Annotated in this window: 37 protein-coding genes, 1 tRNA gene and 1 other RNA gene (1 of these 39 running past the window's edge); 22 read left to right on the forward strand and 17 right to left on the reverse strand. The window is 40.1% G+C overall.

Features of this window, described 5'->3' with window-relative positions; genetic code table 11:
* Positions 1-5: 5 nt before the first annotated feature.
* The 3 genes from QZ576_RS14650 to QZ576_RS14660 form a co-directional block, all read right to left on the reverse strand.
* Positions 6-203 carry a hypothetical protein gene (locus tag QZ576_RS14650; RefSeq protein WP_297098459.1) on the reverse strand — a complete coding sequence of 66 codons (198 nt, stop codon included), beginning with the start codon at positions 201-203 and terminating at the stop codon, positions 6-8.
* Positions 204-717: 514 nt separating this feature from the next.
* A complete protein-coding gene (locus QZ576_RS14655) occupies positions 718-2,130 on the reverse strand; it encodes a tetratricopeptide repeat protein (protein ID WP_297098461.1) in 1,413 nt (470 codons plus the stop codon).
* A gap of 52 nt (positions 2,131-2,182) precedes the next feature.
* On the reverse strand, positions 2,183-3,709 hold the full coding sequence (locus QZ576_RS14660; protein WP_297098463.1) for a DUF4301 family protein: 1,527 nt from the start codon (positions 3,707-3,709) through the stop codon (positions 2,183-2,185).
* 31 nt (positions 3,710-3,740) lie between these two features.
* Between QZ576_RS14660 and QZ576_RS14665 the strand changes: the two genes are divergently transcribed.
* Positions 3,741-4,814 carry a TIGR01212 family radical SAM protein gene (locus tag QZ576_RS14665; RefSeq protein WP_297098465.1) on the forward strand — a complete coding sequence of 358 codons (1,074 nt, stop codon included), beginning with the start codon at positions 3,741-3,743 and terminating at the stop codon, positions 4,812-4,814.
* A gap of 58 nt (positions 4,815-4,872) precedes the next feature.
* Here QZ576_RS14665 and QZ576_RS14670 read toward each other — a convergent pair whose 3' ends face one another.
* Both QZ576_RS14670 and QZ576_RS14675 read right to left on the reverse strand, forming a co-directional pair.
* The gene (locus tag QZ576_RS14670; protein ID WP_297098467.1) at positions 4,873-5,628 is read right to left on the reverse strand and encodes a DUF4197 domain-containing protein; all 756 of its coding nucleotides are present in this window, start codon (positions 5,626-5,628) and stop codon (positions 4,873-4,875) included.
* On the reverse strand, positions 5,625-7,484 hold the full coding sequence (locus QZ576_RS14675; protein WP_297098469.1) for a YgiQ family radical SAM protein: 1,860 nt from the start codon (positions 7,482-7,484) through the stop codon (positions 5,625-5,627). Before QZ576_RS14675 ends, QZ576_RS14670 begins: the two co-directional genes overlap by 4 nt.
* 185 nt (positions 7,485-7,669) lie before the next feature.
* Between QZ576_RS14675 and QZ576_RS14680 the strand changes: the two genes are divergently transcribed.
* The gene (locus tag QZ576_RS14680; RefSeq protein WP_297098472.1) at positions 7,670-9,460 is read left to right on the forward strand and encodes a GNAT family N-acyltransferase; all 1,791 of its coding nucleotides are present in this window, start codon (positions 7,670-7,672) and stop codon (positions 9,458-9,460) included.
* 284 nt (positions 9,461-9,744) lie between these two features.
* Here the strand turns inward: QZ576_RS14680 and QZ576_RS14685 are convergent, their stop codons facing one another.
* The 3 genes from QZ576_RS14685 to trpB all read right to left on the reverse strand — a co-directional run bounded on the left by QZ576_RS14685 (position 9,745) and on the right by trpB (position 13,032).
* Complete coding sequence (locus QZ576_RS14685) at positions 9,745-9,945, reverse strand: YwbE family protein (RefSeq protein ID WP_297098474.1); 201 nt, start codon at positions 9,943-9,945, stop codon at positions 9,745-9,747.
* A 71-nt stretch (positions 9,946-10,016) separates the two neighbouring features.
* Entirely contained in the window at positions 10,017-11,633 is a 1,617-nt protein-coding gene (locus tag QZ576_RS14690) for an ABC-F family ATP-binding cassette domain-containing protein (protein ID WP_297098476.1), read from the reverse strand.
* A gap of 199 nt (positions 11,634-11,832) precedes the next feature.
* Complete coding sequence (trpB, locus tag QZ576_RS14695) at positions 11,833-13,032, reverse strand: tryptophan synthase subunit beta (protein ID WP_297098478.1); 1,200 nt, start codon at positions 13,030-13,032, stop codon at positions 11,833-11,835.
* A 281-nt stretch (positions 13,033-13,313) separates the two neighbouring features.
* On the opposite strand from trpB, the gene tnpA reads away from it, so the two are divergent.
* Entirely contained in the window at positions 13,314-13,763 is a 450-nt protein-coding gene (gene tnpA / locus QZ576_RS14700) for an IS200/IS605 family transposase (protein ID WP_297098479.1), read from the forward strand.
* A 403-nt stretch (positions 13,764-14,166) separates the two neighbouring features.
* Here tnpA and QZ576_RS14705 read toward each other — a convergent pair whose 3' ends face one another.
* Both QZ576_RS14705 and QZ576_RS14710 read right to left on the reverse strand, forming a co-directional pair.
* Positions 14,167-15,831 carry an AMP-binding protein gene (locus tag QZ576_RS14705; RefSeq protein ID WP_297098481.1) on the reverse strand — a complete coding sequence of 555 codons (1,665 nt, stop codon included), beginning with the start codon at positions 15,829-15,831 and terminating at the stop codon, positions 14,167-14,169.
* Between the two features lie 87 nt (positions 15,832-15,918).
* Positions 15,919-17,130: an S-adenosylmethionine:tRNA ribosyltransferase-isomerase gene (locus QZ576_RS14710; protein WP_297098483.1), complete on the reverse strand. Its 1,212-nt coding sequence runs from the start codon at positions 17,128-17,130 to the stop codon at positions 15,919-15,921.
* A gap of 116 nt (positions 17,131-17,246) precedes the next feature.
* On the opposite strand from QZ576_RS14710, the gene QZ576_RS14715 reads away from it, so the two are divergent.
* The 3 genes from QZ576_RS14715 (at position 17,247) to rnpB (ending at position 19,246) form a co-directional block, all read left to right on the forward strand.
* A complete protein-coding gene (locus QZ576_RS14715) occupies positions 17,247-18,287 on the forward strand; it encodes a DUF2027 domain-containing protein (protein ID WP_297098486.1) in 1,041 nt (346 codons plus the stop codon).
* A gap of 110 nt (positions 18,288-18,397) precedes the next feature.
* On the forward strand, positions 18,398-18,760 hold the full coding sequence (locus QZ576_RS14720) for a four helix bundle protein (RefSeq protein ID WP_297098488.1): 363 nt from the start codon (positions 18,398-18,400) through the stop codon (positions 18,758-18,760).
* 73 nt (positions 18,761-18,833) lie between these two features.
* Positions 18,834-19,246: RNase P RNA component class A (gene rnpB, locus QZ576_RS14725), an RNA gene on the forward strand.
* Positions 19,247-19,394: 148 nt separating this feature from the next.
* Here the strand turns inward: rnpB and QZ576_RS14730 are convergent.
* The 5 genes from QZ576_RS14730 to QZ576_RS14750 form a co-directional block, all read right to left on the reverse strand.
* Positions 19,395-19,955, reverse strand: a complete 561-nt coding sequence (locus tag QZ576_RS14730) for a sulfur transferase domain-containing protein (RefSeq protein WP_297098490.1) — start codon at positions 19,953-19,955, stop codon at positions 19,395-19,397.
* A 163-nt stretch (positions 19,956-20,118) separates the two neighbouring features.
* A complete protein-coding gene (locus QZ576_RS14735; RefSeq protein ID WP_297098493.1) occupies positions 20,119-21,132 on the reverse strand; it encodes an NAD-dependent epimerase in 1,014 nt (337 codons plus the stop codon).
* Positions 21,133-21,143: 11 nt separating this feature from the next.
* Positions 21,144-23,063 (reverse strand): sulfate adenylyltransferase subunit CysN, encoded by a 1,920-nt coding sequence (cysN, locus tag QZ576_RS14740; protein ID WP_297098495.1) that lies wholly within the window; start codon positions 23,061-23,063, stop codon positions 21,144-21,146.
* Positions 23,064-23,176: 113 nt separating this feature from the next.
* Positions 23,177-24,085, reverse strand: coding sequence for a sulfate adenylyltransferase subunit CysD (cysD, locus tag QZ576_RS14745; protein WP_297098496.1), 909 nt, complete (start codon positions 24,083-24,085; stop codon positions 23,177-23,179).
* Positions 24,086-24,308: 223 nt separating this feature from the next.
* The gene (locus tag QZ576_RS14750) at positions 24,309-26,117 is read right to left on the reverse strand and encodes an SLC13 family permease (protein WP_297098498.1); all 1,809 of its coding nucleotides are present in this window, start codon (positions 26,115-26,117) and stop codon (positions 24,309-24,311) included.
* Positions 26,118-26,433: 316 nt separating this feature from the next.
* Between QZ576_RS14750 and QZ576_RS14755 the strand changes: the two genes are divergently transcribed.
* Positions 26,434-26,509 (forward strand) — tRNA-Lys (locus QZ576_RS14755).
* 285 nt (positions 26,510-26,794) lie between these two features.
* Positions 26,795-27,994: a site-specific integrase gene (locus QZ576_RS14760; RefSeq protein ID WP_297098499.1), complete on the forward strand. Its 1,200-nt coding sequence runs from the start codon at positions 26,795-26,797 to the stop codon at positions 27,992-27,994.
* A 323-nt stretch (positions 27,995-28,317) separates the two neighbouring features.
* Here QZ576_RS14760 and QZ576_RS14765 read toward each other — a convergent pair whose 3' ends face one another.
* Both QZ576_RS14765 and QZ576_RS14770 read right to left on the reverse strand, forming a co-directional pair.
* Entirely contained in the window at positions 28,318-29,046 is a 729-nt protein-coding gene (locus tag QZ576_RS14765; RefSeq protein ID WP_297098500.1) for a LytTR family DNA-binding domain-containing protein, read from the reverse strand.
* Positions 29,043-29,642, reverse strand: a complete 600-nt coding sequence (locus QZ576_RS14770; protein ID WP_297098502.1) for a sensor histidine kinase — start codon at positions 29,640-29,642, stop codon at positions 29,043-29,045. Before QZ576_RS14770 ends, QZ576_RS14765 begins: the two co-directional genes overlap by 4 nt.
* Positions 29,643-30,345: 703 nt before the next feature.
* Here QZ576_RS14770 and QZ576_RS14775 point away from each other — a divergent pair.
* The 14 genes from QZ576_RS14775 to QZ576_RS14840 all read left to right on the forward strand — a co-directional run.
* On the forward strand, positions 30,346-31,461 hold the full coding sequence (locus QZ576_RS14775) for an HlyD family efflux transporter periplasmic adaptor subunit (protein ID WP_297098504.1): 1,116 nt from the start codon (positions 30,346-30,348) through the stop codon (positions 31,459-31,461).
* An 81-nt stretch (positions 31,462-31,542) separates the two neighbouring features.
* A complete protein-coding gene (locus QZ576_RS14780; RefSeq protein WP_297098507.1) occupies positions 31,543-34,743 on the forward strand; it encodes an efflux RND transporter permease subunit in 3,201 nt (1,066 codons plus the stop codon).
* A gap of 74 nt (positions 34,744-34,817) precedes the next feature.
* Positions 34,818-36,116: a TolC family protein gene (locus QZ576_RS14785; RefSeq protein WP_297098509.1), complete on the forward strand. Its 1,299-nt coding sequence runs from the start codon at positions 34,818-34,820 to the stop codon at positions 36,114-36,116.
* 354 nt (positions 36,117-36,470) lie between these two features.
* Positions 36,471-37,619 (forward strand): AraC family transcriptional regulator, encoded by a 1,149-nt coding sequence (locus QZ576_RS14790; protein ID WP_297098511.1) that lies wholly within the window; start codon positions 36,471-36,473, stop codon positions 37,617-37,619.
* 217 nt (positions 37,620-37,836) lie between these two features.
* Complete coding sequence (locus QZ576_RS14795; RefSeq protein ID WP_297098514.1) at positions 37,837-40,959, forward strand: TonB-dependent receptor; 3,123 nt, start codon at positions 37,837-37,839, stop codon at positions 40,957-40,959.
* Between the two features lie 11 nt (positions 40,960-40,970).
* Positions 40,971-42,551, forward strand: a complete 1,581-nt coding sequence (locus QZ576_RS14800; protein ID WP_297098516.1) for a RagB/SusD family nutrient uptake outer membrane protein — start codon at positions 40,971-40,973, stop codon at positions 42,549-42,551.
* A 441-nt stretch (positions 42,552-42,992) separates the two neighbouring features.
* The gene (locus QZ576_RS14805; protein WP_297098518.1) at positions 42,993-43,865 is read left to right on the forward strand and encodes an alpha/beta fold hydrolase; all 873 of its coding nucleotides are present in this window, start codon (positions 42,993-42,995) and stop codon (positions 43,863-43,865) included.
* Between the two features lie 17 nt (positions 43,866-43,882).
* On the forward strand, positions 43,883-46,285 hold the full coding sequence (locus tag QZ576_RS14810; protein ID WP_297098520.1) for an alpha-L-rhamnosidase C-terminal domain-containing protein: 2,403 nt from the start codon (positions 43,883-43,885) through the stop codon (positions 46,283-46,285).
* A 10-nt stretch (positions 46,286-46,295) separates the two neighbouring features.
* The gene (locus tag QZ576_RS14815; RefSeq protein ID WP_297098522.1) at positions 46,296-48,404 is read left to right on the forward strand and encodes a family 20 glycosylhydrolase; all 2,109 of its coding nucleotides are present in this window, start codon (positions 46,296-46,298) and stop codon (positions 48,402-48,404) included.
* 32 nt (positions 48,405-48,436) lie between these two features.
* Positions 48,437-50,569, forward strand: coding sequence for a hypothetical protein (locus QZ576_RS14820; RefSeq protein WP_297098524.1), 2,133 nt, complete (start codon positions 48,437-48,439; stop codon positions 50,567-50,569).
* Positions 50,570-50,583: 14 nt separating this feature from the next.
* Complete coding sequence (locus QZ576_RS14825; protein ID WP_297098526.1) at positions 50,584-52,716, forward strand: hypothetical protein; 2,133 nt, start codon at positions 50,584-50,586, stop codon at positions 52,714-52,716.
* Positions 52,717-52,760: 44 nt separating this feature from the next.
* Complete coding sequence (locus QZ576_RS14830) at positions 52,761-54,188, forward strand: DUF1593 domain-containing protein (RefSeq protein ID WP_297098528.1); 1,428 nt, start codon at positions 52,761-52,763, stop codon at positions 54,186-54,188.
* A 53-nt stretch (positions 54,189-54,241) separates the two neighbouring features.
* Positions 54,242-57,532 carry a glycosyl hydrolase gene (locus tag QZ576_RS14835; protein WP_297098568.1) on the forward strand — a complete coding sequence of 1,097 codons (3,291 nt, stop codon included), beginning with the start codon at positions 54,242-54,244 and terminating at the stop codon, positions 57,530-57,532.
* Positions 57,533-57,587: 55 nt separating this feature from the next.
* Positions 57,588-57,671: the 5' portion of an alpha/beta hydrolase gene (locus tag QZ576_RS14840; RefSeq protein WP_297098531.1), read on the forward strand. It continues 882 nt past the right edge of the window; 84 of the gene's 966 nt are visible here — the first part of the coding sequence; the start codon lies at positions 57,588-57,590; its stop codon lies beyond the right edge, outside the window.

A 57,671-nucleotide genomic window follows, 5' to 3' on the forward strand; every position in this document is an offset into this window, starting at 1 on the left:
ATTATTTAGTCACAAACGGCTTCAAACATATCCATTGCCTCTTCTATTGCATCGTCATAATCGTCGCCACAAACCGTACCATTTGTTCCTGTTCCATCTCCACAATGAATTCTTACGGTTAAACAAGTCGTTGCATGGCTAACAAAAGCAATTCCGAAAACAAATGCACATACGATTAGAATTTTCTTTACTAAAAATTTCATAATTAAATGTACTTCAGTATTTTACCCCACTTTCACAGCTGCCAATTTGCAAAAGTGCGTCCCGGATGGTAGTTTTGCACGGGCGGTTTATCAAAACTGCCTGCCTCCCCGGGCCGGGAACAAAGTAACGAGTGGACCAAGCTCCCGGGGAGGCTTATCCAATAAATTTGTTTTTTCCGATTTGAGGTAATGATTTCATCTTAATGTATTTGATTGCTGGAGTTCTTTAATGTAAAAGAGTTGTTTTGTTATTTGGTGACAATCAAAAATATTGCCTTCTTTTTTTAAAAACAAATCATAATTATATTTAGACTTGTCGTTTTTATTTTTATTGAAACTAATGGGTTGAAAAACAGCGTATTGTGTTAGGTCGGGGATGTGGCATGTTTAATAATATGTTGAGTCAGGGGTTGCCTTTTGTTCAGAATAAAGAGCATTGTCTCAGAATAAATTAGATATAAAGGTTGGAAAGGAAATTGGTGTAAAGGCTGGATTATAATAGAACTTCAATTTGCTATTTATCGCCACGGCGGAAATCGTCAACAACTTTTTTAAGCTGTTTGCTTTTTAATGCTCTCGGGTAAATATCGAACAGGTAATTGATGTTCTCAAAATCCTGCAACATTGCCGATCGCAACCATTCGTAGGCTTCTTTACGTTTCCGGGCTCCAAGCAATATGGCCACCAAACGGTATTTTAACATCGAATCGTCGTTATTATCGATGGCCTTTTTCAGAATTCGGATGGCACCTTTTGTTTCCCCGTGCTTCATTAAAGTTTCTGCCCAGGTCAACCAAATTTCGGTATTTTCAGCATCAACTCGTGCGCCTTGTTTAAAGGCTTTTATCGCTTCATCCAAATCATCAGCATCGTTTTGTACCTTGCCTAAAGTCAGCCAGTATTCTGAGTTTTGCTTGTCGATTTTTATGGCTTTCTTGATGTAGTCGACACTTCTGTCGTACTTTTTGGCAATCCACATAATAAGGCCAACTCCAAAATGTGCGGTATCATTATCCGGATTTATAGAAATTGCTTTTTGGTAATTATGCTCCGATAATAACTGGTCATCCAGATTCAGATAACACTCGCCAATGTAGCAGTAAGCATCATCATTATCCGGATCAAATTCCAGAAACTCCCGGTATTTATCAATGGCCTCTTTAAAACGTCCTGAATTGGCCAGTGCATTTCCGATATTGAACAGGGCCATATGGAAATTCTCGTTTATCGCCAGCGTGTATTCGTAAGCCTCGATTGCTTTGTCGTGCATATCGGCCTTGTTGTATACAATTCCCAGGTTAAACCAAGCGGTGTAATTGTACACATCGTTATCAATAAAACGATTGTAGTATTTTATGCTGTGCTTGTAATCGCCAATCTGGTCGGTAAAGAATGCCAGATCGTACAATGCCAACTCGTGTTTCGGATTCAGTTTTAAGGCTTTTTTGAAATACGAGATCGCTTCACTTATTTCGCCAATTTGAATAAATGCCGATCCAACGTGGTATAAAATATCGTCGGTTTCTCCGTTTCCAACTTTAATCGCTTTTTTGAATGATGCTTTTGCCAGGTCTTCGTTACCCATAATCAACGATGCCGAACCTCTTAACAGGTGGACATCGGGATTGGTATTTTCAACTCTTTCAGCAAAATCGAGGTATTTCTGAGCCTGGTCGTATTTGCCTTTGCTCAGCAGAATTTGTGCATATTTTAAATGAAGAGGAACCGCATTCGGATGGATCTGAATGCCTTGTTTAGCCGCAATTTCAGAAGATTGCAAATCGCCTTCTTCCATTAATTGCTCTACAATTCCTTCAAATTCCGACACATCGAAATACTTTGTGCGTCCTGATACCAAAGAGCTCTTAAAACGCTTAAGTGCCTCACTAATATCTTCTTCCCTGAAATTATCTCTTTCCTCGTTCATCGTAAAATAAGTTCGCGAAATTAATAATTCGGCCCGAATCTCAAAAACAATCTTACAAGTGTTGATCGCGCAACAGGTCGTTCACCGTTTTTACCGGGTTGAAAGTTTCAATCGGTACCTCAACAAAAAGGGTGTTCCAGTTGCTCATAGCTCCGTTCCACAAGCCCGGCAATTCCTGTGCTTTCAGCTCTTTTCCGTCTTTCGATTTTTGCGAAATAAAGCCGGTTGCCGGGTCGGTAAATTGAGTAAGATCGTATTTTTCTCCTTTGTAATTTTTTACTGCACAAACCAGATCAACCGGGTTAAAGTGTGTGGCGTGCTGAACAATATCCTGTTGTTGCACACTTTCCGGATCAATCTGCGAACTTTCAACAACCTGCAACGAAATGGTTCCGTCGGCATTCATTGCCCAGAATGGCCCGCCACCGGGTTCGCCTTCATTTTTCACCATTCCGCACACACGCAATGGTCGATTGTATTTTTCTTTCAGGTATTGATAAAGTTCTTCGCGCTCCGTGTAATAATGATTTTTGGCCGGTTTGGTATTTAGCGTAAACTCCAAAAAGTTTGCGGCTTCGGCCAAAAAGTTACTGTTAAGCGCGGTATAAAATTTCTCGTTTAATTCTTTTTGATAATTAAATAACTTTTCCTGATGTTTTAATAGAACACCAGCTAAGCCTTTCTTAAAGTCGATGGTAGGCTGTTTCAAACGATCGGGAACAACATTGTCGATGTTTTTTATGAAAATGATATCTGCATCCAGGTCGTTCAGGTTCTCGATTAACGCACCGTGTCCACCAGGACGGAACAACAAACTGCCATCAGCATTTCGGAATGGTTCGTTTTCCAAATCCACAGCGATGGTGTCGGTTGATGGTTTTTGCTGACTAAAAGTAATGTCGAATTCAACCCCCAACTGTTTTTCGTATTTCTCTTTTATTTCTGCCAGTAGAGCTTCAAAACCCGGTTGGTGTTCTGGCGAAACCGTAAAGTGCAAACTGGCTTTGTTGTCTTTGTCAGCTGCGTATTTTGCACCTTCTACAAGGTGCTCCTCAAAGGGAGTTCTTGCTCCATCTTCGTACGAATGAAATTTCAGCAGCCCTTTTGGTTTGGCGCCGTAATTCAGCCCCTTTTCGTTTAAAAGATAATCGAGTTTATTGGTTGCCGAGAGTTGTTCTCCATTATCAGCAACGGCTTTTTTTAGCTCTTCAGCAAAAGCAAATTTGTCGAGTTCTGTAACATATTGTGCAGCATCTCTGTTGGCGGCAAGCACATCTTCGTGCGGCTGATTCTGGAAGTCCTCCAAGGCCTGAAACAATGCCTTAAACATGCGGCTTGCAGCACCCGATGCCGGTACAAATTTTAAGGCTTTTGTTCCCGCTGCAATTTTTGCATCATAACGTTCGCCCCTTTTCTTTAAATCTTCGGGGCTTAAACGAATAATACCTTTTCCCACCGATGCCGCATCTTGAATGGGTAGGTAGGGGAAGCCTTTTTTAAAATTTTCGATTTGAATTAGCACGGTCTCCAGTTTGCTGCCGCGCTGTTGAATTTGCTGCTTATCTTTCTCCGAGAACATATCTGCCTGATTTTTCCTTAAAAATAGAGAATTGAAGCTGTATTTGAAAAGCAAAACCGTTGATATTCGCGGAAAGTTTTCAAGAGTTGTTGATAAGTTTTATGCAGAAAATTCGGATTCACAAATTTACGTACTTTTGCAATCTCAAATAAAAAGGATGCAAAACGGAACATACAGCTGGGGACACGACAGGAGATACAACGATTTTCCGACTTATTTTAGAACGCTTTTTTCGGAGCGGGTGCAAAAGGTGTCGATCGATGCCGGTTTTACCTGCCCGAACCGCGACGGGACAAAAGGTACCGGCGGATGTGCTTATTGCAACAACAAAACGTTTAAACCCACCTACTGCAACCTGGAGAATAGTGTGACCAGCCAGGTAGAAAAGGGCATTGCTTTTTTTGCGAAGAAATACAAGTCGATGCGGTTTTTAGCCTACTTTCAGGCGTATACAAATACTTATGCTCCTATTGAAGATTTAAAGCGTTTGTACGAAGAAGCGCTGGAACACCCAAAAGTGGTTGGACTGGTTATTTCAACACGTCCCGATTGTATCTATCCTGAGTTGCTGGATTATCTGGCGGAACTCAGCCAAAAAGTTTATGTAAGGGTGGAGCTGGGAGTGGAGTCGCACCTCGACAGAACTTTGGAAAGCATTAATCGTGGCCATTCGTTTGCTGAAGCGGAATGGGCAATTGAAGAAACTGCAAAACGAGGAATCAACAATTGTGCACACATGATTCTTGGTTTACCGGGCGAAACACGCGATGAACTGCTCGATCAGGCCAAAACGATTTCGAAACTGCCGGTAAAGAATTTGAAGTTGCATCAGTTACAAATTCATAAAAAAACACTGCTGGAAAAACAGTTTCAGCAGCATCCTGAAAATTTCGATCTATACACTGCCGACGAATATATTGATCTGGTTATCGATTACCTTGAGCTTTTAAACCCTGAGATCATCGTTGAACGTTTTATCAGCCAGGCACCACCCGAAATGCTGATCGCACCAAAATGGGGATTAAAGAATTTTGAATTTGTAGCCAAAGTGGAAAAACGCTTGAAAGAGCGTGATACGTGGCAGGGGAGGTTATTTAAAAAATAAAGCCCCGAAAATTAATTCCGGGGCTGCGTTATCTTTGGTTTTATAATGATCTTGTCGTTTAACTGTCAACCGAGCCAAATACCTTTTTTAGCAAACTTGTTACACGTGCTGCCGGATCTTCCCGGATCAGTTTCTCTTCCGCTGCAATTTTAATAAATACGCCATCAAGTGCTTTGGCTGTGAGGTAGTCTTCCAATTGTGTGTCAACTTCTTCCAGACCTGCTGTTTGTCCGATAAAAGAACCGGCAACCTGGTTCCATTTACCTATCAATGTGTCCCAGCTTTCTTTGGTCGATACGCCACCAACTAATTCTTTCTCCACCGACGCCTTAATTTTTGGTCGGTAAAGCTGAAAAAGCTGATCGTAAGTGGTTTTATGCAAATAGGAAGTTGCTGCATTGTCGTTGCCTTTTAAAATTACCATGGCATCGTTAAATGTCATGCTTTTTATGCTATTTACAAAAATGGGTGCAGCTTCTTTTGCGGCATCTTCGGCGGCGCGGTTGATGTGAAGTAACACATCTTCGAGTAGTTTTTCACCTCCCGGCACTTTTCCGGCATTTTCAACAATAATATTGGCCTCGGGTGGAAGCATAATTTTCACCAGTTCGTCTTTGTAATAACCGTCCTGCGCACCTAAAATACTCACCGAGTTGTTGGTGCCTGTAACCAATGCCTCTTTTAATCCTGCAACTATTTCCGATTGAGTTAGGGGCGTTTCTCCATCAAGGGTTTGCTGGGCAATTTGCATCACTTCGGCGCAGCCCGATAGTACAATTGCTACTGCCAGCGTTAACATTCTAATTATCTTCATTTAGCGTCGTTATTTTGTTTTTTATTGAAAAGCTGTTTCACCAAATCTTCGCGCCCTTTTGCTTTTAAGTCGCGAATAATTTTATTCCGAAATTCCTTTTTATACCAGAAAAAGAACTGGCGTTGTTGTTCTTTGGCGTTTTTATTTCGGGCCGTATAAATTTGCTCCATGGTGTACGGATGATATCCCGAATAATAAACCACAGTGGCCAACGTCATTGGTGTGGGCGTAAAATCCTGCACCTGTTCCAACCTGAAATTCATGTCTTTGGTCTGGATTGCAAGGTTGGCCATATCTTCCGATTTACTTCCCGGGTGACTCGAAATAAAATACGGAATCAGCTGCTGATTAAGCTTTTCTTCCTTATTGATTTTTATAAACTCCTCGTTCAGTTCCTCAAATAATTTAAACGACGGTTTCCGCATAAATTTCAGCACCTCGTCCGATGAGTGTTCCGGAGCCACTTTCAACCTTCCCGATACGTGGTGTTTTATAACTTCACGCAAATACTCCCGGTTGGTTTCGTTAACCTCTTTATCATTGGTTTTCTCCAATATCATATCATATCGGATTCCACTACCGATAAAAGCCTTTTTTATTTTTGGATTGCTGCGAACTTTCCTATACAAATCGAGCATGCCTTTGTGGCTAACATCCAGGTTTTTACAAACCGATGGGAAAATACACGACGGCCGTTTACATTTTCTGCAAATTTCCTCGTGAATACCTTTCATTTTGTACATGTTGGCCGATGGGCCACCCAAATCGGAAATGTATCCTTTAAAATCAGGCATTTCAGTTACTTTCTCCACTTCGCGAAGAACAGATTTTTCTGAACGGCTGGCAATAAATTTTCCCTGGTGTGCCGAAATGGTACAAAATGTACAGCCTCCAAAACATCCGCGGTGGATATTTATGGAGTGCCGGATCATGTCGTAAGCCGGAATCGCACCTTTATTATTGTAGCGCGGATGTGGCAACCGAGTGTAGGGCAAATCGTAAATGCGGTCGATCTCTTTTTCCTTAAAAGTTGGCCACGGCGGATTTACCACAACCTTTTTATCGCCAATTCGCTGCACCAACTTTTTGGCCTCCATCTTGTTCGATTCCTCTTCGATGTGCATAAAATTGCGGGCAAACTCTTTCTTTTCCTGCAAACAGGTATCGTGCGATGCCAGCTCCAACTCATCCCAGTTCTTTTTGGTGGCGTAAGCTTCGTCGCCATCAACCATAAAAACAGTTTGTGGAATGGTAGTCAGTGTTTCGATGGGAATGCCGCGTTTTACGAGGCGCGCAAAATCAACAATCGATTTTTCGCCCATACCATAAAACAACAAGTCGGCTTTCGTATCGGCCAAAATCGAGGGCATTAACCGATCCGACCAGTAGTCGTAATGCGTTAAACGGCGCAACGAGGCTTCAATTCCTCCGAGTACCAGCGGCACATCCGGATATAATTCTTTTAATATTTTCGAGTAGGTAATGGTGGCGTAATCGGGGCGTTTCCCAATTTGTCCGCCGGGCGTGTATGCATCATCCGATCGTTTACGTTTTCCGGCTGTGTAATGATTCACCATCGAGTCCATGTTTCCTGCAGTTACAGCAAAAAACAGGTTTGGTTTCCCCAGCTTTTTAAAGTCGCGCAAATCATCGGTCCAGTTGGGTTGCGGAACAATGGCTACGCGCAATCCTTCGGCTTCCAGTACCCGGCCAATAACGGCTGCACCAAACGATGGATGGTCGATATAAGCGTCGCCGGTAAATAAAATTACGTCCAGCTCCTCCCAACCCATTTGTTTCACCTCTTTCTTCGACGTAGGGAGCCAGTCTGTAATATGTAGTTTGTTTTCTGTCATTAAATAGATTTATACCCTTATAACAAAGAAAGTTCAAATATGATTAAAAAATATTTCACGGTAGTAAAATTGCCGGTTTTAGCTCAAAAGCGCAACTCTAAAATAATTACATAGTATTATTTAGTTAACGATGTTAATTCAAAAAACCTTTTATTTTTGTAATAGAACAAACTTAATCGCATTAAATGGAATTACCAGAGCCAAACGATTTGTTCAAAGACCAAAACCCGGCACTCGCCAACGGTGATTATTTCGCCAAGTTCCTCATGTTTATTCTTCGTTTTAAAAAGCTCGATAAAATTTATCGACAGATTGTAGATAAACAGGGTGTGGAGTTTATCGACGAGCTAATAAAAATGCTGGAATTCGACATTGAATTTGATGAAGATCAGCTAAAAAAGATACCAAAAGAAGGACCGCTTATAATTGTTGCGAACCATCCGCTTGGCGGTTTCGATGGATTGTTGCTGATAAAATACCTGTCGCTGGTGCGCAAGGATGTTAAAGTGCTGGCCAATTATCTGCTGAAAAAGATTGATGCAGTTTCGGAGTATTTTATGGAAGATAACCCTTTTGATGATTCGGAGCAGGGAAATTATTACGGATTGAAAGAAGCATTTGAACACCTGAAGGCGGGGGGAGTTCTCTGTCTGTTTCCGGCAATCGATGTGCACACCAAAGATCCTTATGGTAGTGTAAGCGACAAAGTTTGGCAGTTTCCGGTAGTGAACTTTATAAAAATGGCGCGTGTTCCCGTTGTTCCTGTCCTTTTTCAGGGCACCAACAGTCGGTTATTGCACTTGGTGGCAAAGATCCATCCGTCGTTAAAAAGTGCGCGTTTGCCCTCGGAGATTTTGCGGAAAAAGCATAAAAAAATAAAGTTGCGAATTGGAAGCCCGATAAAAGTTGACGAGCAGGATACGTATAAAGATGTGTACCAGTTAGGGCGTTTTCTACGTGCTAAAACGTATAGTATGGAGTCGGACATTGAAGTGCGGCGCTTTTTTAATTATGCATTGAAACCCAATGTAAAACCCGATGAAATTATTGATCCGGTTCCGCTGGAGAAGATCAAGAAAGAAATTCAGCTCATACAATCGAAGTATACGCTATTTCAACTGAAAAATTTCACGGCGTATTGCGCTCCTTCGGCAAAGATCCCGAATATTCTGAACGAGATAGGTCGTTTGCGTGAAATTACTTTCCGCGAAGTTGGCGAGGGCACCAACCGCAGCATAGACATCGATGAGTATGACCTGTACTACAACCAGATGTTTATTTGGGATGAAGATGAGGATCGGATTGTTGGTGCGTATCGTTTGGGAAAAGGCAAGGATATTATGGAACAGTTGGGCCGGCGAGGATTTTACCTTCATTCGCTGTTCCGCATCTCGGAGAGTTTTAAGCCGGTTTTAAAGGAAAGCATCGAGCTGGGGCGCTCGTTTGTAATTAAAGAATATCAGCGCAAACCTATGCCACTGTTTTTGCTTTGGAAAGGCATTTTGTATTTCCTGCTGAAAAACCCGGAATACCGCTACCTGATTGGGCCGGTGAGTATCAGTAATAATTATTCGAAAGTGTCGAAAGACCTGATCATTAAGTTTATTATGAAGAACCATTTGAACTGGCGAATGGCTCAGCATATAAAACCGCGCAATAGCTACAAATTTAAAAGCGATAATGTGGATTTGAACCTGCTGATGGAAAATATGGAGCACGATATTAACCGGCTCGATAAAACCATTGGCGATTTGGATGAACAGAATTCGGGACTTCCGGTGTTGCTGAAAAAGTACATTAAACTCAATGCTGAAATTATTGGATTTAATGTGGATCCGAAGTTTAATAATTGCCTCGATGGACTGATTGTGCTCGACGTTTACAATGTTCCGAAAAACACGATAGAGTCGCTGTCAAAAGAAGCCAATGACGGCTCCATTCTCGACCGTTTTTACGGCAGCCGTGAAGTAGAATGAAAATCAAGGTAAAAGTTAAAAGTAAAAAGGCAAAAGTAGTAATTTGAGTGCAGCGTCGGGAGCAAAAGTATCTGTCATCTCGACGAGTTCGCGAGGAGAGATCTGTGCCAGTTTTCAGTCTCAGTAGGCAGCTAACAATTTATCAATTTAACAATTCAGCAGTATTGCAATTTGAAAAGTTAACCACAAAGTTGCACAAAGAAGACACAAAGTTTCACGAAGGAGAATTAAAGCACTTAAGCATTAAATCATTGGAGCATTCAGCCCCTCAATCCTTCAGTCCTTTAAACCTCCTGCAAAATTTTCTGTACACGCCCTACTTCTCCGCTTTCGAGCATTACTTTTATTCCGTGTGGGTGGATGGTTGAATTGGTCAATATTCTTTTAACGATACCACAGGTTAATTCACCCGATCGCTGGTGTTCTTTTTTTACAACGGCTACGTTTAAGCCAACTTTTATATTGCTTCGTTGCTGGTTATTCATGTGCTAATTTTTTAATTAATGCTTTGCACAAGCCAGGTAAGTTTTATAGGTAGTTTCTGTGATAAACAACTTTACTGTGCGTAAAGTTTTTCGCGCAGTGCATGAATTTTATCATCTTCGATATATTCGTCGTACGGCATCAATTTGTCGATAATACCGTTTGGAGTTAACTCAATAATACGGTTACAAACCGATGAAATAAACTCGTGGTCATGCGACGACATAAACACGTTGCCCGGATATTTTATCAGGTTGTTGTTAAAGGCCTGAATCGATTCCAGATCGAGGTGGTTGGTTGGTGTGTCGAGAATAAGCGCGTTGGCATCGAGCAACTGCATTTTGGCAATCATACATCGCATCTTTTCTCCTCCCGAAAGCACTTTTACCTTTTTGTAAATCTCTTCGCCGGCAAACAACATACGGCCCAAATAACCACGAATGTAGATTTCTGTAGTGTCGGTAGTGAACTGGCATAACCAGTCGAACAAAGTCATGTCGCTATCGAAAAACTCCGAGTTGTCTAACGGCAGGTAAGCTGAGGTAATGGTTTGCCCCCACTGGTAAGTTCCTGAATCTGCTTCACGCTTTCCGTTAATGATTTCGAAGAAGGCTGTCATTGCACGGTGGTCGCGCGACAGGAAAACAATTTTTTCACCCTTTTGTGTCGAGAATTCCACGTCTTTAAAAAGTGTGGTTCCTTCAATGCTGGCGCTAAGGTTTTCCACATCCAGAATACGGTCGCCGGCTTCACGCTCAGGAGTAAAAATAATTCCCGGATATTTACGTGTTGATGGCTGGATATCCTCAACATTCAATTTCTCCAGCATCTTCTTACGGCTGGTAGTTTGTTTCGATTTAGCCACGTTGGCACTAAAACGCGAAATAAACTCCTGCAGTTCTTTCTTCTTCTCTTCGGCTTTTTTGTTTTGAGCCTGCTGCTGACGCAGTGCCAGCTGGCTACTCTGGTACCAGAAACTGTAGTTTCCGGCAAACATTTTAATATCGCCGTAATCGATATCTATTGTGTGGGTAGAAATAGCATCCAGGAAGTGACGGTCGTGCGAAACAACCAAAACAGTGTTTTCGTAATTGGCAAGGTAATTCTCTAGCCAAACAACGGTTTCAAGGTCAAGGTCGTTGGTAGGCTCATCGAGCAGCAGGTTATCAGGATTTCCGAATAAAGCCTGTGCCAGCAGAACACGCACCTTTTGGTTACCGCTCATGTCTTTCATCAAGGTGTAGTGGTATTCCTCTTTAATACCCAGGTTACTCAATAAAGTAGCTGCATCGCTTTCGGCATTCCAACCGCCCATGTCGCCAAATTTTTCTTCCAGTTCGCCGGCTAAAATTCCGTCGGCTTCCGAAAAATCAGGTTTCATGTAAAGAGCATCTTTTTCTTTCATCAGATCCCAAAGCTCCGAGTGGCCTTTCATTACAGTGTCAAGAACAGAGAACTCATCAAAAGCAAAGTGGTCCTGACTTAAAACCGAAAGACGCTCACCCGGTTCAAGAGAGATGTGCCCTGCAGTTGCATCGATCTGCCCTGAGATTGCTTTTAAAAATGTTGATTTTCCTGCTCCGTTTGCTCCGATAACGCCATAGCAGTTTCCGGCCGTAAACTTCATGTTAACGTCCTGAAATAGTATGCGTTTCCCAAATTGTATTCTTAAATTCGATACTGTAATCATTGCCTAAATTTGTTTTCAATTTTTGCCCTTTTTTCAAAGGCGGTGCAAACGTATACAAATAATTGATACCGGGTGTTAAGCGATCAACAAGTAATCGTGTAGTTAGTCTTAAGTTAACGTGCCGGCCACTATTTATGATTTTTGGCATAAAAAAAGTCCGGAAAACCCGGACTTTTCAAAATATTTATGAGAATTACGCTTATTCAGGTAAACCATATTTTTCAACCACGAAGTCGATGTCTTTGTCGCCACGACCACTTAGGTTGATCAGAATCGATTGTTGCTGATTTTCTTTCGCCAGTTTTAAACTGTAGGCAACAGCGTGCGCACTTTCCAAAGCCGGAATAATTCCTTCCAAACGACTTAGCTCGTAAAAAGCATCAATCGTTTCAGCATCGTCGGCAACTCCGTAGTTTACTTTGCCCATATCTTTAAGCATACTGTGCTCCGGTCCAACTCCCGGATAATCCAATCCGCTGGCTACCGAGTACACCGGTGCAGGTTCGCCTTTTTCGTCTTGCAGCGTGTAGCATTTAAAACCGTGGATAACGCCAGGTTTCCCGTAAGTTATGGTGCTGGCGTGTTCGCCCAGTTTTGTTCCAACGCCACCCGGCTCAACACCGTGCAGTTCGGTTTCTTCAATATCGAGGAAGCCCGAGAACATTCCCATAGCGTTACTTCCACCACCAACACAGGCCACAACGTGATCCGGATTTTCACCGGTCATTTCGAAAAATTGCTCTTGTGCTTCAATTCCAACAACACGCTGGAAATCGCGAACCATCATCGGAAACGGGTGAGGTCCAACCACCGAACCAATACAGTAGATTGTGTTTATCGGGTCTTTCAGGTACGCTTCGAAAGCCGAATCAACAGCTTCTTTAAGTGTTTTTAATCCGTGAGAAACTGGAACGACTTCAGCTCCCAAAATTTTCATACGAACCACATTCGGGTGCTCTTTGGCAATGTCAACTTCTCCCATGTGGATTTCGCACTCTAAACCAAAATATGCCGCTGCAGTTGCCAACGCCACACCGTGTTGTCCGGCGCCGGTTTCAGCAATCAGTTTCTTTTTACCCAGGTGTTTTGCCAATAATGCCTCGCCCATACAGTGGTTGAGTTTGTGCGCTCCTGAGTGGTTCAGATCTTCGCGTTTCAGGTAAATACGACCGCCGTATTTTGCCGACAAATTCTGGCAGTAATAAACCGGAGTCGGGCGTCCCTGAAAGTGTTTGCGAATGCTGCGAAGTTCAGAAATAAAATTGTGCGATTTGCTAATGCTGTGGTAGGCATCGGTAATTTTATCCATTTCTGTTTGCAAATCGGGTGGAATAAACGAACCACCATATTCCTTATAGAATCCCTCTTTATTAGGGTATTGCTTGAAATAATCAGTCATAGGTTTTTTGAATTTTTTAATTGAACCTACGAATGTAAAATTTTATTGCTTTGGGTTGATTCTAAATTAGAATATGAGATGAATTTTTCGTGAATTGATAACACATTGTATTGTCCTGAAGGGACAAAACGTGAATAACCATGTGTGAAACACATGGCAAAAACAACACAGGTGAATTCAGCCCTGAAAGGGTTGAACAATATCCTGAAAAGACAAGAATAATACGTTCAATTATCGTAAATTAGTAGATGTTAACTAATTGAATTTTAAACTTTTTAATCATGTCCAGTTATCGCCAAATCACCTATCACATTATTTTTCGCACGAAACACAGTCAAAAAACATTAAAAACCGAACATCTAGAGATGCTGTTTAAGTACATCTGGGGAATAATAAAAAACAAAAATTGCCATTTGTACAGGATTAATGGAGTGGAGGATCATATTCACATTTTAACCGATCTTCATCCCAACATCGCTTTAGCTGACTATGTCAGAGACATTAAAACTGCTTCATCAATCTTTCTGAAAAAATCGGCCCATTTCCCTGATTTCAAAGGTTGGGCGGATGGTTATGCCGCGCTTACTTATGCGCATTGGGACAAGGACAAACTTATTAACTACATTAAAAATCAACAAGAACACCACAAAACAGAAACTTTTGAAGCGGAGTACCGACGGCTTTTGGAAGAACACAATATTCGTATTGATGAACGATACTTTTTGAAGTAATGAACGGTGTTCAACCCCTTCGGGGCTGTGATTGTTATCCTGTAAATTTCCACCGGTTTTACCGGTGGTTATTCATATTTAGTCCTTTCAGGACATTATTTTTGAATTTGGGTGGGTGGAAATAATCGCTGCTGCTATCCGCAAAGCGGAAGGAAGTTTCCACTTAGTAGAATTTACGAGTCAACAGTTTACAGGTAGTCCTTTCTGGATATTTGTATATGATTTTAGATGTAGTAAACTTGTCTCTATAGCTTATCTGCTGGGCAGTTTGCAAGTTACCATGAAAAGTCCTGAAAGGACTAAACGTAAATAACCGTGTGTGAAACGCACGGAAAACATAACTCAATATAACCTCAGCCCCGGAAGGGGTTGAACTTATTACAACGCTTGGAAAATGTCAAATTTAATGATACAAGTAGCGCTTAATCTTTTGAGTGGCCGTTTTTATAAAAGGAGTAGGGTGCGAAATAAAATCCTGAACTTTGGAAAATTTGTTAACCCTTGAATTAATATAATCTTTCAACTCCGCGCTTAACTCTTCAATTTTTTCGTCAACATGATGAGAGATTTCCTCCATTTTATCTCCGAATTCAGAACGCATTTCTTTAACTTTTTGCTCTAGCTCTTCTCGATTAAAATGAACCAGCGCCACCAGTTTTCCTTTTTTCTGAATTACAACCGATTCTACCACATGTCTGAAATTATTGATGATAGATTCGATTTCTTCGGGGTAGATATTTTCGCCGTTGGCACCAACGATCATATTTTTCAACCGGCCTTTGTGGCTTAACCAGCCGTCTTTATCAAAAACGCCAAGATCGCCGGTTTTAAACCAGCCATCTTCGGTTAATACACGTTTTGTTTCTTCCGGATTTTTGTAGTAGCCCAACATTACATTCGGCCCTTTTGTCCAGATTTCACCTTCGCCGGTTGCCGGGTTCTGATCATGAATTTTTATTTCGCTGTTGATCACTTTTGGGCCAATGGCTCTAAAACGCGTTGTTGTTGGATTCGATCCCGCCACAAGCGGAGATGTTTCGGTTAAGCCGTAACCAATGGCATAAGGAAATTTGGCATCGCGCAGAAAACGTTCCACTTTACCATCAAGTTTGGCGCCGCCGATACCGAAAAATTCAAGACGGCCACCAAAAGTTTCCATCAGTTTTTTTCCTGCCAATCGGTGAATCAACTTTCGTGTTGGTTTGAACCGGTGCATTAAACGTGTAACCGCTTTTTTGTTAATGCCGGGCAAAATGCTGCTTTTGTATACTTTTTCGATGATCATTGGAACAGTAAGCATAATGTGCGGCCGCAACTTCTTTAAAGCCGGAAGCAAAACACTTGCGGTTGGCGGTTTGTGCAAATAAGTTACACTGGCTCCTTTGTACATGGCCAGCAAAAATCCGATGGTGTTTTCGTAGGTGTGCGATAACGGCAGAACCGAAAGAAACTTGAACTCTTCACGAATCTCCTGAACAGCTGCCGACTGTACAACATTTGCTAAAATATTTTTTTGCGATAGCATTACGCCTTTTGAGTTTCCGGTTGTTCCGGAAGTGTAAATCAAAACCGCCAGTTCATTTTCTTTTGGTTGATAGGCTTTGTTGCTGCTCGCTTTTTCATCAAAAACCACCGATGTATCTTCAGCTTTTAAAAGATTGAAATCTTCAATCTTTACGATAATATCAAGTGTAGATGTGTCAACCTCTTTTATTTTATACTGAAGGCTTGAAGAGATAAATAGGACTTTCGACTCGGAATGTTTGATCACATTCTCCAATTCGGCTGGACTAAAATCGGGAAGAACAGGAACAGCAACAATTCCGGAGCATTGCAAGGCAAAATAAACAACGCCCCAATTGGGCATATTCTGGCTGTAGATAATCACTTTGTCGCCCTCGCCAATACCCAGCTTTTCCAAAAATGCCTGAACAGCAGAAATCTTTCTACCCATTTCTGCATACGTCAGGTAGTCGCCATCAATAAAGCCCAGTGCTTCATTGCTCGCATAATTTTTTACTGACTCAGAAATGAAGGAGGAAAAGCTGTCGATTTTATCTCTCTGCATAGTGGCCACAAATATGGTTAAACTTAGCTTTTGTGCAAATATTTGGTCTTAAAAAATGTTATTGTAAGCTTCAACTTCGATGGCATTTTATTTTAGGTATAGATTGCTGTCGCCGTAGCTTAAAAAGCGGAAATCGTTGGTCAAAGCATAGTCATAAACTTCTTTCCATTTATTGCCCAAAAATGCGCTGATTAACAGCAGCAGCGTACTTTGTGGCTGGTGAAAATTGGTGAACATGCCCCTGATCAGTTTAAAATCGTAGCCCGGCAAAATGATGATTTGCGTTGAAAAACGAATGGCTTTTTCGTTATTTTCAACCAGGAAATAAATGATATTCTGCAATGACTTTTCAATAGAAATATTTGCTTCGTTTTCGTAGGGTTCCCATTGTTTTACCTCGGGATGAAACGGATCGAAACGTTTTTCTTCCAGTTGCAAACCAATCCAATACAAACTTTCTAGTGAGCGCACCGAAGTGGTTCCCACTGCAATAATGTTTTTGGGATTTTCCACGAACGAACGTAAAATATCTATCGGAATGATCACCTGTTCGTGGTGCATGGTGTGTCCTTCAATCGTTTCCGATTTTACGGGCTGAAAAGTTCCGGCTCCCACGTGCAGAGTAATCTCATTGGTTGTAATGTTTTTATCTTCCAGTTGCGCAATTACCGGATCGGTAAAATGCAAACCGGCTGTTGGTGCCGCCACCGAACCATCGATTTTTGCATAAACTGTTTGGTAGCTTTCCTCGTCGCTTTCTTCGGTGTCGCGGTTTAAGTACGGCGGAATTGGTAATTGGCCAATGTGCTCAATAATTTCTGAGAAATGGACGCCGCCATTCCACACAAAACGAATATGAAAAGAGTTTCCTTCTTGTCCGATTTTCGCAGCGGTCAGTTCAATGGTTTTTCCGTCAATTTTAAATGTCTGACTCAAAAAAACTTCTTTCCATTTTTTTGAATTGCCCACCATACACTTCCAGGTTACTTCTTCGGTTTCCTGAAAAGCTACCTGGTAATCGGCCGGTTCAACGGGCTCCAGACAAAAGATCTCAATTTTGGCACCTGTTTCCTTGTAAAAAAATAAACGGGCATGAATTACGCGGGTATTGTTAAAAACCAGCTGTGCATCTTCCGGCAGGTAATTGGCACAGTTCTCAAAAATATCTTGTTTTATTGTACCGTTCTGTCTGATCAATAATTTTGATTTATCGCGCTCAGTAAGCGGGTATTTGGCAATTCGCTCGTCGGGCAGATTGTACGTGTAATCGCTAATCTTTATGTCTTTGTATCTGTTCAAAACAATTGTCTTTTAGGACTGCAAAAGTAAGAATTTATTGTTTGCTTAGTGATAGCCTCACCCTGAGTGAGGCTATCACTGAAAGAAGTTGTACTTTTGCAGGAAATAGGAAAGTCATGATAAAAGTAGGAGATAAGGTTAAGTTTTTAAACGATGTTGGTGGTGGTGTTGTAACTGGTTTTGTAAATAAGAATACGGTAAATGTTGAAGGCGACGATGGTTTTGAAGTGCCTTGTCTGATTAAAGAGCTAGTGAATGTAAGTGCGCCTGAGCTGAATGTGAGGAGCGGTACTTCGACACAACATGAAACGCCGGCAGAAGTGCAGCCCGAACCTGAATACATTGAGCCGAAAGGTGAAATCATAAACGGCAAAAATGCAGCAGAATTTTATTTCTGTTTTGTTCCAACAAATCCCAAAAATCCGCTGTCGGGAGAGATTGAGCTATACCTGGTAAACGATAGTAACTACACGGTGCTATTCAATTACTCGTATATAAAAACTGATGGTGTTGAGGCTGTAAAACAAGGCACGGTTCGTTCCAATTCGAGGGAGAAAATCGATGCCTTGGTTCAGGAGGATTTGAGCGATTTACCTGATTTTGGATTTCAGCTGATTTATTTCCGTGAAACTGAAAGTGAGTGGAACCTGCCGATGGTGAAGAAGTTCAGAGTAAATCCGGTGAAGTTTTACAAAGAATCTACTTTCCGCGAGAATTCATATTTCAAAAGGAATGCATTGGTGCTGAAGATTACTTCTGATACCTTTCAGACTGAGTTGGATAAACTGACGCAGGATGATTTCAAAAAGGTAGTTAAAGCCAAAGAAACTGTTGAAGCACCAAAACGAAAGGAACGCAAGCGCAATGCCGAGGAAGTGGTGATCGATTTGCACATTACCGAGTTGCTCGACGAATCGGAAGGTTTGAGTAACCGTGAAATGTTGGAGATTCAAATGGACACTGTTGAATCCGAAATGAATCTGGCTATTAAAAATCACACGAAACGAATTGTATTCATTCACGGTGTAGGGCAGGGCGTTCTAAAACAGGAAGTAACCAACCTACTGAAACGCAAATTCAAAAAATATTATTTCCAGGACGCGTCGTTTAAGGAATACGGCTACGGCGCTACAATGGTAATCCTACGGAAAGGATGATTGATCAAGGATAAATTCGAAGGATAAATTCGAAAGATGAAAGATTAATGATTAGGGTTTATTGGGGAGATTATGTAATTTGTGAATGTTATCACCAATAAACTTTAATCATGAACAAAGAAAAAGACCTCAAACGAAGGACTAAAAGCTTTTGTATCAATTGTATTCGTTTGGCAGAAACCCTGCCAAATACCTATTTGGGAAAACATATTCAAGGACAGTTAATAAGAAGCTCATCGTCGGTAGCAGCAAATTACAGAGCTGCGAAGTTGGCACAATCAACAGCTGCATTTGTTTCGAAAATTAGCATTGTAATTGAAGAAGCAGATGAATCGCAATTCTGGCTTGAGTTAATTAAGAATTTGAAGCTCATCGATTCCGAACAAAGAAATGTCCTTGAAAGGGAAGCTTCAGAACTAGTTGCTATTTTTGTTTCATCACGTAAAAAATTGCATCAACGTAAATTCAATTAATCCTTAACCCTTTCAATTCATCCTTTTTATTCATCCTTTATCAATTATCCTTAATCCTTTTACTACTTTTGCACCGGCAAGCCGCTTTATCGCTGTTCTGATTTATCGGGAGAGAGGAAAGTCCGGGCAACGCAGGGCACCGTGCTTCTTAGCGAGAAGATCTTTGAAAGGGGATAGCAACGTAACAGAAAATAACCACCTTGTTGTGGCGTGTCCACGGCAGGGAACGGGTGAAAAGGTGCGGTAAAAGCGCACCGGTGGAGGTGGCAACATCACCAGCCGTACGTCTCACGGGTTGCAAAGCCATGTATATCCAAAGTGTTTGCCGCTGTTGCGGTACAGCGAAACGGCCCGTTTTGCTCTCAACGCACAAGAGACTTTGGAGGGGTAGGCTGCAGGATCCCGGCAGTGATGTCGGGACTAGATAAATGATAAAGGACCGTCTTTTGACGGTTACAGGACCCGGCTTACAGGCTTGCCTTTTTAAATGAAACTCAAAATTCAGGATCCGTCAATTGACGGAGAACTGGATTTTGTTAGTTGAATTAATCCCGATAACGAAGTTCATCGGGATATTATAATCAGCGGGTGACTACAAGTTAAAACAAGTAGTCACCCGCTGATTTTTTTTTGCTTATTTTAATTGCCAGTCAATCTCTTCTTTTAGCAAATTCTCTAATGGAAACGAGAATTTTATCTGCTCGCCAAATGCAATGGCATCAGCCAGTTTGTAACCTTTGTATTCAACCATGTAAGCCATCATAAAATTGGTTACCCGGCCGGCACTTCCACAGTGAATTAGTACCTTTTTGTATTTGCCATTCATGACCTCGGCAAATTTCTCCAGGTTTTCAGGCGTATAGCCATCATATCCTGAAACCGGCAGCGAAACGTATTTCATTTTCAATTTGGCAACCATTTCTTCTTCGTTAAATGCTTCTTCGGCAAAATCTTCGTTTTCACCTTCTGTGCGCAGATTGATAACCAAGTCAACACCCTGATCTTTTAGCCATTCAAAAGTTTCTAGGTTGGGCTGACCACTAAAAAACATGTTGTCGCTTTTAAATAGATTGGGTGCATTATTGAGTTCTTCAACTTCAGGAACTTCTTTTTTCTGAAGATTTGAGGCATCCACCTGTGGTGGATTGAAAAGAAGAATTGTACAACAAAACAGCAGTAGAGTAAACGTTTTCATGAAATAGAATTTTAAGTTATCTCATAAAGTTAGAAATACTGAATTGTAATTCTGTTAATGAAGTGTTATTGCTTGTTAACGAGGCTAAAAACAAAAGATCCGATTCTGCTCTTTTTCAGAACATGAATCTGATCTTTAATTATACGTTGAAATTAAACTCCAACTATTGATAAAACTTTTTGTACCATTTTACAAATTCGCCAATTCCTTCTGCCAGAGGCGTATCGGGCGAGTAGCCAAAATCTTTTTCCAGCGCACTTACATCGGCGTAGGTTTTGTAAACGTCGCCGGGTTGCATGTCGTGGTATTCCTTAACGGCTTCCTGTCCAAGAGCTTTTTCAATGGTTTCGATAAACTCCATCAGTTTAACCGGGCTTGAATTTCCAATGTTATGTACCTTGTAAGGAGCTCCTGATTCACTTGATGGCGGTCCGTTCAGAATCTTGATAATTCCCTCAACAATATCGTCGATATAGGTAAAATCGCGGTACAGGTCGCCATGGTTAAATATCTTAATGGCATCTCCTGCCAGGATGTTTTTCGTGAACGAGAAATAGGCCATATCAGGTCGTCCCCATGGTCCGTAAACCGTGAAAAAGCGCAATCCTGTAGTTGGGATACCAAACAAATGACTGTAGGTATGCGCCATCAACTCGTTGCTCTTTTTGGTAGCCGCATATAAACTCACCGGGTTATCCACCGTGTCGTCAACCGACAGCGGCATTTTTGCACTGTTGCCATACACACTCGACGAACTGGCGTAAACCAAATGCTGAATGTTATTATGTCGGCAAGCTTCAAGTATATTGATGAACCCAACAATGTTGCTATCGATATAAGCTCGTGGATTTTCGATACTATAACGCACACCGGCTTGTGCAGCCAGGTTGCAAACCATATCGAACTTCTCGGTTTCGAAAAGTTGATCGATCTGCTCACGGTCTTCCAGGTTCATTCGAACAAACGAATACGCCGGATTTTTTGTACTGACAACTTTTTTATGCCAGTGCTCGGCCTCATTAGAAATACCTGCTTCGGCCAAACGGGCATATTTCAGCTCGGTAGAATAGTAGTCGTTGATATTGTCGATACCCACAACTTCTACTCCTTGCTCCAATAATTTGTTTGCAAGATGGAATCCAATGAAACCCGCTGTGCCTGTTACTAAAACTTTCATTCTAAATATTCCTAGTGGTTAGGAAATACTTTGTTCATTGCTAAGTAATCCAAAATAGCATCCAGGTTTTCCTCGTTTTTCTCCGGGTTGAAAACCAGTTTTGCATTTGTTGGTGCTTCATATTCCAGATCAACACCCGGCAGACCACTTGTTTTGCCTTCTTCCACCAATTTGTACAATTCCGGTTTATTGTTTTTGCAATACTCCAAATCGGCATCCATGTAGAACATATGGAAACGATCTTTACCAATAATTTCTGCTACCTGATCGCGCAACGATTCGTTACGTGAGATATAGGAAGCAATGGTGATAATTCCCTGATCGTTCAATATTTTACAAATATGTGCTACACGGCGCAGATTTTCGGCACGGTCGGCAGGAGAGTAGTCAAGCTCGCGGCTCAATCCTGAGCGTACAGAACTTCCGTCGATCAACACCACTGTTGCTCCGTTGTCGAATAATTTTTTCTCCAGACTAAATGCCAATTCATTTTTACCTGAACCGTGCAGGCCGGTAATCCAGATGGTTTCACCTTTCTGGTTGTACTTCTGAATGTATTCTTCCGGTTTGATCAACGCTTCACCTTTGGCAATTTTTTCCTTGTCAACATCGGTAATGCGCGATGGAAGGCTATTGCTGCCAAGCTTATCGATAATCATACCCACCGCTACGGTGTTATGTGTTACCGGATCGATAAGAATAAATGAACCGGTTTGATGATTCTTTTTATACGGGTCGAAGAAAAGTGGTTTGGTAGTGGTAATCACCACGCGGCCAATTTCGTTCAGCTTGAATTTTTCGATGTTCGATTTTTCAAGCGTGTTTACATCCACTTTGTATTTTATCTCGTCAAGACGAGCCTTTGTATTATTGTTGGCATGTTTGATGTAAAACTGGGTAGAAAGGTTCATGTCAGTCTCATCCATCCAAACCAACATCGCCTCAAATTGACGCTCAACACGTGGCAGGTTATCAGGATGCACCAACATATCGCCACGCGAAATGTCAATTTCGTCCTCCAGCGTAACCGTTACCGATTGTGGCGGGAATGCGTAATCCAGTTCCCCTTCGTAAGTCACGATTTTCTCTACTTTCGATTTTTTCATCGAAGGCAGCACCATTACTTCGTCGCCTTTTTTAATTATTCCTGACGCTACAGAAGTTGAGAATCCACGGAATTTAATATCGGGGCGCAACACATACTGAACCGGGAAACGCAGGTCGTCGAAGTTACGGTCAGAGCTTACATGAACGTTCTCCAAAAACTCCAGCAGACAAGGACCATGGTACCAATCCATGTTGTCGCCTTTTTCCACTACGTTGTCGCCTTTTAAAGCCGACAGTGGAATGAAGTTTACATCCGGCACATCAAGCTGGGTAACAAAAGCTTTATAGTCAGCTTTGATTTCCTCAAAACGCTCCTGTTTGTAATCGGCCAGGTCCATTTTATTAATGGCTACCACAACGTGTTTAATTCCCAAAAGGTTGGCCAAATAAGTGTGGCGTTTGGTCTGGGTGATTACTCCATGACGTGCGTCAATCAAGATAATGGCCAGGTTGGCAGTCGATCCACCGGTAATCATGTTACGGGTGTATTGCTCGTGCCCCGGAGTATCCGCGATGATAAATTTACGCTTTGCAGTTGAGAAGTAGCGATAAGCCACATCAATAGTAATTCCCTGCTCGCGTTCGGCTTTCAAACCATCGAGCAACAAGGCGTAGTCGATTTCTTCGCCGGCATGGCCAATACGTTTACTGTCGCGGTGCAAAGCTTCAAGCTGATCTTCATAAAGCATTTTACTGTCAGCCATCAGGCGTCCGATCAGCGTTGATTTGCCATCGTCAACCGATCCTGCAGTCAGCAAGCGTAAAAGGTCTTTTTTCTGGTCTTGATCCAGAAACTCTTGTATATTAAGTTTTTTTGTTGTCATTACTTTGCTTTAATTAAGCTGTCATTTCGACGACGTAGGAGGAGAAATCTGTTTCAATGTGTGAGATTTCTCGTTCGTTCCTCACTCGAAATGACAATGAATATTGAACCTTACTAGAAATACCCTTCTCTTTTTTTCTGTTCCATACTTGCTTCCTGATCGAAGTCGATAACACGTGTTGTACGCTCCGAAACGGTAACGGTCATCATTTCTTCAACAATTTTCTCGATGGTATCAGCTTCCGATTCAATAGCACCGGTAAGCGGGTAACAACCCAGCGTACGGAAACGTACCATGCGCATTTCTGCTTTGTCGCGCAATTCTTTTGGCATACGTTCGTCGTCTACCATAACAAGGGTGCCATCCATTTCAACCACCGGACGTTCTTTGGCGTAATACAGCGGAACGATCGGGATATTTTCTAAACGGATGTACTGCCAAATGTCGAGCTCAGTCCAGTTCGAGATAGGGAACACTCGAATTGATTCACCTTTTTGTACACGGCTGTTGTAGATATTCCAAAGCTCAGGACGCTGGTTTTTTGGGTCCCACTGATGGAATTTATCGCGAAACGAGAAAATACGCTCTTTTGCACGCGATTTTTCCTCATCACGACGGGCACCGCCAAATGCAGCATCAAATTTGTATTTATTCAGACCACCAAGCAGGGCCTGTGTTTTCATAATATCGGTGTGAACTTTACTTCCGTGAGTAAAAGGACCTACGCCACTTTCAAAACCTTCTTTGTTGTAATGTACGATCAAGTCCCAGCCTTTTTCTTTCGCATAAGTGTCGCGGAAATCGATCATTTCCTGGAATTTCCATTTCGAGTCGATGTGCATCAACGGAAACGGAACTTTACCGGGATAAAATGCTTTTTCGGCCAGGCGAACCATCACCGACGAGTCTTTCCCGATGGAATAAAGCATAACTGGATTTTCGAACTCGGCTGCCACCTCGCGGATGATGTGGATGGCTTCTGCCTCCAGTTCGCGAAGGTTGGTTAATGAATAATTATCCATTCTTTTTTATTTTAGTTTTTACAGCCCGGTATGATTATTTTTTGGGTATGTTGCTGATATCTACCAATAGTAGGCTGTAGCTGTATTAAATTCTTTCTCTTCTTTTCAAACGAATGCAAATATAGAATTTTATTCCGGTTGACTTAAGGATTAAAGCCTTTTGTCCGGTGATCGATTTCTTTCTTAAGAATGAATTTAAATAAGGGGCAAAATGTCGCAAAAACTAGAAGCTCCAGAAGTAGGGAATAAGTAGCATCGATAAAATGAATGCGATTAAATTCAGCGGAAGACCGATTTTTAAATAGTCGCGGAATTTATAGTTACCAATCGCTTGAATAATCAAATTTGTTTGGTAACCAATTGGGGTTGAGAAACTTGCTGATGCAGCAATGGCAATGGTTACAAAAAACGGTTTCGGATCGACATTTAATTGGTGCGAAGCTGCAAGTGCAATCGGGAATACCAATGCCGCAGCAGCATTGTTGGTGATAATCTCGGTAAAAATAGCCGTGAGAATATACAGTGCTGCCATAACGCCAAGGGGCCCAAATCCTTTCGAGAAATTAACGGTAGTGCGTGCTAAAATTTCGGCCGCACCTGAATTTTGCATGGCTTTACTAATGGCAAAGGCACAGGCAATGGTAATCAGAACGTCCCAACTAATGGCCTTGGTGTACTTTTGGTGAGGCATAATTTTTAGCCAAATCAACAGCATGGCAGCAATTGATGCAAAAAAGAACATATCCAAGGTTAAACCATCGGGCGACGAAAGGAATTTGCCAATGGTGGTGCCCACAATCATGCCCAGCAAAATGATAAACGCTAACCATTTTTTCCAGAAAGTTCCCGTGCTGCGGTAATCGCGAATATATGATGTAAGCAAAAAGATCTTTGAATCGCCCCAGTTTTCGATAAATTTTTCGGTGGTAAGTAAAACAAGATTATCGCCGGTTTTTAGGTGCAACTTGTCTTTATTGCTGGTAATACGCTCTCCGTTTCGGTGTACGGCAAGCACCACTGCCTGGTAGTGATCGTAAAAGTTAAACTCGTGAATATTCTTGCCAATTGCCGGAAAGCGTGGCGACAATACAGCCTCGTATTGTTTCAGCTTTTCTTTTGGCACGTTTTTTATCAAATCAATACCACTCAGTTTTACATTTGAATTAGCAAGAATATAATTTAACCGATCCGATTTTCCGGCAACAAGTAACTTGTCGTCAGCCAGAAGTTTAAACGAGCCTTTTTTAGTTTCAATTATATTGCCATCGCGGTTAATGGTTTGAATAATCAGGCCTTTAAGCTCTTTCATTCGGCCATTTTTTATTTCAAGGCCAATAAGGTTGCTGTTCTCCGTAATTATAATGTCGTAGTGGTAGTCTTTGTATTCGGTAGAGCTTTTTGAGTTGAAGAAGATTTTCTCGCCGGGCAGTAGTCGGTTACTAAAAACAGTCATGTAAATGGTACCGGCAATCGCAACAAAGCCACCTATTTTCGCCAACTCGAACATGCTGAAACCTTCGTATCCGTTCTCCAGAATCAAACCGTGTACAACAAGGTTGGTAGATGTACCGATAAGTGTACACATTCCTCCAAAAATTGTAGCGTACGAAAGTGGTATCAGAAATTTCTTGGATGAGAGGTTTAAGTTCTCCGACCATTTTTTTATGATTGGAGCAAAAATAATTACCACCGGAGTATTGTTTAAGAAAGCCGACAAAACCGAAACCGGAAGCATGATCTGTGGAATCAGTGAAACCATTTTTCTGCGTTTTCTCGGGAGATAAGTTTGTGCCAGACGGTTCAGTATTCCCGATTGCCGCACTCCTTCGCTAACAATAAACAGAATGCCGATGGTAATCATTCCCTTGTTGGAAAAACCGGCCAGCATTTCTTTGTCGCTTATTGCTCCTGTCGCCATCAGAATAATTGCCGAGGAGAAAAAGATAAGCCCCGGACGCATCAACTCTTTTGCAAGGGCGATAATCGTTAACAATACAATTGCGAGTACAATATATCCTTCGGTACTTATCAAAGTGGTGTAGTATTATGTTGTCCTTCAGTTCAAACAATAGCTGCTTGAAAGAATCAAAGCTAGTATTAAAATTTTTTCTCTTCAAATTATTTTTCTGAAATAAAACTGTTCAAATAAGTGCGTGTTTGTAAGGTGTTCTTTTTGTGGGAGATGAGCGATTTTTAAAGACAATTTGTGGTGTCTGGTCGAAATTTACTGTGCGATGAGAAATGAAAAAAATGGATTTTTTTTGAAAAAAAGTGTCTGATGATTTGTGTGGAAAAAAATAATAATTACTTTTGCACCCGCCTTTGAGAAACAACGGCACTACAAGGATGACTCAGTAGCTCAGTTGGTAGAGCACATCCCTTTTAAGGATGGGGTCCTGGGTTCGAGACCCAGCTGAGTCACCAAACCGGAAATCATTCCGAACCAAAAGCGCTTAAATCGTTGATTTACAGCGCTTTTTTCTTTTGCGGTAATTCATAATAAGTCAAAAAACACCAAAAAAAAGGGGACTAAATCGAGACCCATCGATTTTTGGCTCAAAAATAGGTCTCTTTTTCGTAACTCTCTGATATTCATAATTTAATGTGGTCTGAATTGGTCTCTTTTGCTGTTGTGAGACGGCACTTTTTGGGGTAATTTTACCCAAAAAGAGACCTATAGAGACCCTAAAACTTAAAAATTTAGGAGTTATGAGAATCAGAATTAGTCTTCTGTTAAAGAAATCGAAGAGTAAGAACAGCGGGAAATGCCCTGTTTATGCGCGTTGTGTGATGGATGGACGAAGAATTGAGCTGTCAACGTCAATTTTGGTGGATGTAGATAGTTGGGATAAATCAAGGCAGGAAATTGCCGGGAATTCGCAGGAAATTAGAATCCTCAATAATCGTTTGTTGAAATTCGTATCTGGAATTTATGATATCTATAATCAGTTGGAAGCAAGTCATGATGATTTTGATGTTTATACGATCAAAGAAAAAATCACAGGTACCAGTTCGAAAGATTATTTTATTGAGCTATTTGAGTCAGTTATCGAATCAATTGAAAAAAAGTTAGGGAAAGGCTATTCCAAAGGAACTTTAAAACACTATCGTACTTCGTTAACGCGATTAAAGGATTTTGTAAAGGAATTTTATTTTCGGAAAGATATTGAGATAAAAAAGGTAGATTATACTTTTCTGAGTGCTTTTGACATTTATCTAAAATCGAAACACAATATAGGAACAAACACAGTGTGGGGATATCATAGGCATGTGAAAAAGGTGTTGAATGATGCGGTTTCAATGGGATTAATTGTTAGGAATCCATATGAAAACTTCAAGGTTAAGAGAGGTGATGCGAACCGAGACTTTCTCACTCTCAAGGAAATTAAAAAAATAGAGAAGAAACGTATTCCGATTGATAGGCTTGCCATTGTGCGCGATGTTTTTATTTTCGCATGTTATACAGGTTTATCCTATTCTGATATTGCCAAATTGAGTTACCAACATATACACAAAGGTGATGATGGTGAAGATTGGATTATTATTGATCGGAACAAAACAAAGAACCGGTGTCGTATTCCTTTACTTCCGAATGCTTTACAAATTTTGAGAAAATATAAAGATTATGCATGGAATGAATCACAAGGCTTATTATTGCCAGTTCGTTCGAACCAAAAAATGAATGCTTATCTTAAAGAGTTGGCAACAATATGTGGAATTAAAAAGAATTTATCCATGCACGTTGCCAGGCATTCTTTTGCGACCTCTGTTACACTTTCAAATGGAATACCGATAGAAACTGTATCAAAAATGTTAGGGCATAATTCGTTAAAAACCACACAAGTTTATGCACGAATAGTTGATAAGAAGATTTCGGATGATATGAAGAAATTGAAGGCAATTTTGTGAATTGGAATTCATCGTTCTTTTGTTCTCGATATAGTCTCTTTTAATTTGGGGTTAAATATTTTGAATTGAGATTTAGTGTGGATTGTTGAAAAAGATTTGCATGAAATATGGTTAGGAATGTATCTGCTTGACTGTTGGTCTGTGCCCAGTAAAGGACGATTTTGTATTTTCCTATGCGCTTAAAATCAATGTCCTAGAGAGGTTGAAAATTTTTGTTCTCGGTAAAGTCTCTCTTAAATTTCAACAATAATAATTTCAATCTCAAAGATACAAAAATCGAATAATAGTTTCCGTTGATTGATGTTATAACTGTTCTAATATTTTTACACCTCAAATATCTTCATTACATCTTCTTTATACATTTTTCCAACAGGCAACTTTAAATTATCCACTTCTAGTACATTTCCCTCGAGTGAAAGGATTTCCTGAATTGCCACGATGTAAGATTTATGAATCCTTATAAATAAGTTTTTAGGGAGCGATTCCTCTAGCTCCTTTAACGATGCCAGCGCTGTAATTCGCCTTTTATTGGTGTGAAAAGTTACATAAGCTTTTTGCCCTTCAATGTATTTAATATCGTTGAAATTTATTTTGTAGAATTTGCGGTCAGCTCTAATAGTAAGGTAAGAATCAGCGTAAGTGGTTTCCGACTGATCGGGGAGGAGTGGTAGCTGATCAGGAGCGTCAACTTTACTTCCCAATTTATCAATTACTTTGTTTACCGCCTGAAAAAAGCGTTCGAACGAAAATGGTTTTAGCAAATAGTCGATGGCACTTAAATTAAAACCTTCCAAAGCGTAGTCCTGATAAGCCGTGGTAAAAATTATTTCAGGTTTGTTTGTAAGACTCCTAACAAAATCGATTCCAGTAATATCGGGCATCTGAATGTCGATAAATAGCAAATCGACATCACCCTTTTTTATCAGTTCTGTTGCTTTTAGTGGCGAATTAAAATCGCCCATCAATTCCAATTCCGGTATTTTACTAATATAATTCTTGATGTACTCACGTGCGAGACGTTCGTCATCAATTACCAGGCATTTAATTTTCATGGTTCCAATATTAAGTCAACACTATAAGAACTATTCTGCTCATCAATGAATAATTCATATTTTTGAGGATAAATAATTTCGAGTCGGTGCTTCACATTTTTTATTCCCAAACCACTTCCAGGGGCCGGTTTGTTGTTTTCCGGTAAAGTGTTTTCAATATGGAAATGTAATTTATTACTTGCGTGTTTAATACTTATATCAACATAAGCTAATTCATATTCTTCGATCCGGCTATATTTAAATGCATTTTCAATAAAGGGGATAAAAAGCATTGGCGCAATTTCAATATTGGCACCATTTACTTCTGATTCAATTTTTATATTCTGCGTAAATTCTGATTTCATTTGCTGAAATGCCGTAAAGTTCTCGATATATTTTAACTCAGCGGAGAGAGGTACCCGGTCTTTGTTGCAATCGTAAAATACATAACGTAACATATCGGATAATTTAAGAACACTCTGAGGGGCATTTTGTGATTGCATATACGTTAGTGAATAAATGTTATTCAAGGCATTGAATATAAAATGTGGATTGATTTGTGCTTTTAGGAGCTTTAGCTCCGTTGCTAGTTTTTCTTCCGTGAGCAGTTTTTCCAACTTCAATAGTTTATTTGTTTGCTCCATTGACCTGAAGGAGGTAGCCACGAAAAATATAAAACCAAAGCTAAAAAGATACCTAAAGATATGTAATGGAGCAGGAGGCTGGTTGGGATTGCTTGCACGAAAATCAGGAAGAATATAATAATCAACAACGATAACAACTATCGCGAATGCTATTATTACAAGAGATGAGATCCAGAAGTATTTTCTTCCTTTTTTGTGAAATCGCGGGAATAAAAACATTGTAGTAACGTAAAACATTACACAATTAATTATTGTTTCGTATGCTGCATTTACAAATGCGAAAAGCGAACTGTTAAAATAATTTATGATATTAAAAATAAATAAAAACAGTACCAACCATAGTACCAATGGTATCCATATTTTTCGATGTAATTTTATCATTTTACCGTCTTTGTTATAATAAGTAGAACAGGATAGCACACTATACACTGAATCTTCGTGAAGGACAAATTTAAGCAGCCTTTTTTCAAATCAGGAAATTGTATAAACCAAAATACAAAATTCATATACCAACCAACCATATTGTTGAACGAATGTAAGTTTTCTCGATTTCAATGCCAAAATGGCTTTTCGTTCATCATATAGGCGCTTTCGTTTATTATTTTTTATAAATAAACACTGCCTCTTCATATTTGCTGTTGGAAAATTTAGAATGAAAAACAGAAAACATTTAATCATGAAAAACAAACTTTTGTATGGCTTGGCGAGCCTGGTATTAATATTGGTTGCCTTTGGTGTTTCCGGGTTTTTAATTAAAACGAAACCGGAACCAGAGACGGACGGTACTGCCCACAATGTAATGTATGTTAAAGCCGATAAAGTAAAATTGGTTGAAACAGAATCAGATATGATTTATCGTGGGCGTGTTGCAGCGTTTGATAATATTTCGTTATCAGCAGAAGTATCTGGAAAGATTATGCAAGGCGATGTTCGGTTTAAAGCTGGTGAGAGTTTTAAAAAGGGTGATGTATTATTAACTATTTACAGCGAAGATGTTAAGGTCGCGCTTAAGTCGGGTAAAAGTAGTTTACTGCAGACCATTTCGCAGATTTTACCGGACATAAAAGTGGATTATCCGAATGAATTTGCAAAATGGAACACCTTTTTTAATTCTGTTGATCCCGAAAAACCTCTTCCTCAATTACCACAAATTGATTCTGATAAAGAGAAAGTATTTTTGGCAGCGAATAGCGTTTTGACTAATTATTATTCTTTACAACAACAAGAGATCAATCTGACCAGGTACACTATTCGTGCGCCATTTAATGGGATCTTTAAAACGGTTAATAAGGAGATAGGTGCAGTTGCTAATCCGGGTACAGAGTTGGCTAATCTCATCCGTTCTGATAAACTGGAGATTGTTGTACCTGTTTTTCCAAACGATTTGGAATGGATAAAAAGGGGTAACAGTGTACAAATTCAGGGACATAACGGACTTAAGCAAACTGCAACAGTTTCGCGCATCTCTGGTTATGTTGACGAGGAAACACAATCAGTTAATGTTTATCTGACTTATCAGGCCTTGGCTGGCAAAAAAAGTTTTCTTGAAGGAGAGTATGTCGATGTTGTATTAGGAAACTCAAGAGTTACAGGCTACGAGATTCCACGCGAAGCAGTTATTGACCAAAGTTTCGTTTATGAATTAAAAAACGGTAAGCTCGGGAAAAAAGAAATTCAGGTAGTCAGAAAACTTAACGATTCTTATATTATTTCAGGAATAGGAGACTCACAATTAATTGTCACAGAATCACTGGCTTCTATAAACCCAAACGCAGAGTATCAGGCAAGGTAGCAGGTTGTTGACTTTAGCTGCTTTTAAATGTCGTATTCACCTTGCGACCCGGTACTCTTATTTTTTTAATTCAAAATAAAAATGAAAAAAATATTAACACAATTTGTAAAATATCCATTTTATGGGAAAATGGTAATTCTTGTTTTGTTGCTTATTGGCGGAATTTCACTGTACAATATGCGAAAGGCAACTTTACCTTTGGTTGAATCAAAGACCATCACTGTAACAGTGATGTATCCGGGGGCCACACCAAAAGAGATGGATGAAGGAATTACTTCTCTGGTTGAAAACAGCATTCGTGGAATTGCCGGTATTAAAGAGTTTTCTTCACAATCACGCGAAAGTTCTGCCAGTATAACCATTACCGCATTAAATGGTTACAATATGGATGAATTGTTGGCAGAAGTAAAAAATGCAGTTGACGGCATTTCGAACTTTCCCGCGGCTGCCGAACGCCCTATTGTTTCAAAATCAAGGTCGAGAGATATGGCCATGTTTATGTCACTGGTTTCTGAATCAAATGATATTCTGGAATTAAACCGTATGGCAAACCTGATTGAAGATGATTTGTTGGCTACAGGTAAAATCTCGCAAGTATCGATCATGGGACTACCCAGGAACCTGGAACTTGCTGTTGAACTGGATGAAACACAGATGCGCCGCTTCAATCTTACTTTCAATGAAATTCAAAATGCCATTTCCAGTAATAATCTTGATATTTCAGGGGGGACAATCCGTAATCCACGTGAACAAATTAAAGTTATTAGCCGCCAACGCTCTGTCGATCCGGAAGACATTAAACAAATTGTAATTAAAGCAAATGAAAACGGTCAGTTGGTAAAAATTGGCGATGTTGCAACCGTTACATTGCAAGGACCGGAAGATCCAAGCAACGGATTTATCGATAAAAAACCGGCGGTTAGTTTTATGGTTCAGAAACTAATTAGTGAAGATCTGGAGGCAATTTCAGACGAAGTTCATGCATATATCGATGAGTTTAATGCAAAACATGACGATTTTACCATTGAAGTAAGAATGGATTTTCTTGAAATGATCGACGGGCAACTTTCCATACTGATAAATAATGGTTTACTGGGAATCTTTTTAGTCATCCTTCTTCTGTCACTGCTTTTAAATATTCGCCTTTCGTTATGGGTGGCCTGGGGTATTCCAGCTTCATTCCTTGGAATGTTTATTGTTGCTGGTATTACAGGAGTAACTATTAACTTAATAAGCCTTTTCGGGATGATTCTGATTATCGGTATCCTGGTAGATGATGGAGTGGTAATTGGCGAAAATATCTTTACGCATTTTGAAAAAGGTAAGTCCCCACGTCGCGCAGCTATTGACGGTACTCTGGAAGTTCTTCCAGCAGTATTTACATCGGTAACAACAACTATTATTGCCTTTGTTCCGCTTTTGTTTATCGAAGGCCGGATGGAAATGATGTATGAAATGGCTTTTGTTGTTATTATTTGTCTTCTGTTTTCATTACTTGAAGGAATGTTTGTTTTGCCGGGTCACCTTGCCAATCCTCATGTTTTAAAACCACAAAACGAAAAATCGTTTTACGGGAAATTACGTGTTAAAGTAGATAAAATAATCTTTGGTTTCAGGGATAAAATTTATACTCCATTTCTGCAATGGATGTTAAATCATAAAGGGCTGTCTATAGCATTTGTTACATCAATGTTTATTCTTTCCGTTGGTCTGGTAGGAAGTGGAAAAATTGCTTTTACTTTTTTCCCACAGACGCCGTCCGATATGTTTTCTATTGATTTGGCTTTAAAACCCGGAGTAAATGAAGAAATAACAAAAGAAAAGCTCTTTTATATTGAAGATAAAATTTGGGAGGTAAATAACGAGTTAATGGAAAAGTATGGTGATACAATCTCTTATGTATCATCTCTCAATGTTACAATGGGAAGTTCGTTTAGTGGGGCCGAATCAGGAACAAATGCCGGAATGATCCGTGTGTTTCTGAATCCGCTGGAAGATACGCAGGTTTCGGATGAACTATTGAAACGAGAAATTTCGGACAAGGTGGGTAAAATACCCGAAGCTTATAAATTTGCTGTCGGAGCTTCGAATCGTTTTGGTGCACCGGTTTCAATAAGTTTGCTGGGTTACGATCCTGATGACCTGGAAGAAGCGAAAAATGAACTGGAAGCCGAATTAGAAAAAATGCCTGCATTGTTTAATATTACCAATAACAGTCAGATCGGAAGTCAGGAGTTAAGATTAAAACTCAAACCCGAAGCATACGCCCTGGGAATTACCGAACAATCGTTGATGGCTGAAGTTAGACAAGGTTTTTACGGAGCACTGGCGCAACGTATTCAGGAAGGCAAAGATGAAATCTGGGTTTATGTGCGTTATACACGAGATAATCGTCAAAATATTGGCCAGCTGGAAAATATGTTAATACACACTCAAAGTGGTAATTATCCGCTGGGAAGGATCGCTGAAATCTCAACTGCACGGAGTTTGAGTACCATTAACCACTATAACGGACGTCGCGAGATTCGGGTTGATGCGTATCAAAAAGACATGAGCCAATCCGTACCGGATATATTGGATTATATCGAAACCAATATTTTACCAGAGATAGAAAAGAATCATCCACAGTTAACCTATATGCATCAGGGGCAACAAAAAGATACGCAGGAACAGATGGGAAGTATGATGCTTTATTTCGGATTGGCGTTCTTGGTAATTGTCTTGATAATCATGTTCTATTTTAAATCATTCCGACAGGGTATATTGGTGATCGCGATGATACCATTAGGTTTTATTGGAGCTATTTGGGGACACGGTATTCACGGTCAACCAATTTCAATGATGAGCCTTTGGGGAATGGTTGCCCTATCGGGGGTAATAATTAACGATGCTATTGTTTTTATTGCTAAATACAACCAAAATCTTGAGAAAGGGATGAAAGTATTGGAAGCGGTTAAAGATGCCGGGAAATCACGTTTCAGGGCTATCTTTTTAACCACTGTTACAACCACGGCAGGTTTAATGCCACTAATACTTGAAAATAGTCCTGATGCCCGTATGCTTATTCCTATGGCAATTGCACTGGCTTATGGTATTTTGTTTGGCACTGTATTTATACTCATCATTTTACCTGTACTAATTGTATTATCAAATAAAGCGACCCTGGTGCTTCGAAGTATTCGTTCAAAAGTGCCAATTGAACCGGAATCAGTTGAAACAGCAGTTATTAATGCAAATATTGAACGGACGTTAAGCCAGAATATGGCCAAAGAGTTCGATTAAAAAAGAGGATTACAGGTAGTTTATTATTTGGCTTCCTTTACAAAAAATTATCAGCTTTTTACAAAAATATTATCATGAAAAAATTAAAATATATAATTCCACTACTCATTCTATTAATAACGGGTAGTGTTCAGGCGCAACAAAGTTTATCATTAACAGATGCTATAACCATTGGTTTAGAAAACAATTACGACCTTCAGATTATTAGAAAGAATGAGCAAATAGCCAGTGTCAATAACCACTGGGGGAATACTGGTGCTTTACCATCTGTTAATTTCAATCTGAATGGGCGAGAAAATTTCAATATAAACGACAACGAAAATTATCGCACACAAACTATCTCGCCCGAGGTAAGCTTAAACTGGGTAGTTTTTAATGGTTTTTCAGCAAAAATTACAAAAAGTAAACTCGAAGAGATGGAAGCCCAGTCGCATGGAAATACGGCGGTTTTGGTCGAAAGTACTATACAGGATATTATTGTTGCATATAACAGCTGTTTGTTGCAAAAAGAAGTGGTTGATGTAATGAAGGAACTTAGCGATCTGTCGGAAGATCGCTATCGTCGGGCAGAAGATAGCAGAGAAATAGGTGCCAGTACTACTTATGAGATGCTACAGGCAAAAACCTCGTGGCTGGAAGATCAATCGACTTATTTGCAACAAAAAGTTGATTTCGAAAACTCGATACGGACTTTAAATTATGTTTTGGGCGTACAAGACGATATTGTATGGGAATTCACGAGTGAATTGGAAACTACCATGCCCGAATACTCTGTAGAAGACTTGAAATCCAAAATGTTATCGAATAACCAAACTTTAAAAAACCAGTATTTAAACCAGAGTTTACTGGCCAAAGAAACTGAACTAGCAAAAAGTAATTTTTACCCTTCTATAAGTGTAAATACCGGTATTGGAAATACCTGGATGGATAATTATTATTCAGGCAGTACTCCTAATAACGGGCAAAACTCTGCCAGTGCTTATGTTGGGGTAACCTTGTCGTTTAATATTTTTAACGGAGGAATAACACGCCGGGGTATTCAAATTGCTAAAATTAATGAAGATGTTACAAAGGTTCAAACCGACCAGATGCAACATAGCCTAAGCAATCAGCTAGTACAATTACACAGTAACTTTAATGTACAAAAGGCGGTGCTTGAACTAGCCGAAGAAACGGTTTCTACTGCACGTTTAAACCTCGATTTATCGGAAGAAAAGTTAAAAAGCGGGGCAATTAACTCATTCAATTATCGCGATATTCAGGTGGTATATTTAAATGCCGTTGTATCAAAATACAGAGCAATTTATAACTTGATTCAGTCCAATACCGATTTACTTCGCATTACTGGCGGGATAATTAGTGAATATGAGTAAACTGAAATCATCTTAACAGATCTTTAAAAATATCATTTTTGCCTCACTTGAGGGAGGTAGGGGGCTGATAGCAAAACAAACTATTATCATTATTTCATGAGATGTATTAATAGTCATACATTCTTATTGTGGATTGATTTGTTATCTTTATTAATATACAGGAAGCTATTGGAGATGTAGGTAGTTAATAAATTCCTTACATTTATAGAAGTAGGAAAAAGAGTTTTGATTCTAACATAAAACCTGCAACATTTGAATGTTCAAAATGCTGTAGATGGTTATTTTAATTTATATTCGGCTAAAATCGATGTGAAAAGGTACCTCAATTCCTAATATAATTTAAGGTTTGTCTTGATGGAAGTAAAAATGGCAATTATATATATCGGAATGGCTCACTGTTTGTTTGCAACTTTGTTGGTTTTCTCAAAAAGACCATTACGTATTGCAGATAAGATATTGGGAGTTTGGTTGTTGATGTCTTCTTTTCTGTTTATTTTTAATTTTTTGATTGTATATTACAATATACAAAATTACATCTGGCAAATACCATATCTATTAACAATTACTTTTCCCGAATTTCTTGTTCTGTACACTATTTTTATTACTTCCGGTGATAGTAAATTCAGGAAGAAATACATATTATTTTTTATTCCATCATTAGTTGCTTTTATTGCAATTTTCTTTTCCTATATCGCAAATCCAGGGGAATTCTTCTCTCTTGACGTTAGAGAATTAGGTTTACCTTCAAAAATGTTAACTTATCTGTTATACCTCACACTTACAGGATATTCACTTGTTGCATTGCTGCTTATTTATTTCTATAAGAAACGAATTAGCCATTCATATTCTTTCGATTCTTCAAAAATTAACCTATCCTGGTTAATTGTGGTTATTGTAGGATACTATTTAACGAATGGTCTCCTGGTCGTATTAAGTACTTACTATTTTAAAGCATTTAACTTTGATGGATTTACTGATATTGGAAATGCAATACAATTATTATTTATATACCTGTTAAGCTACTTTGGATTTAGACAACAATACCTGATTACGGACAGAAAACCTGTTGTGTTAAGTAAGTTTCTTTTTAAAGATTCGAGTCCTGATAAATATCAAAAATCAGGTTTGAAGGAGATTTCAAAAGTTGAGGAATACTTAAAGAAACTAGTTGATGATATGAATAAACTTGAGCCATGGAAAGACAATGAACTATCTGTTGCCAAGCTTTCAGAGATAACCGGAATTCCGAGACACTATATTACACAAATACTAAACGACAATCTGCAAAAAAACTTTTACACATTTGTAAATGAATATCGTACGGAGCATGCTAAAAAATTGATTGTATCACCAGATTATAGTCATTGGTCTATAGTTGCTATCGCTTACGAAAGTGGTTTTAACTCGAAAGCGGCATTCAATAACTTTTTTAAAAAATACACTGGAATAACCCCCTCTGAATTTAAAAAGAACCACATTGTAGTTCCAAAAAAACACGATTAGTTAGCTATTATACATTTAAATCTGTGTTTCTTTTATTCGTGTAACTTTCAGTATTATAGTCTCCTACAAAATCGAGACGTCTAATAATTGCAAAGTCAAGACGTATATTTAATGCGGCATATGCATTGAGGCGTCAGTGTTTTCCTAATTGTATAAGATTGTTCCTGAAACGAAAGCGATGCGTAATTCGCTTGGGAATTAATTAAATCTTATATTTATGAAAAATCACAGAAATTGGGCTTTTCTGCCCATGCATGGAAAAACGTTAAGGTTTCTTTTTGCATTAGCACTCTGTACGCTGGTTACAATGAGTGTTTTTTCTCAGACTAGACCCATATCAGGGATGGTTACCGATTCAAACGGAGAACCTCTTCCCGGGGTAACTGTAGTTGTTAAAGAAACTACGATTGGTATTACAACAGACTTTGAAGGAAACTATTTACTTCAAGTTCCAGCTGATGCAAAAATCTTATCTTTTTCATTTGTTGGGATGAAAACTCAGGAAATTGAAATTGGTTCACAAACACAAATTAATGTTGTGCTCGAGGAAGAGACAATAGGTTTGGACGAAGTTGTTGCAATTGGTTATGGTGTTCAAAAGAAAAGCAACGTAACCGGTGCAATAAGTAGTGTAAAGGGAGAAGAGTTGGCTAGTACACTTGGATCAAACGCGGCTTCAGCAATTCAAGGTAGAGTTTCCGGCGTACAAGTTGTTAATAACTCAGGAGCTCCAGGTGCCACACCTACTCTAAGAGTGCGTGGTTATAGCTCGAATGGGTCGAGTGATCCTCTTTATATTGTAGATGGTCTTAAAGTGAGCGATATTAGCTATTTGGAACCAAGCAGTATTGAAAGTATGGAGGTTCTAAAGGATGCCGCCAGTGCTGCAATATATGGAGCCGAAGCTGGTAACGGTGTTATTTTAATTACCACCAAATCAGGAAGCCAGGGACAGACAAAAGTTATTGTTGATGCGCAATGGTCTTTTTCCAATCTTGCCAATAAGGTAGATTTGTTAGATGCTGAGCAGTATTCGCAATTTTATACCGAAGCATTTGGTGATGTCTTTACATCTCTTTACAACGAGCACTACATTACAGGAACTGATACAGATTGGCAAGATGAAATGTATGAGACTGGCCTAATGCAGAAGTACAATTTAAGTTTGCAGGGAGGAAACAAATCAGGAAAATTCTTTATTTCTCTTGGTTACATGGATAATGATGGAATGGTGAGGTTAGACAGGGACTACTATAAACGCTTTACCGGACAAATTAATTCAAGCTATAACATTAAGCCATGGTTAGAAGTGGGGTCTAATAATACCATCACTAGTGTTAATAGTTCTACTTTATCTGAAAATAACGTGCAATATGGTATGATGAAAGATATTGTGCTTGCAGATCCACTGACCCCTGTTTTTTACGATTCAAATAATTTACCGTCTCGTGTTCAGACGGTTATTGCAAATGGTTTGCATCCTATAACCAGTGATGATGGGAATTATTATGGTTACAGCTGGGCACGCGATGGATTAAATCCTTTAGCCGCTGTTCAAACCAGTAATACGGCGAATAAAACTTTCTCGGTTAATGGTATGACCTATGCAAACATTAAACCGTTTAAGAATTTTGTCTTTACATCTCGTTTAGGATATACCCTCGGCAATGTGGCAAACCAAGAATATAATCCAACACGATGGGATGGTTACTTTAAGGATGTAGATGCTCCCCTTGTTTTGAAATCACAGCAAGTTGCTGCCAGATATTATCAGTGGGAGAACTTCATTAATTATATGCTTGAAACTGAACAAGCTGGGAATTTCTCGATTATGGCAGGAACAAGTTACATCAACAAAGAGTATAATATTGTTGGAGCACAAACAAACGAGCTGTCAAGTGAAGAGGATAATTTCGTCTATTTAAATTATAGTACCACGAGCGCTAATGATTTTGTCACGGGAAATCTATCCTACCAACGTCAGATTGCCTATTATGGACGTTTAAGCTGGGATTATATGAATCGATACAATGTGCAGGCCAACTTTCGTGCTGATTCATACGATGCTGCCTATTTAGACCTTGATCACAATTGGGGATACTTCCCATCTCTATCTGCCGGATGGACATTCTCTAATGAGAACTTCATGGAAAATATTAAAGGTAACTTTTTTACTTATGGTAAGTTACGTGCCAGCTATGGTATTAATGGATCTATAAGCAACCTTGGGAATTACATGTATGCCGCTACTCTCCGCACTGGTCAATATGATCTTGAGGGGAATACCGCAAATATGGCGTACTGGTTGGACGACCAATTGTATCGGGGAACTTATCCTAATTCCGTTTTAGCAAATCCTGAGTTACGCTGGGAGCGCTCAAAACAACAAAATTATGGTCTTGATTTACGATTTATGAATGATAGGCTAAGTACTACGATTGAATATTATTATAAGCTTACAGATGGTTTACTTGTTCAATCGGTAGCACCACTTGTAACAGGAGCAGAAACCGTTTTTCAGAATCTTGGCGAGGTAACCAATAGCGGATTAGAGCTGGAGCTTACATGGAAAGATAAAATTGGAGACTTTAGTTATGAGGTACGGGGAAGTTTTGCCACAGTAAATAATAACGTGAAAAAATATCGGGGAGAAGGAATACGTATTCAAGGTTCGAGAATGCTTGCTGCCAGCAGCTATACAACGTTTTTTGAAGAAGGGTATCCATTATGGTATATCAGAGGGTATAAATTAGATGGAGTTGATGCGACTACCGGAGCTCCTGTATTTGCCGATCTTACAGGTGAAGGCGAAATTACAGAAGCTGATCGTACCGATCTTGGTAACGCTATACCAGACTATACTTATGGTTTGACTTTATCTGCTTCATATAAAAATTTTGATGTAAGTATTTATGGAACTGGAACTTCTGGAAACAGCATGGTGTATGCAATGATGAGTACTGCAGGAAATGAACAAAGTAACCGTCCTGCGTTTCTATACGAAAATCGTTGGACCAGCAGTAATTCCCAGGCTTCGCTACCTTCTCCTCTTTATCAGATGAATGATCCTCGTTTCTATAATTCAGATGCGTTTGTGTTCGATGCTTCTTTCTTCAAAATTAAACAAATACAATTGGGATATAAGTTACCCAAAAAGCTGATGGATCCAATTGGAATGGAATCAGTTCGGGCATATGTACAACTTGATAATTTCTTCACATTTACAGACTATCCGGGTAGTGATCCTGAAACTAATGCATATAATAGTGCAATGGCTCTTGACTTCGGAAGTTATCCAATAGCCAAGTCTGTATCATTTGGTTTTAATATCACATTTTAAAAAATAAGACGATGAAACATATATTTAGTTCAATTTTAATATTCATTCTAGTTGCAGTTTCTGTAACGTCATGTAATGAAGATTTGCTTGATATAGAGCAGCAAGGGGTTATGGGACCTTCTACCTATCAGACGGGAGATGATACTCAGGTAAAACAATTTATATCAGCTGTATATGCTCTGGTTTTGGGAGATTCATACCAGTCAGTTCTGGCGGGTGGACAAGCAAGCTACCGTTCTTTACAATACGAAATGGCTCGAATGAGTGCAGAATCTGCCAATTATTACGTTTATCAGGAAGGTTCCGATGCGGGTACCTATTCATATATCTGGTCATATTATTATAAGATTGCTTATTACTGCAATATGATTCTGGAAGGTCTTCCGGAAAATAATGTAGCATCAGAAGATGTGAAGTCTCAGGTAATAGCTGAAGCTCGTACAATCCGTGCTATTGCAATGATGAATCTGGTTCAGTTATATGGTAATCCACCACTAGCAGATCATGTTATGGATGGCTCTGAGTTGAATACTCCTGCCTCAGAATCATGGGCGTTTATTGAAAGCGAACTGGAAGCTGCTGCTAATGACCTTCCAACAAAACCAGGGCTTGATGGACAAGCAGCAATTGGTGGCCGCCTAACTAAAGAAGCTGCCTATGCTTATCTTGGAAAAGCACAATTGTGGCAAGGCAAGTACAGCGAAGCTGCCAATACCTTACATAGTAAGGTAATAGCCACAGGGTTGTATGAGTTGAATGATAATTTTGCTACACTTAACAGTTCAGCCGTAGATTTTAGTGCTGAAAATATTTGGGAATTTAACTTTAGTGATGATCCTAGTGTAGCAACTGCTCAAGGAGGAACTTTTGATATCGCATGTTATTCACCTGCTGTTTCGGTTTGGTACTTTAAATATGCAAGTATTCTATTAGGTTTTGGTTTAGGATCTTATCCTTCAGCTGATTTTGCAACATTTCTGGAAACCCATGACGGTAAAGACAAAACACGTTATCAGGAAACGTTAATGGACTATAACACTGCAAGTATGATGGGATATGTGACTCTTCCAATTGATGAATGTGAAGGGTACATAAAAGTAAAGGACATGTGTTTGGCTGAAGATTTGGTTGGTGACTTTCCGTACTATTTCAATAAACGGAGTGTTGTTTACATGCGTTACGCAGAGGTGTTGTTAAATTATGCTGAGGCTGTTGCTATGGGAGGTTCAGAAGGTGCTATGTCTGGACTTGAAGCACTCAATCTGGTTCGTAATCGTGCAGGTCTTGAAGATGCTCCTGCACTGGATATGGATAATGAAGAATATGGTGTAAAGGCTGAGCGTCGTGCAGAACTGTATGGTGAAGGTCATCATTTTATTGATCTTGTGCGTTGGGGTGATGCACCTCAGGTACTTGCAGATTGTGGTAAACAGGGTGTAACATTTAATGGCCTTAAAGAGGACGGAAGTTTTGATGTGGTTACCTCAAATACCGGAGGCCCTGGTTTTAAAAGTGGTAAGAATGAACTTTTTCCAATACCAACAAGTGACTTAAATAATAATCCTGAGCTTGTTCAAAATCCTGGGTGGTAAGTATTGATAATTATCAGATGATAGTGAGGCTATTGTCCATAGATAGTTTTGGTTAGAAAAAGAGGTGGTTAAACACCACCTCTTATCTTAAACTTTGTTTGATACAATTTCCTGCATTATATTAAAATTATAGAATGATTATAGATTTTGTATTCATCGCGGATGCTTAAATGTTTGGAAAATTTTTTCAAATACCACGAGAAATGAAAATAGTCTATTCGCATAGATAGTTAGTTAGAGAAGAGGTGGTTATGTGAACGGCCACCTCTTTAAATCCAAGCGGAATGATCAAATTTGCTTGAATCGTTTAAGGAAAAAGTAATATCAAATATGGGATTAAAATATAGATCACTGAAGCATCAGTAATATTCCTCTGTCGACTTAGAACCAGAGCAACTGTGTGGTATCGAAATTCTTTAGAGTTGGAGAAATTACAGAAGGATGAAAAATGTAAATAACATAATTTTATTGGCAATTGTCCTGCTAATTTATAGTTGCCAGTTTGTTCCTAAAAATCCATTGGATTTTGGGGAGAATGACAAATATTCAATTGAAGCGATTAACTGCGTAAATACCGAGAGTAAAAACATTTACGGTGTCGCCTATATCCCAAAAGGAGAACAGGATCAGAAATACCCATTAGTTATATTATCACATGGTTACAGCAGTTCGCATATGTTTCTCACAAGTTATGGTACTGCATTGGCCGAAAATGGTATTGCCTGTTATACTTTCGATTTTTGTGGTGGTTCCAATCTGAGTAAAAGCGATGGAAAAACAACTGAAATGTCGGTATTAACCGAAAAGGATGATCTGGAAACAGTGTTAGCTGCATCAAAGAATTGGTCGTTTGTTGATACACTCAATATATTCTTAAGTGGTGAAAGCCAGGGAGGATTTGTTTCAGCTCTTGCAGCTGCCGAATGCGAAGAAGAAATAAGAGGTATGGTTTTGCTCTACCCAGCCTTTCACATGCCGGATGCCATGAGGAATGAATTTCCTGACAAGCAAGGAATAAAAGACGAAATGGACTTTCCGAATAAGATGAAAATAGGCCGGTGCTATGTTGATGCACTCTATAATATGGATGCATTTGAAGTAACCAAAAACTTTGATAAAGAAGTACTACTCATACATGGTGATAAGGACAAGGCAGTTCCCCTTTCCTATGCAGAAAGAGCCGCAAAGGAATATCCATTAGCCACTTTAAAGGTCATTAAAGGAGCTGGACATGTGTTTATTTTTAAGAGACACAGAAACAAGGCAATCAAATATTTTTTGGAATATATCAACAAGCAGGTATCAGAAAAATAAAAGAAGTATAAAAAAACATGAGAAATCAACTCAACTTTCGAATAAAATTCATCATTGCAAATGTATTGTTTTTAGTACTAGGTATAACGTTACATTCATTTGCACAAAATACAAGTCAGGATATATTTGATCATAACTGGGATGCAAGCTGGATTTCGGTACCGGATATTGATCCCAACGGCTACGGTGTGTACTATTTTCGAAAGAATATTGAACTCAGCTCTATCCCGGAATCTTTCCCGGTTCATGTATCAGCTGATAATCGATACAAATTATTTGTGAATGAACAGTTGGTATCACTTGGGCCTGCACGAGGAGACCTTTTACATTGGCATTACGAAACGGTAGACTTAGGTCCCTATTTACGGCCCGGAAAAAATATTATTGCAGCACAAGTATGGAATGAGGCAGAATATAGAGCTGAAGGACATCTATCGATGCAAACTGGATTTATTCTTCAGGGAGGCACAACAGATGCTGAAGTTTTAAATACAGATGAATCATGGAAATGTATCCATGATAAAAGTTATAGCCCAGTGCCGGTTCGCATGGAATTGTTTTATGTGGCCGGGCCAGGTGAAAAAATTGATATGGCTTTGCAGCCTGAAAACTGGCAAACATTATCGTTTAACGACTCGGCATGGGAGAATTCAGAAGTTCTATTTCCCGGAATTCCGAAAAACATTTTAGGTTATCATGGAGTTTTGGATAGTTGGTTGCTTGTGCCGTCTGCTTTGCCGCAAATGGAACTAACAGAGCAACGTTTCCTGCAAATTCGCAAGTCTGATGGACTTTCCATCGCAGATTCATTTTTAGAAGGAAAAGCTCCGGTAACAATACCTGCAAATAGTGACGTTACAATTTTACTCGACCAAACTTTTCTTACAAATGCCTATACAAGTTTGACTTTCAGCGGTGGAAAAGATGCGGTTATTAATATTGGTTATCAGGAAGCACTGTTTACCGAATACCCTGCAAAAGGTAATCGGAATGAAGTAAATGGAAAAATACTGCTTGGAAGAAAAGACGAAATACTAGCTGATGGTTCGCAAAACCAACGCTTTACTACCCTTAATTACAGAACCTATCGTTATGTGCAGTTAAACATTACAACAAAAAATTCTCCGCTGATACTGGAAGATATTTATGGCACATTTACGGGCTATCCTTTCCAATTGAATGCAAAACTGGAAACCAGTAAACAGGAATTGCAAAAGATGTTTGAAATAGGATGGCGTTCAGCTCGATTGTGTGCTATGGATACCTACATGGACTGTCCTTATTATGAACAATTGCAATATATCGGTGATGGTAGAATTCAGGCATTGGTTTCGTTATACAATAGCGGCGACGACAGGTTGATACGTAACGCCTTAAATTTGATGCAATATTCGCAACAACCGGAGGGCGTAACGGCTAGTCGCCATCCATCGGTAACACCGCAATATATTTCAACGTTTTCGTTGTGGTATATTGCCATGTTGCACGATTACATGATGTATGGTAACGATCTGGATTTTGTTGCCGAAAAGCTTCAAAGTACCCGAAATGTGCTGGAATTCTTTGAAGGATATGAAAACGAAGACGGCTCGTTGAAAAATTTGCCATACTGGACTTTTACCGATTGGGTATTTACCGACGGTTGGGAGGAGGGTATTGGCCCCATTGGAAAGGATGGAAGTTCGGCATTGTTGGATTTTCAGTTGTTGTATGCCTTCCAGGTGGCAGCCGAATTAGAACAAGAGTTGGGAATCAGAGAATTGGCAAAGAAATATACCCAGAAGGCAGCTTTGCTCGAAGCGACCATTAAGGCAAAATACTGGGATAAAAACAGACAGCTCTTTGCCGACCGTATTGAAAAAGACAAGTTTTCGCAACATGCAAATATTCTGGCTATTCTAACCGGAGTTTATACTCCTGAAGAGGCTAATAAAACGGCACAGAAGATCTTAGATGATAACACTCTGGCGCCAGCTTCTATTTACTTCAAATTTTACCTTCACCAAGCACTTACAAAAGCCGGTTATGGCAACGACTATTTAAATTGGCTTGGTAAATGGCGGGAAAACATAGCGATGGGATTGACAACCTGGGCTGAAACCTCAGAGATTCACGATACCCGTTCCGACTGCCATGCCTGGGGATCAAGTCCGAACATCGAATTTTTCCGAATCATTCTTGGAATCGATAGCGATGCGCCTTGTTTCTCTAAGGTGAAAATTGAACCGCATTTAGGCGATATCAAAGAAATAGGTGGTGAAATGCCACATCCGAATGGAAAAATTAAAGTTTCCTATAAAGTTAATAAAGGCGGTTTAAATGCAGCTGTTCTGCTTCCTCCAAATACCTCCGGAACGTTTACCTGGAATAATAAAGTTTATGAACTATCAGAGGGGAAAAATTCACTCGTTTGTAACTAAATCTAAAAAAATGAATAAAAAATTAATCTTGATTCTCATCATGTTTCCACTTAGCTTTACAGGCTTTGCTCAACGGCAATCACTGAATGTAATGCCTTATCCCAATAAGGTTATTGTGGGTGAAGGTGTATTCAGAATAAATTCGGATTTTGCCATATCCCTTTTGGCTGCCGATAATGATAAAACAGCAGCAGATGCAGCAAATCGCTTTTTAATAAGGTTACGACAAAAAACGCTTGTTTATTTTAATCAGGCGAGGATTGAGTCAGGTAATAATCCGACTAATCCAAATATGTCAATTCAAATCAATACAAAAGTTGAGTCTTCAATTTATGCGGATGAATCTTATGAATTGAGCGTAACAACAGGTAGAATAGAGTTAAAGGCGCCAACTACGATTGGAACGCTTCGGGGATTGGAAACGTTAATTCAATTGGTAACTGCCGATGAGAACGGCTATTATATCCCGGCAGTTCAAATATCCGATGAGCCCAGGTTTAAGTGGCGGGGAATGTTGGTTGATGTAGCCCGGCATTTTTTACCCATCGAAATTTTGAAGAAAAATATCGATGCGATGGCTGCCGTAAAACTCAATATTCTTCATCTTCACCTTACCGACGATGAAGGTTTCAGAGTGGAATCAAAGCTATACCCAAAACTTCATCAAATGGGTTCGTATGGAAGATATTATACTCAAAACGAGTTAACCGACCTGGTTAAATATGCTTCCGAAAGAGGAATTACAATTGTTCCTGAATTTGACCTTCCGGGACATTCGCGCAGCTGGTTTGCCGGTTATCCCGAGTTAGCGAGTGCGCCTGGCCCTTACAAGCCCGGTCCCCGATTTGTATTCGATGCCGATGCTCCCCGCGAGGAACTGGCAGCGGCTGTAAACTCGGCACCAACACCAACTATTGATCCAACCAGGGAAGAGGTTTATGAATTTTTGAGTAATCTGTTTGGCGAGATGACGGACATTTTTCCTTCTCCCTATTTTCATATTGGTGCCGACGAGAACAACGGTGCAGCCTGGCGGCAGAATCCCAACATTGCGCAGTTTATGAAGGAAAATAAAATGGAAAATACGCATGAATTGCATAGCTACTTTGTGGGGCGGGTATACGATATATTTAAGAAACATAACCGTAAAATGATAGCATATCAGGAGGCTTATTCTGAAGAATTACCTAAAGATGTTATTTTTCAGGCCTGGATTGCACAAGGTGGACCAATGCAAGCCGTTCCTCCTCTTGAAATTGCCGAAAAAGGAAATACTGTACTTATTAATACCGGTTTTTACATCGATCTGTTCTTTCCCTCACATGTGCATTATATAAACCCGGAAATTCCCGCCGAACCAATTGAAAATGTTTGGGGTGGAGAAGTGGCGTTGTGGTCAGAGCTGGTTGATGAGAACTGTTTTGAAGGAAGAGCATGGCCACGATCAGCGGCTGTGGCTGAACGACTTTGGTCTCCGGCAAGTATCACAGAAATTAATGATATGTACAGAAGGCTTTACAAATTGAGTGATGAACTTGAGCAAAATGGTTTAAATCACCGTTTGAATGCAAGAAGATGGTTGTCAGTTATGGCTAACGGAACCTCTCTGGATGCTCCTTATACCATTTTTGAGATTTTAGCTCCTTTCCAGGGGTATAGAAGGTTGGCAACGACAATGATGCAACCGGCCAGTTATACCTACGAAACTGTACCACTGGTTAATTTGCCTGATATGGTTGACGTGGATTCAGAAGTGGAATGGAAATTCAGAGAACAAGTTGAAATTTATCTGAATGAAAAGGAGCCAAAGGCAAAATGGGAAATTGAAAATCAACTGAAGAAATGGAAAGATGCCTCAGTACAACTTAAAAAACAAGTTGGACAGGCTCCAAACCTGAAAATACTTAATGCGTACACAGATAGGATTATCAAAGCAAGTGATATTGGTTTGATGGCATTGAAAGTGAATCTAAGTGAAACAAAAAAAGAGGAAGCATTGCAACAACTAAAATCTATGAAGTTAAGAACGGATGTAGTTGAAATAAGAATCCTTGATGAGATAGAAGCTTTAGTGACTGGCAAACTCACAGAATTATCAACAGAGTATAAAATGTATTAAACCTAAAACATCAACATTTAATCAAACTAATTATGAATTTTAAAATACAAACATTATTCTATCTGTTTTTAATGGCAGTAGCCTTAAATATTGAAGCACAGGAAATAAGCTCCGTGTCGACAAACGGTTATGAAACAGAAGATGAACTGTTTAGTGAACCCTATATCGACAGAAATGAATGGCGAGATACTCCAATCGGGCACCATTATGTGCACGGGGGGTTTGAAGGAACCAATACCAAATTCTCCTTTTATTTTCCCGTAAAAGAGAAATACGATGGTCGCTTTTTTCAATACATAACACCAATTCCAGATAATGAAAATCTTTCTCAGAATGCGCCTACTCGCGAATCGGATAAAATCAGTTTCGCCATTGAGAGCGGTGCCTACTTTATTGAAACAAATGGTGGCGGCCCGTTGGACTTTTCAAATCCGATGGCAAACGATGCTACCATCGGGGCATATCGTGCGAACGCTGCGTGTGCCCAATTTTCAAGAGTAGTTGCCAAACAGCTTTATGGAGGTGAACGTCCGTATGGATATGCATTTGGAGGTAGCGGCGGTTCTTTGCGTACCATTGGCAGTATCGAAAATACATCGGGAGTTTGGGATGGTGTAGTTCCATATGTGATGCCAACTCCTATGTCAATCCCAAATTCTTTTACAGCTGGAATGTTGGCTGGCAGGGTACTCAAAAACAAAACATCAGAAATTGTAGATGCTTTGGCAGCAGGAAGCGAAAAAAGTGTTTACGATGTGCTGGAAACTGCTGAGGAAATTGCAGCATACTATGAAATAACGGCGTTTGGTTTTCCTCCAGGAGCATGGCGAACAGGCCAATCAGAGGGGGCCGGATTGGGAGCTTTTGCCTTGATTCTCCCCACAATATTACAAATGGATCCGGGGTATTTTACCGATTTCTGGACTAAACCGGGTTATGCTGGTTATAATCCATCGGAATCCTTAAAAAAAGATCGTGTTCAGTTAGTCTCAAAAGTTGAGAAGATAATATCCGCAGAAGAAGCCATGGAAATGGGGCTGGAATATGATCCGTTTGGTGAAGAATCAAGAGGACTGGCAGCCAATGCATGGAAAGGATTAATTCAAAAAGATGCGTCGGGAAATATACCAGTTGCGATTCAACTGAAAGCAGTACCGGAGAACAAGACTGGTTCCTATGACTTGATTGTAAACAGTGGAGTTGTCAAAGGTCAAAAACTAAATATTCAGTGGATAGACGGCAATATTGTGATATTAACGGTGGGAAACAATGAGGCAGCCAAAAAGTTGAAAGTTGGCGATGAATTAAAATTTGATAATTCAAATCTATTGGCCGTTTCTTATTACCATCGCCATCAGGTTCCTGGAGATGAATACTATGTTTACGATCAATACAAAGATGCAAATGGAAAGCCGATTTATCCACAACGTCCGATGTTGCTGGCTCCGATGTTTGCTGCTGCTGCGTCAGGATCTGTTCCTTCCGGTAAATTTGAAGGAAGAATGATTGTTGTTCAGAATATGAACGATGGAGGTGCGCTTCCGTGGCATGCCGACTGGATGAAAAGTAGAGTAAAAGAAAATCTGGGAGACGAGCTGGATGACCATTTCTGTATCATGTTTACTGAACATGCCAATCACGGAGATTATCCTTCACAACCTGATCCAACTCACGACATTGTATACCTCGGGGTTTTACACCAGGCATTACGCGATTTAAGCGCTTGGGTGGAGGATGGGATTAAGCCCATGGGTACCAACTATGAGGTAGAAAACGGACAGGTAATTTTACCGGAAAAAGCAAATAAACGCGGAGGTATTCAACCTGTAATCAAGGTTAAAGCTAACGGAAAAGAGCGCACTGAGATAAAGGCCGGTGAAACAGTAACCCTGGAGGCAATTATAGAAGTTCCAAAAAATGCAGGGAAAGTGGTTCTGGCAGAATGGAATTTTGAGGGTGGAAAGGAGTTTGTTGCCGTTGATAACATTGTCCGCTATTACACAAATTCATCGGGTACAAAAGCAAAGGTTCGGACAACCTACACCTATAAATCCCCCGGAACATATTTCCCGACCCTGCAAGGAGGATCGGAACGCTCAGGTAATTTGGAAACACCTTTCGCTGTAATTAAAAACCTGGGCAGTGCGAGAGTAATTGTTAAATAGATATAGAAGATCACATGAAAAAAACAAAATTTGTCAGTTATTACATCGTATTATGTTTCTTTCTTACAGGAACATTTAAAGCGCTGGCTCAAAACCAATCATCCCTGCTGGGAACTGATTTTGCAAAAGATTTTACATTGCAGGACACGCTTTTTAAAAAGCCTTTTATTGATATAGATGAGTGGCGGGAAAAGCCGGTGAAACATCGATATGTTCATGGAGGTTTTGATGACGGGACACGCTTTTCATTTTATTATCCTGAAAAGGAAGATTACACCGGTCGTTTTTTCCAATACATAACGCCTTTCCCCGATAGCGAAACATCGGCACAGGCGCATCCCGGAGATGTCGGCCCTATTGGTTTTAGTATTTCGCATGGGGCATATTTTGTGGAAACTAACGAAGGTGGAAAAATTGACTTTGCCGATCCTTCCACATTTAGAGATCCTTCAATTGGTGCATATCGGGCTAATGCTGCATGTGCAGAGCTATCGCGACATATCGCAAAAATAATTTACGATTGCGATCGTCCCTATGGATACTGCTTTGGAGGTAGCGGAGGAGCATTCAGAACGATAGGCGGAATGGAAAATACCGATGGGATTTGGGATGGAGCTGTTCCTTTTGTTATGGGTTCTCCCAATGCCATTCCCAATGTATTTGCAGTTCGCATGTATGCTTTACGAATTCTAAAAGATAAAATGGCCGACATAGTGGATGCATTAAGGCCAGGCGGAAGTGGTGACCCTTATGCAACCTTAACTGTAGAACAGCGCCAGGTACTGCAGGAGTGTACGCGAATGGGATTTCCGATTAAATCGTGGTATGGATGGGAGTACATGGATGCACATGGTTTTTTGGTGTTATATAAAAGTATTGTGGCAATGGATGAGAAATATTTCCATGAAGACTTTTGGAATAAACCGGGGTACTTGGGTTATGATAATCCGGCTTCATTGCAACGCGATCGCGTGCAAACCAAGGGAGTTGTCAAGCAAATTATTGGTCAAACAGAAGCCGAGGAGCTGGAACTTGTAAAACCGCTTTCGGAGGCTGATCGTGGAACGGCTGACCGTGCTTGGGCCAGCATGGGCTCCGAAATTGAAGATAAACCTGTTGTTTATCAAATTGATGTTGATGTTAAAGATATTGGCATGGGAGGAGATCTTTTTATTCTTTCTGGTGAAGGAAAAGGGCAGGTTCTACAAATTACCGCAACCAATGGAAAATATGTGGTTTTGGCTCCTGTAAATGAACCTCATTTACTAACCTATTTGCATGTAGGTGATTCTATTCAGGTTGATAATTCTGATTTCCTCGCGGTTGAAACGTATTATCGCCATCAGATGCCTACACCTGATTATTATGTCTGGAATCAATTTCGAGGATACAACGATGTGCCAATTTACCCACAGCGTCCTTTTTTGGTAGGACCCATGATAACAATGGGAGCTTCTGGAACCGTTCCAGAAGGAAAGATCAATGGCAAAATGATTCTATGCTGTTCAGTATGGGATCGCGAAGCTTTTGCGTGGCAGGGCGATTGGTACAGAAACAAAGTAAAGCAACATCTTGGAGATAAAACTGACAATAACTTTCGCCTATGGTACACTGACAGGGCGACGCATGGCGAAGTTGATGACCCAACCGAAGTGGTTTCATATCAGTCGACCCTTTATCAAGCTTTGCTTGATGTGAGTGCCTGGGTTGAAAAAGGGAATGCACCATCAAAGACATCAGCCTATAAAATTGAGAATGGCCAGGTGCAGTTATTACATAACGGGAAAAAACGCGGAGGAGTACAACCTGTTCCTTATGCAACTATTGATGGGAAGGAGCGTGTTGAAGCTAAAGTGGGTGAAGAGGTTAGTATTCATGTAGTTGTTGAGGCCCCAGAAAACACTGGAAGGATAGTGGCAGCAGAGTGGTGTCTTGATGACTCAAAACAATTCACATCTCCGGTTGATTTAAGTAAAGCTGCTTTTAGTGATGGTGGTAGCCGGATCGAGTTTGAGAAGGTGGTAAGTTTTGAGGAGACTGGAACTTATTTTCCAACAGTTCGTGTTGCTTTGCAACGCGAAGGTGATATTGAAGCTTTGTACACCAAAATTCAAAACCTTGGAAAAGTTAGGGTGGTTGTGAAGTAGTTGGTAGCTGACCACATAGGTACAGAAAAAATAATTTAAGAACTATGTATAGAAATGTAAAATTCATTCTAAATCTCGCAATAGCTATTCTGATAAGTAGCAATGTGTCTGCTGGGCAAATCGAAAAACCCCGGGTAATAGTAATGACAGATGGCGAAGTGGATGACCGTAGTTCAATGGTTAGGTTTCTGCTTTATACAAACGACATTGATTTAGAGGCTATTATTCAAACCAATTCTGTTTATCAAAAGATAGGATGGAGTTCGATCGGATGGCTCGAAGAACAAATCAATGCTTACGAAAAGGTTTACTCAAATTTAAAAATACACGATTTATCTTACCCTGCTCCTGATGTATTAAAGAGTATGATCTATGTGGGCGATGAGGATTCTTCGCATATAGTTGTTGACCCATATTCCAGCCGACGTATCCCGGGTATGGAACCGCTTATCAATCCTTCAAATTGGAATGATACACCAGGTTCAGATCGAATCGTGGAAGTTTTACTGGATGATGATCCCAGACCGGTCTTTATCCAAGCCTGGGGAGGAGGTAACACAGCTGCACGCGCTTTTTATAAATTAAAGACTCAATATCCTAAAGATTACTCCAGAGCCATTTCTAAAGTTATTATGTATAATATTTGGTATCAGGATGGAGCCGGTAGCTACATCGAAAAGGCCCATCCGGAAGTAACTATGCTGCTCTGTCACTATTTCGATGGTACCTGGGCCTATGGTAGTATGGCTTTTACAGGTTCTTTTGTCGATGATGATGTGAAAAATGGTCATGGATCGTTAGGTGCACTTTATCCCCAGGATTACATTAGTGAAGGTGATTCACCTGCATTCTTATACACGTTGGGTAATGGATTAAGAGGTTACGAAGATCCAACCTGGGGTGGATGGGGAGGTCAGTTTTATAAAGTTGAAGGTTGCAAAAATGTGTATCGTGACGTGGATAGAGGTTCATACCTGAGGTGGATTGAATATGTGAATCGGGATTTTAAGAACCGCCTGGATTGGTGCGTATCTGAATCTTTTGAAGAAGCAAACCATCGACCAGAGATTGAAATTATCGGTGACCTTGACCGGACAGTCAAGTCAGGAGATCTGGTTGAGATAGATGCTCGCATCAGCGACCCCGACCCATTAAATGTGGATTTACTTTGGGAACAGTATGCTGATGTATACAAACAGTTGGGAATGGATAAGGAGAGATTTGCAGCTTATGCACAAACCTGGCCCAAAGCTGTTCCTCTTTGGTGGCAATTCAAAGATGCCGGTACATATAACGGGATGGTTAAAATTTCTGATCCTGAAAAAAATAAAATTCAATTTGTTGCACCAGATGTTAAGGAAGCAAAAACCATTCATTTGATTTTAGAAGTAAAGGATCAGGGGGCACAGGCCTTGACCTCATTTGCACGGGTTGTTATAACTGTCTTACCATCTAATACTGAACGAAAATAGCAAAAGTCATGAGTGCGAAACGCCTTTTCTTCTTATTATTAATAGTTGTTTCAATGATCTCCTGTTCGAAGAATAACACAGGGTCTAGTGAATTATATGAACAATTTAAAAAACCAGGGAAAGAAGCTCGCCCCAGAGTTTGGTGGCATTGGATGAATGGAAATGTTACTAAAGACGGTATCCAAAAAGATTTACTTTGGATGAAACGAAGCGGAATCGGTGGCTTTCAGAATTTCGATGCCGGGATGATGATGCCTCAGGTGGTTGAAAAAAGGCTCACATACATGACGCCGGAGTGGAAAGACGCCTTTAGGTATGCTACTCATTTGGCCGATTCTCTGGATTTGGAAATGGCAATTGCCGGTTCGCCGGGATGGAGCCAAACTGGTGGTCCCTGGGTCCCAGCCAAAGATGGTATGAAAAAGCTTGTTTGGCGCGATATTCGTGTGATCGGAGGTCATAAATTTGAAGGGGAATTGCCTGAACCTTATACAAATTCTGGAACATTTCAAAACATATCCTTAGCAGACGACGCAACCGCTTTTACATCAGACGGAGAACAAGCTCAGGAATATTATGATGACATCGCTGTTATAGCTTATAAACTTCCTGTAAAAGATATAAATCTGGCAGAATTAAATCCTGAAGTAACTTCAAGCGGAGGTCGTTTTTCGTTAGCTCAGTTAACAGATGGAGATTTAGCAAAAACAAATCTTTTGCCTGTATATCAAAAAGGCGACTACGGCTGGATTCAATTCAAATTCAATCAATCCCAAACCGTCAAATCGATTACATTAGTTGGAGGTGGACTAAGAGATCAGTGGGGTGCTGTTCCTCCTGCCAATACGCGCAATCTTCAAGTCAGCGAAGACGGAGTCGTTTTTCGAGATCTTTGCCAACTTCCTTTAGGTGGAGTTGCACAACAAACTATAAATATCCCCGAAACAACGAGCAGATATTTTAGGATCAACTTTAAAAATCCAACATCCTCTCCATATGCATCCATCGAGGCTTTATTCGGAGGACAAGTATCAGAGGTGAAGGGTACCGAAATCGCCGAAATTGTTTTGCATCCGGTTACACGTATCAATCATACTGAAGAGAAAGCAGGTTTTGCTGCCGCATTCGATTTGGAAGAAAATCCAACCCCAGCGACCTCCGATGTCGTGGATCTGAACACCGTAATTAATCTTACCGACAAGGTTGACGAGAATGGAGTGTTGCAATGGGATGTTCCAGATGGTGCCTGGAAGATAGTTCGGTTCGGGTATTCACTCACCGGAAAAATAAATCATCCGGCTTCGCCGGAGGCAACAGGTCTGGAAGTGGATAAGATTGATGCTCGTGCTGTTCGGGATTATTTCAACAATTATCTTGACCAATATAAGGACGCTACGGGAGGCTTAATGGGAGATAAAGGTCTGGAATACATTATCACAGATAGTTATGAAGCTGGCCAGATGACCTGGACACCGGCGATGGAACAGGAATTTGCAACAAGAAGAGGATATAGTCTGCTTCCATGGATGCCTGTTTTAACAGGGCAAATTATAAAAAGCACAGAAGCTAGTGAGCAGTTTTTGTGGGATTGGCGGAAAACCATTGGTGAAATGATTGCCGAATTCCATTACGACCAGCTAACCGATATTCTGGATGAACGGGGAATGTCTCGCTATACCGAATCGCACGAAAACGGACGACTTTATTTGGTTGATGGAATGGATGCCAAACGCAAAGCAGCAGTACCCATGTCGGCAATGTGGATTTCCAGTGGGGCCGGATCTACGCCGGAAATGGCTCAGGCTGATATTCGCGAATCCGCTTCTGTTGCGCATATCTACGGACAAAACCTGGTCGCAGCTGAATCGCTGACTGCCATGGGCTTGATGGGGAATGCCTGGTCATACTGTCCCGAAAACCTGAAAGCAACTGCAGATATGGAGCTTGCCAATGGCTTAAACCGGTTTGTTATACATACTTCGGTCCATCAACCAATTGACGATAAAATACCTGGTCTAGGATTAATGATATTTGGCCAGTGGTTTAACCGTCACGAAACCTGGGCTGAACAAGCCAAAGCGTGGACCGATTACCTGGCGCGTAGTTCGTACTTGTTACAGCAAGGCCAGTTCGTAGCCGATATTGTCTATTACTATGGAGAAGACAATAATATTACAGGCCTATTTGGTCACCAGCTTCCCGCAATCCCCAACGGATATAATTTCGACTTTATAAATACGGATGCACTGAATAATCTTCTTGAGGTAAAAGACGGAAATCTGGTTACTCCAAGTGGAATGAATTACAAAATATTGGTGTTGGACGAAAATTGTAAAAGAATGTCGCTGGCGGTATTGCGCAAATTGAATAAACTGGCATGTGAAGGGGCAGTCATTGTTGGAAAACGACCTGAGTTTAAAGCCGGCCTACAGGGAGACAACGAGGAATTCAATCGACTTGTGAATGATGTTTGGAATTCGGGAAAAGTCAATGTTCGCGAAAGCGAAAGCATGGAACAGGTGCTGAATTCATTAAGTATTAAACCTGATTTTACATACACCTCAGATGATAAGGTTGAACTGTTGAATGTGCACCGAAAAGTTGGGGATGCAGACATATACTGGGTGAATAGCCGAAGTGGTCAAAGTGAAACTGTAAATGCAACATTTCGGGTCACCGGTAAAAAGCCTGAGATTTGGCATCCGGAAACAGGAGATAAAGAAGACGCATCCTTCGTTATTGAAAAAGGTACAACTACTGTCAAATTGGATTTAAGTCCTAATGATGCTGTTTTTGTTGTTTTCGGAGAACCATCAAAAGTGAATAAAGTTGAACTTCCTGAAAAACAAGAAAAAGAAGTTCATGCGGTGGAAGGCCAGTGGAATGTTGTATTCCAATCAGGAAGAGGAGCCCCTGCATACTCAACTTTCAATAAGCTTGAATCCTATACTGAAAATTCAAATGAAGGTATAAAATACTTCTCTGGAACCGCATCCTACACCAAAACAATTCAGCTATCTGCGATAGATCTTTCAGTTGGAAAATTGTATCTCGACCTAGGGGAAGTGAAAAATCTGGCACAGGTAACATTGAATGGTGTCGACTTGGGAGTTGTCTGGAAAAAACCATTTACCCTGGATATTTCTGGTGCCGTTAAGACTGGCGAGAACAAGCTGGAGGTAAAAGTTGTGAACCTTTGGGTAAATCGCTTGATTGGAGATACACAACCAGATGTAAAAGAAAAAATTACCTATACAACCATGCCGTTTTATCAGTCTCAATCTCCATTACAGCCTTCTGGTTTATTAGGGCCTGTAAGTATTGTTTCGGTAATGAACCAATAGATATTTAGATAAAAAAAGAATTATCGTGAATAGAGTTAAACAAAAATTGAATCAAATGAAAAAATTATCAGTTATCGTGGCAATTTGTACGCTTGCCATTTGCAGCGCAGTAGCGCAAAACAACATTGAAAAAGAAACA

This window comes from uncultured Draconibacterium sp. (genome assembly GCF_913060805.1).
Lineage (GTDB): Bacteria > Bacteroidota > Bacteroidia > Bacteroidales > Prolixibacteraceae > Draconibacterium.

Coding starts and splice junctions, on each gene's coding strand:
- QZ576_RS14650 (WP_297098459.1), bottom strand. CDS start 203: ATGAAATTTTTAGTAAAGAAAATTCTAATCGTATGTGCATTTGTTTTC.
- QZ576_RS14655 (WP_297098461.1), bottom strand. CDS start 2,130: ATGAACGAGGAAAGAGATAATTTCAGGGAAGAAGATATTAGTGAGGCA.
- QZ576_RS14660 (WP_297098463.1), bottom strand. CDS start 3,709: ATGTTCTCGGAGAAAGATAAGCAGCAAATTCAACAGCGCGGCAGCAAA.
- QZ576_RS14670 (WP_297098467.1), bottom strand. CDS start 5,628: ATGAAGATAATTAGAATGTTAACGCTGGCAGTAGCAATTGTACTATCG.
- QZ576_RS14675 (WP_297098469.1), bottom strand. CDS start 7,484: ATGACAGAAAACAAACTACATATTACAGACTGGCTCCCTACGTCGAAG.
- QZ576_RS14680 (WP_297098472.1), top strand. CDS start 7,670: ATGGAATTACCAGAGCCAAACGATTTGTTCAAAGACCAAAACCCGGCA.
- QZ576_RS14685 (WP_297098474.1), bottom strand. CDS start 9,945: ATGAATAACCAGCAACGAAGCAATATAAAAGTTGGCTTAAACGTAGCC.
- QZ576_RS14690 (WP_297098476.1), bottom strand. CDS start 11,633: ATGATTACAGTATCGAATTTAAGAATACAATTTGGGAAACGCATACTA.
- trpB (WP_297098478.1), bottom strand. CDS start 13,032: ATGACTGATTATTTCAAGCAATACCCTAATAAAGAGGGATTCTATAAG.
- tnpA (WP_297098479.1), top strand. CDS start 13,314: ATGTCCAGTTATCGCCAAATCACCTATCACATTATTTTTCGCACGAAA.
- QZ576_RS14705 (WP_297098481.1), bottom strand. CDS start 15,831: ATGCAGAGAGATAAAATCGACAGCTTTTCCTCCTTCATTTCTGAGTCA.
- QZ576_RS14715 (WP_297098486.1), top strand. CDS start 17,247: ATGATAAAAGTAGGAGATAAGGTTAAGTTTTTAAACGATGTTGGTGGT.
- QZ576_RS14720 (WP_297098488.1), top strand. CDS start 18,398: ATGAACAAAGAAAAAGACCTCAAACGAAGGACTAAAAGCTTTTGTATC.
- QZ576_RS14730 (WP_297098490.1), bottom strand. CDS start 19,955: ATGAAAACGTTTACTCTACTGCTGTTTTGTTGTACAATTCTTCTTTTC.
- QZ576_RS14735 (WP_297098493.1), bottom strand. CDS start 21,132: ATGAAAGTTTTAGTAACAGGCACAGCGGGTTTCATTGGATTCCATCTT.
- cysN (WP_297098495.1), bottom strand. CDS start 23,063: ATGACAACAAAAAAACTTAATATACAAGAGTTTCTGGATCAAGACCAG.
- cysD (WP_297098496.1), bottom strand. CDS start 24,085: ATGGATAATTATTCATTAACCAACCTTCGCGAACTGGAGGCAGAAGCC.
- QZ576_RS14760 (WP_297098499.1), top strand. CDS start 26,795: ATGAGAATCAGAATTAGTCTTCTGTTAAAGAAATCGAAGAGTAAGAAC.
- QZ576_RS14765 (WP_297098500.1), bottom strand. CDS start 29,046: ATGAAAATTAAATGCCTGGTAATTGATGACGAACGTCTCGCACGTGAG.
- QZ576_RS14775 (WP_297098504.1), top strand. CDS start 30,346: ATGAAAAACAAACTTTTGTATGGCTTGGCGAGCCTGGTATTAATATTG.
- QZ576_RS14780 (WP_297098507.1), top strand. CDS start 31,543: ATGAAAAAAATATTAACACAATTTGTAAAATATCCATTTTATGGGAAA.
- QZ576_RS14785 (WP_297098509.1), top strand. CDS start 34,818: ATGAAAAAATTAAAATATATAATTCCACTACTCATTCTATTAATAACG.
- QZ576_RS14790 (WP_297098511.1), top strand. CDS start 36,471: ATGGAAGTAAAAATGGCAATTATATATATCGGAATGGCTCACTGTTTG.
- QZ576_RS14795 (WP_297098514.1), top strand. CDS start 37,837: ATGAAAAATCACAGAAATTGGGCTTTTCTGCCCATGCATGGAAAAACG.
- QZ576_RS14800 (WP_297098516.1), top strand. CDS start 40,971: ATGAAACATATATTTAGTTCAATTTTAATATTCATTCTAGTTGCAGTT.
- QZ576_RS14805 (WP_297098518.1), top strand. CDS start 42,993: ATGAAAAATGTAAATAACATAATTTTATTGGCAATTGTCCTGCTAATT.
- QZ576_RS14810 (WP_297098520.1), top strand. CDS start 43,883: ATGAGAAATCAACTCAACTTTCGAATAAAATTCATCATTGCAAATGTA.
- QZ576_RS14815 (WP_297098522.1), top strand. CDS start 46,296: ATGAATAAAAAATTAATCTTGATTCTCATCATGTTTCCACTTAGCTTT.
- QZ576_RS14820 (WP_297098524.1), top strand. CDS start 48,437: ATGAATTTTAAAATACAAACATTATTCTATCTGTTTTTAATGGCAGTA.
- QZ576_RS14825 (WP_297098526.1), top strand. CDS start 50,584: ATGAAAAAAACAAAATTTGTCAGTTATTACATCGTATTATGTTTCTTT.
- QZ576_RS14830 (WP_297098528.1), top strand. CDS start 52,761: ATGTATAGAAATGTAAAATTCATTCTAAATCTCGCAATAGCTATTCTG.
- QZ576_RS14835 (WP_297098568.1), top strand. CDS start 54,242: ATGATCTCCTGTTCGAAGAATAACACAGGGTCTAGTGAATTATATGAA.